We start from the raw sequence: 57,671 nt of genomic DNA on the forward strand, positions 1-57,671 counted from the left end.
GGCGCTCTGGCTGGTGCCCAGTGCGTCGGCGAGCTGACTCTGCGTCCAGCCCCGGTGCTGCCGGGCGTCACGGATGAGCTTGCCGATGCGTACGAGGTAGTCGTCTGCCATGGGTGCACCGTATCTCAGATATGAGATCTTGCCTCCCGGGGGTGCCCCATTCGTGTGTCCGGTATGGCTGTTATGGGGTAATCGGGTCAATTGGCCCTACGGCATGGCGCTGTTGTGGCGGTGTGGTGAGTGCCACTGGTGGGGGGAGGGGTGCGGGGGGCTCGTGCGGGGGAGGGGTGTGGGGGCGTGCGGGGCGGCCGGCCGGGTGTCGCGCCGCCGCCCCGTCTGAATGCCCCTCAGGCGGGGCGGTCGTCCGCCACGCCCCCTCGCCCGGGGTCCCGCCCCCGTCGTCGCGGCAGTGCGCGTGCCGCCGATGTCACACGTCACGCGGCAATGTCACCCACGCCCGTGCATGACCAGGACGCCCTCATGCACTAGAGTTATCTCGACATCGAGATATCTGCCGAAGGCGTCCCGCAGCCGCACCGCAGGTAAGGGTTACCTAACTTAGCCCTACCTTAGCGGACTGGCCAGAGTGCCACGCGGCAGGATGCGGTAGAACGCGCGAATTCATGCATGAAGGAGACTGTCGTGTCGGCGAACAGCTTCGACGCCCGCAGCACGCTGCAGGTGGGCGACGAGTCGTACGAGATCTTCCGGCTGGACAAGGTTGAGGGCTCGGCCCGCCTTCCCTACAGCCTGAAGGTGCTGCTGGAGAACCTGCTCCGCACCGAGGACGGCGCCAACATCACCGCCGACCACATCCGGGCGCTCGGCGGCTGGGACTCCCAGGCCCAGCCCAGCCAGGAGATCCAGTTCACGCCGGCCCGCGTGATCATGCAGGACTTCACCGGCGTGCCCTGCGTCGTCGACCTCGCCACCATGCGTGAGGCCGTCGCCGCGCTCGGCGGCGACCCGGCGAAGATCAACCCGCTCTCCCCGGCCGAGATGGTCATCGACCACTCCGTCATCGCCGACAAGTTCGGCACCAACGACGCCTTCGCGCAGAACGTCGAGCTGGAGTACGGCCGCAACAAGGAGCGCTACCAGTTCCTGCGCTGGGGCCAGACCGCGTTCGACGACTTCAAGGTCGTCCCGCCGGGCACCGGCATCGTCCACCAGGTGAACATCGAGCACCTGGCCCGCACGGTCATGGTCCGCAACGGCCAGGCGTACCCCGACACCCTCGTCGGCACCGACTCCCACACCACCATGGTCAACGGCCTCGGTGTGCTCGGCTGGGGCGTCGGCGGCATCGAGGCCGAGGCCGCCATGCTCGGCCAGCCGGTCTCCATGCTGATCCCGCGCGTCGTCGGCTTCAAGCTGACCGGCGAGCTGCCCACCGGCACCACCGCCACCGACCTGGTGCTCACGATCACCGAGATGCTGCGCAAGCACGGCGTCGTCGGCAAGTTCGTCGAGTTCTACGGCGAGGGCGTCGCCGCCACCTCGCTCGCGAACCGCGCCACCATCGGCAACATGTCGCCGGAGTTCGGCTCCACCGCCGCGGTCTTCCCGATCGACGGCGAGACCCTGAACTACCTGCGCCTGACCGGCCGCTCCGAGCAGCAGGTCGCGCTCGTCGAGGCGTACGCCAAGGAGCAGGGCCTCTGGCTCGACCCGGCCGCCGAGCCCGACTTCTCCGAGAAGCTGGAGCTCGACCTCTCCACCGTCGTCCCGTCGATCGCCGGCCCGAAGCGCCCGCAGGACCGCATCGTCCTCGCGAACGCCGCCGCGCAGTTCGCCCAGGACGTCCGCAACTACGTGTCGACCGCCGACGAGGCGGGCGAGGAGTCCTTCCCGGCGTCCGACGCCCCGGCCGTCAGCAACGGCGTCCCGTCGAACCCGGTCGAGGTGACCGCCCCCGACGGCACCACCTACACGATCGACCACGGCGCCGTCACCGTCGCCGCGATCACCTCCTGCACCAACACCTCGAACCCGTACGTCATGGTCGCCGCCGCCCTCGTGGCGAAGAAGGCCGTGGAGAAGGGCCTGACCCGCAAGCCGTGGGTCAAGACCACCCTCGCCCCGGGCTCGAAGGTCGTCACCGACTACTTCGACAAGGCCGGTCTGACCCCGTACCTCGACAAGGTCGGCTTCAACCTCGTCGGCTACGGCTGCACCACCTGCATCGGCAACTCCGGCCCGCTGCCGGAGGAGGTCTCCAAGGCCGTCAACGAGCACGACCTCGCGGTCACCTCGGTCCTCTCCGGCAACCGCAACTTCGAGGGCCGGATCAACCCCGACGTCAAGATGAACTACCTGGCCTCCCCGCCGCTGGTCGTCGCGTACGCCCTCGCGGGTTCCATGAAGGTGGACATCACCAAGGACGCGCTCGGCGTCGACACCGAGGGCAACCCGGTCTTCCTCAAGGACATCTGGCCGTCGGAGGCCGAGGTCAACGACGTCGTCGCCAACGCCATCGGCGAGGACATGTTCTCCAAGTCCTACCAGGACGTCTTCGCCGGCGACGCCCAGTGGCAGGCGCTGTCGATCCCGACCGGCAACACCTTCGAGTGGGACCCGCAGTCCACCTACGTGCGCAAGCCCCCGTACTTCGAGGGCATGACCATGGAGACCACCCCGGTCACCGACATCACCGGCGCCCGCGTGCTGGCCAAGCTGGGCGACTCGGTCACCACCGACCACATCTCCCCGGCCGGTGCGATCAAGGCCGACACCCCGGCCGGCAAGTACCTCACCGAGCACGGCGTCGAGCGCCGCGACTTCAACTCGTACGGTTCCCGCCGCGGCAACCACGAGGTCATGATCCGCGGTACGTTCGCCAACATCCGCCTGCGCAACCAGATCGCGCCGGGCACCGAGGGCGGCTTCACCCGCGACTTCACCGTCGAGGGCGCCCCGGTCTCCTTCATCTACGACGCGTCGCAGAACTACCAGGCCGCCGGCATCCCGCTGGTCATCCTGGGCGGCAAGGAGTACGGCTCCGGCTCGTCCCGCGACTGGGCCGCCAAGGGCACCGCGCTCCTCGGCGTCAAGGCCGTCATCACCGAGTCGTACGAGCGCATCCACCGCTCGAACCTCATCGGCATGGGCGTCCTGCCCCTGCAGTTCCCGGCCGGCCAGTCGGCCGACTCGCTCGGCCTGACCGGCGAGGAGACCTTCTCCATCGCGGGCATCACGGAGCTGAACGAGGGCACCACCCCCAGCACGGTGAAGGTCACCACCGACACCGGCGTCGAGTTCGACGCGGTCGTGCGCATCGACACCCCCGGCGAGGCGGACTACTACCGCAACGGCGGCATCATGCAGTACGTGCTGCGCAACCTCATCCGCGGCTGAGGCCGGCGGCTGAAACCAGCCGACACGCCGGGTGGCGTCGTCGATTGAGGCATAAGGGTGCCTGACGGCACCAAAGGGCCGTATCCCCGTTAAGGGGGTACGGCCCTTCCGCTTTTCTGGGAAAGCATGCCGTGTGACGGAGAGGTCTCAACTCGGAAAAGCCCGGAGTCATCCTTGTGCTCGATCTTGCTCCGCCGAGCGGAAGTGGACTATACCTGTGCCCGTCCGGCCCACCGCGGCACGAGCGGCCCCGGACCGGGGGACGGCGGGCGACCTGCGGTGATGCCCGAATTCGCAACTGCCTGGTTTTTTCGGCGTCCTTCACACATCTGACGAAGGCGAGGACTTGAGCATGGGATCCACCTCCGCCCACGGCGAGCGCAGCACCGGTGAGGGGCTGGGCCGCCGCGATCTGATCAAGCGGTCCGCGGCGCTCGGCCTGATCACCGTGCCGACGATGAGCTTCCTGTCCGCGTGCGCCTCCGGCGGCGGCGAGGAGCCCAGCGGCGGCAACAGCGGCACCAAGGCCACCAAGGAGAACCCCTTCGGCGTGGCCAAGGGCAGCAAGCTCGACGTCGTCGTCTTCAAGGGCGGCTACGGCGACGACTACGCCAAGGCCTGGGAGGCCGCGTTCGACAAGAAGTGGGGCACCAAGAGCTCCCACCTCGGCACCCAGGAGATCACCGGCAAGCTCCAGCCCCGCTTCAACGGCGGCAACCCCCCGGACGTCATCGACGACTCCGGCGCCCAGCAGATCAAGCTGGACGTGCTCTTCAAGGGCGGGCAGCTGGCCGACCTCACGCCGGTCCTGGACGCCCCGTCCCTGGACGACCCCAACAAGAAGGTCCGGGACATGCTCATCCCCGGCACCATCGAACAGGGCACCCAGGGCGGCAAGTTCGTCGCCGTGAACTACGTCTACACCGTCTGGGGCCTGTGGTACTCGGGCAAGCTCTTCAAGGAGAAGGGCTGGAACCCGCCCAAGACCTGGGACGAGTTCCTCGACGTCTGTGCCAAGGCCAAGGCCGCGGGCCTCGGCGGACTCGCCCACCAGGGCAAGTACCCGTACTACATCAACGTCGCCATCATGGACCTGATCGCCAAGAAGGGCGGTCTGGAGGCCATGAAGGCCATCGACAACCTCGAGGCCAACGCCTTCGAGAACAACCCGGTCGCGCTGGAGGCCGTCGAGGCCGTATACGAGGTCGTCGAGAAGGGCCTGCTGATGCCGGGCACCAACGGCCTCACCCACACCGAGAGCCAGACCCGGTGGAACCAGTACAAGGCCGCCTTCATCACCAGCGGCTCCTGGCTGGAGAACGAGCAGCTCAAGCAGACCCCGGCCGACTTCGACATGCGCTTCCTCCCGATGCCGGTCCTCCCGGGCAGCAAGCTGCCCTTCGAAGCCATCCGCGCCGGTGCCGGCGAGCCGTTCATCGTCCCCGAGAAGGCCGCGAACAAGCCCGGCGGCCTGGAGTTCATCCGCTCGATGCTGTCCCGCGAGTGGTCCACCCTCTTCGCCCAGCAGGCCAACTCGCTCACCATCGTCAAGGACGGCGTGGACCCGAACGTGCAGCTGCGCCCGGGCACCAAGTCGGCCGTGGAGGCCCTCAAGGCCGCCGGCGACAACACCTTCAACTACCGCTACCCGGACTGGTACAGCCAGATGGACCTGGACATCCAGAACGCGTCCAACGAGCTGATGGCCAAGCGCATCCAGCCCAAGGAGTGGATCAAGCGGGCCCAGGCCGCGGTCGACAAGGCGGCCAAGGACCCCAACGCCAAGAACAACCACCGCGACTGACCGGGCGGGACGGACGGGACGGACACCATGAGCAACGTAGCCAAGAGCAGGGGGCGGGGCGGCTTCATCGCCGGATTCCTCGTCGTGCCGCTCGCGCTGTACCTGATCTTCGTCATCTGGCCGTACGTGCAGACGTTCGGCTACTCCTTCACCAACTGGACGGGCCAGTCACCGACGTTCGACATCGTCGGCTTCGACAACTACGCCGACCTGCTGAAGGACGAGGTCTTCCGCGGCGCACTCTGGCACAACCTGCTGCTCCTGGTGTTCGTCCCGGTGGTCACCATCCTGCTGGCCCTGTTCTTCGCCTTCATGCTCAACGCCGGCGGCCGCAGCGGCGCCGGCGGCGTGCAGGGCGTGGCCGGCTCCCGGTTCTACAAGATCGTCTACTTCTTCCCGCAGGTCCTCTCCCTCGCCATCCTCGCGGTGCTCTTCGGAGCGGTCTACCGCAGCGACGAGGGCGGCCTGCTCAACGGCGTGCTGACCCGCATCGGCCTGGTCGACCCGCAGACCCCCATCGAATGGCTGAACGAGCCCGACCTCGTCCTGTGGTGCCTGCTGCTGGTCGTCGTCTGGCATGGCGTCGGCTTCTACCTGGTCCTGTTCTCCGCGGCCATGCAGTCCGTCCCCAAGGACATCTACGAGGCGGCGCTGCTCGACGGCGCCGGCCGCGCCCAGACCTTCTTCAAGGTCACCCTGCCCCTGCTGTGGGACTCGGTGCAGACCTCCGCCGTCTACCTCGGCATCGCGGCCATGGACATGTTCGTCCTGGTGTCCACCATGACCCAGGGGCAGTTCGGCGGCGGGCCCGACCACCACAGCGAGGTCATGGCCACCGTCCTGATGCGCAACTTCCTCTTCTTCGGCAAGAGCGGCTACGCCTGCGCCATGGGCGTCGTCATGCTCGTCCTCACCATGATCCTTTCCGTCATCACGCTGCGCGCCACCCGCCGCGAGCGCATCGAGTTCTGAGCGGAAGTGCCACGATGACCACCGAATCCACAGTGATCAAGGCCCCCGGGGAGGCGGCCGCCGACCGGGCCGGGGGATCGGGACGCACCGGGGAGCGCGAACGCCGCGGCGCCGACGGCACCGTCCTCAACGTCTTCTCGCACGGCTTCCTGGCCGTCTGGGCCATACTGATCGTCCTGCCGCTGATCTGGCTGGCCCTGGGCTCCTTCAAGACCGACGCCCAGATCGGCGGCTCGGCCCTGAGCTGGCCCTCCAACTGGCACCTCGACGCCTTCGGACGCGCCTGGGACAAGGGCATCGGCGACTACTTCGCCAACACCTTCATCGTCCTGGTCTTCTCCGTGCCGCTCACCATGCTCTTCGGGTCGATGGCGGCGTACGTGCTGGCCCGCTACCCCTTCAAGGGGAACCGGTTCGTCTACTACTTCTTCGTCAGCGGGGCGATGTTCCCCGTCTTCCTCGCCCTCGTGCCGCTCTTCTTCATGGTCAAGCGGTTCGAGATGCTCAACACGTACCACGGGCTGATCCTCGTGTACGTGGCGTACTCGATGCCGTTCACCGTCTTCTTCATGCACAGCTTCTTCCGCACCCTGCCGACCGCCGTGCACGAGGCGGCGGTCATCGACGGGGCCTCGCACACCCGGATCTTCTTCCAGGTGATGCTGCCGATGGCCAAGCCCGGCCTGATCAGCGTCGGCATCTTCAACATGCTGGGCCAGTGGAACCAGTACATCCTGCCCTCGGTGCTGATGCAGCCGCAGAGCAGCTCCGACCCCGAGCGCTACCTGCTCACCCAGGGCCTGATCCAGCTCCAGCAGCAGCAGGGCTACGAGACCGACCTGCCGGTGCTCTTCGCGGGCGTGACCATCGCGATGATCCCGATGCTGGTGGTGTACCTCTCCTTCCAGCGGCAGATCCAGGCCGGCCTGACCTCGGCCACGCTCAAGTAGCCCGGCCGGCACCGACGGGGAGGGCGGGGCCGCCCCGAGACGGCCCCGCCCTCCTCCACGTCCGGGCCCGGCCTACAGCCAGGTGCCGAAGCGGCGGACGTACCAGGTCTTCACCAGCTGCGTGAGGGTGCAGTACGCCAGCAGCACGCCCACCAGCCACGGGAAGTAGGACATCGGGACGGGTACGAAGCCCAGCGCGGACGCCAGCGGCGAGAACGGCAGGAACAGGCCCGTCAGCACCGCCAGGACGGTCGCCACCATCACCGGCCACGAGGCCCGCGACTGCACGAACGGGATCTTCCGGGTCCGGATCATGTGGACGACCAGGGTCTGCGAGAGCAGGCCCTCGATGAACCAGCCGGACTGGAAGAGCGCCTGGTGCGCCTCGCTGTTCGCACCGAACACGTTCCACATGATCACGAACATCGCGATGTCGAAGACCGAGCTGATCGGCCCGATCACGACCATGAAGCGGCCGATGCCCCGGGCGTCCCAGTTCCGCGGCCTGCGCAGGTACTCCTCGTCCATCCGGTCCCAGGGCGTGGCCAGCTGGGCGATGTCGTACACCAGGTTCTGCACCAGCAGCATGATCGCCAGCATCGGCTGGAACGGGATGAACGCGCTCGCCACCAGCACCGAGAAGACGTTGCCGAAGTTCGACGACGCGGTCATCTTGATGTACTTGATCGTGTTGCCGAAGGTGGTGCGGCCCTGCACCACGCCCTGCTCCAGGACGGTCAGGTCCTTCTCCAGCAGGATGATGTCCGCGGACTCCTTGGCGATGTCGACGGCGGTGTCGACGGAGATGCCGACGTCGGCGTCGCGCAGCGCGGCCGCGTCGTTGATCCCGTCGCCCAGGAAGCCGACCGTGTGGCCGTCGGCCTGCAGGGCCCGGACGACCCGTGCCTTCTGCACCGGGTTCACCTTGGCGAACACGGTGGTACGGGCGGCCAGTTCGCACAGCTGCGCGTCGTCGACGGCGTCGATCTCGGTGCCGGGCACCACGTGCCCGACGTCGAGGCCGACGTCGGCGCAGACCCGGGCGGCCACCAGCTCGTTGTCGCCGGTGATCACCTTGACGGCGATGCCCTTGTCGGCCATGCCGCGCAGGGCCGCGGCCGCGTCCGCCTTCGGCGGGTCGAGGAAGGCGAGGAAGCCGACCAGCGTGAGGCCGTCCTCGTCCGCGACGGTGTAGCTGTCGCGGGGCGTGTCGATCGTGCGCGTGGCGACGGCGAGGACGCGCATGCCCTGCCGGTTCTGGTCCTGGGCGGTGGCGGCGGCGCCGGCGCGCAGGGCCTCGGTGAGCTCGATGCGCTCGCCGCGGTCCGTCAGGTGGGTGCAGAGGCCGAGGACCTCCTCGACGGCCCCTTTGGTGATCATGACGTGTTCGGCGCGGCCCTCGCCGACCAGGCTGTTGCGGTTGAGGACCACGGACATCCGGCGGCGGGCGAAGTCGAAGGGGATCTCGTCGACCATCGAGAACCGTGCGTCGACGACAACCTCCTCGGCCTCGTTGACGCGGTCGATGACCGCCCGGTCCATCAGGTTGCGCAGGCCGGTCTGGAAGTGCGCGTTGAGGTAGCCGTACTCCAGGACCTCGGTGTCCTCGCGGCCGTGCACGTCGAGGTGGCGGTCGAGGACGATGCGGTCCTCGGTGAGGGTGCCGGTCTTGTCGGTGCACAGCACGTCCATCGCGCCCAGGTTCTGGATCGCGTTGAGCCGCTTGACGACGACCTTCTTCCGCGACATGGCGACCGCGCCGCGGGCGAGGTTGGCGGAGACCACCATCGGCAGCATCTCGGGGGTCAGTCCGACCGCCACGGCGACGGCGAAGAGGAAGGCCTCGTCCCAGTCGCCCTTGGTGATGCCGTTGACCGCGAAGACCACCGGGACCATGACCAGCATGAAGCGGATCAGCAGGAAGCTGACCTTGCGCACGCCGTTGTCGAAGTTGGTCTGCGGGCGCTCGCCGACCAGCGAGCCGGCCATGGAGCCGAAGTAGGTGCCGGCGCCGGTGGCCACGACCACGCCCGTGGCCGTGCCGGAGGTGACCGACGTGCCCATCAGGGCGAGGTTGCCCGCCTCGACGGGGTCGGTGGTGTCTCCTCCTCGCTCCGCGGGGGGTGCCCCCGGCCGGCCGAGGTCCTCCGTACGGCTGTCGGCCTTGGCCACCGGGAGGGACTCGCCGGAGAGCGCGGCCTGGGAGACCATCAGGTCCTTGGCGGTGATCAGCCGCAGGTCGGCGGGGACGAGGTCGCCGGCCGCGAGCCGCACCACGTCGCCGGGGACGACCTGGTCCATCGGGATCTCCACCGGCGTGCCGGCCGCGGCGGCGCCGGCCCGGCGCTGCACGGCGCAGGTGGTGGTGACCAGCTGCTTCAGTGCGTCGGCGGCCCGGCCGGAGCGGTACTCCTGCCAGAACCGGAGCAGTCCGCTGATGCCGACCATCACGGAGAGGATGACGACGCCGGGATCGGCGGGGTCCTGCCAGTACATGATCCCGGCGAGGAAGACCAGGACGAGGATGAAGGGGTTCCAGTAGGCCTTGGCCAGCTGGACGCACCAGTGCGGGGCGTGCTCGCGGGCGACGACGTTCGGGCCGTGCCGCTCCAGGCGGTGCTGGGCCTCCCGCCGGCTGAGGCCGTCGCGGGTGGCGCCGAGCTCCTGGAGCACCTGGGCGGCGGGGCGGGCGCTCAGTTCGGCGAGCCGCTGGCCGGTCCGGCGGGTGCCGGCCTCCAGCTCGGCCGCCTTCCGCTCGCGGCGGGTGCGGCCCGGGGGTGCGAGCTTCTGCGGGGTGCGCGGGGTGATCATGGTCATGTGAAGGCCTCCCTCCGCGTTTCCGGGCAGCGCGGAGCCGCTCGGTGACGCGGAGTGGTCATGGACGCGCAGGGGTGTCCCCGGCGGGCCGGGGCCCGCACGTCGGCATGGGTGTGTCGCAGCCCCTCGGGCCGCCGCGCGGGGCGTCAGGGCATGCGGAAGGAAACGGCGGAACCGGTGGGAGGGGTCAGACCCCGTGGCACGGGAGGAACCCGTGGGACCGGTGCGACCGGGAAGGGGGACGCCGGCGGGTCAGCCGGCGAGAGCGCGGCAGGAACTTCGGTCGGGACTCATCCCGAACACCTCCTCGCCTCGCGCTGTCGGACAATGGGGGTCGATCCGGCCGGACGGCCGCAGAGGATCAACGCCTCAGCGAGGCTAACACGTGTCCCAGAAGGTGCGCTCTGGGCCTTTTGGCCCTTTCCTCGGTCATAGGGACGAGTTCGCCGAAGGGTCCCGTGCGGGTGAGGGCCGTCTTGGGCTCTTGACGTAAGGAATCCCAAGGGCTCGACTTAGGTGTTCACAAGTTGAAAGAGCCGAGGGTCCGGGTTATGCGGTTTTTGTGACTTCCGGGGCCTCGGCCGGGGGGCGATGGCAGTGCCGTCGCTGAAGGGCAGGAGTGGATCAGTCGTGGAGACTCCGGGTTCGCAGTCGTCACTGCACCGGGCGAATCTCGAGCGGGTCGTACGCGCGGTACGGCTGGCCGGTTCGCTCACCCAGGCGGAGATCGCCCGTACCACCGGACTGTCGGCGGCCACGGTCTCCAACATCGTCCGGGAACTGAAGGACGGCGGCACGGTCGAGGTCACGCCGACCTCGGCGGGCGGCCGCCGGGCCCGCGCCGTCTCGCTCAGCGGCGACGCCGGGATCGTCATCGGCGTCGACTTCGGCCACACGCACCTGCGCGTGGCGGTGGGCAACCTGGCCCACCAGGTCGTCGCGGAGGAGTCCGAGCCGCTGGACGTCGACGCCTCCTCCAAGGAGGGCTTCGACCGGGCGGAAGCGCTGGTCGGGAGGCTGATCCAGACCGTCGGGGTGGGCCGGGACAAGGTGATCGGCGTGGGGCTCGGCGTCCCGGGCCCGATCGACGTGGAGTCCGGCACCCTGGGCTCCACCTCGATCCTGCCGGGCTGGACCGGCATCAACCCACGCCAGGAGCTCTCCGAGCGGCTGGGCGTGCCCGTGTACGTCGACAACGACGCGAACCTCGGCGCGCTGGGGGAGCTGGTCTGGGGCAGCGGCCGGGGCGTGAAGGACCTGGCCTACATCAAGGTGGCCAGCGGCGTCGGCGCCGGGCTCGTCATCAACGGCCAGATCTACCGCGGTCCGGGCGGCACGGCCGGGGAGATCGGGCACATCACGCTGGACGAGTCGGGGCCGGTCTGCCGGTGCGGCAACCGCGGCTGCCTGGAGACCTTCGCCGCCGCCCGGTACGTGCTGCCACTGCTCCAGCCCGGCCACGGACCGGACCTCACGATGGAGCGCGTCGTCCAGTTGGCCCAGGAGGGCGATCCGGGTTGCCGGCGGGTCATCGCGGACGTGGGCCGGCACATCGGCAGCGGCGTGGCGAACCTGTGCAACCTGCTCAACCCCAGCCGGGTGGTGCTGGGCGGCAGCCTCGCGGAGGCCGGTGAACTGGTCCTGGCGCCCATCAGGGAGTCGGTCTCCCGGTACGCGATCCCGAGTGCCGCGCGCCGGCTTTCCGTCCTTACGGGTGCCCTGGGCGGGCGCGCCGAGGTGCTGGGGGCCCTGGCCCTCGTACTCTCTGAGATGGGCGATTCCACACTATTGGAGAGCGGTTCGGCCACTTCGCCTGGGTCTGTCGGCTCGGAGAAGGACTCGGCTCTGTCTTCATCTAGATAACGGATGGCACCGTTGTCATCTCGTTAAGTCTTCACTCCTTGACGACAACCTTGCGGCCGAGTTGACTCACGTCACACCTCGGCCGCAACGTTGCGGCCTCGTCAGGGAGGTTCACAAGATGAACACGCGTATCCGTCGTGTTGCCGTAGTCGTCGCGGGCGCCGCGATGGCCGCTTCCCTCGCTGCCTGTGGCAGCGCCAAGGAGTCGGGCGGGGGCACCAGCGAGTCCTCGCCGGGCGCCGCCAAGGGCGACGCGATCAAGGTCGGTCTGCTCCTGCCGGAGAACCAGACCGCGCGTTACGAGAAGTTCGACAAGCCGCTCATCGAGCAAGAGGTCAAGAAGCTGACCGGCGGCAAGGGCGAGGTGATCTACGCCAACGCCAAGCAGGACGCGACCACGCAGAACCAGCAGGTCGACACCATGATCACCAACAAGGTGGACGTCCTGATCGTCGACGCCGTCGACGCCGCGTCGATCGCCAACTCCGTCAAGAAGGCCAAGGACGCCGGCATTCCCGTCGTCGCGTACGACCGGCTGGCCCAGGGCCCGATCGACGCGTACACCTCCTTCGACAACGAAGAGGTCGGCAAGGTCCAGGGCAAGGCTCTCCTGGAGGCCCTGGGCGGCAAGGCCAAGGCCGGTCAGATCGTGATGATGAACGGCGCCGTCACGGACCCGAACGCAGCTCTCTTCAAGAAGGGCGCGCACTCCGAGCTCGACGGCAAGGTGAACATCGGCAAGGAGTACGACACCAAGGAGTGGAAGCCGGAGAACGCCAACGCCAACATGGAGGCGGCCATCACGGCGCTCGGCAAGGACAAGATCGTCGGCGTCTACTCCGCGAACGACGGCATGGCCGGCGGCATCATCACCGCCCTGAAGTCCGCCGGTGTCAGCCCCCTGCCGCCGGTCACCGGCCAGGACGCCGAACTCGCCGGTGTGCAGCGCATCATCGCCGGTGAGCAGTACATGAGCGTCTACAAGCCGTACGCCCCCGAGGCCGAGGCCGCCGCCGCGATGGCCGTCGCGCTGGCCAAGGGAGAGAAGCTCGACGCGATCGCCAAGTCCAAGGTCGACAGCCCCACCACCAAGGGCATCTCCTCGGTCCTGATCCCGGTCGTCTCGCTCACCAAGGCCAACATCAAGGACACTGTGGTCAAGGACGGTGTCTACACCGTCGACGAGATCTGCGCCGGCCAGTACGCCGCCGCCTGCGCCTCGGCCGGGCTGAAGTAGCCCCAGCCCCCACCGTGGCCCCGCCCGGACGGACGGACTCCTTTCACGACCCGTCCGTCCAGGCCCCCGGATCCTGCCTGGCGCCCCGCCCCTCCTCACCCCGCCAACCGCGGCGGGGCGCCGGGCAGAAACGATTCCCTTCTTCCCTTCTCGCTCTTCTCTGTACGACATCCCCGCCGGTCAGGCGGCGAAGGAGATGGTTCATGTGTCCGCTGCGCCCGTGCTGGCGTTGCGAGGCGTCTCGAAGCGGTTCGGCGCCGTCCAGGCGCTCACCGACGTAGACCTCGAGATCCACGCCGGAGAGGTCGTCGCCCTCGTGGGCGACAACGGCGCCGGAAAGTCCACGCTGGTCAAGACGATCGCCGGAGTCCACCCCATCGATGACGGCGTCATCGAGTGGGAGGGCCGCTCCGTGCAGGTCACCAAGCCCCACGACGCCCAGAACCTCGGCATCGCGACGGTCTACCAGGACCTCGCGCTCTGCGACAACATCGACGTGGTCGGCAACCTCTTCCTCGGCCGCGAGCTGCGCCGTCGTGGAGTCCTCGACGAGGTGGAGATGGAGCGGCGCGCCCGCGAGCTCCTGACCACCCTGTCCATCCGCATCCCCAGCGTGCGGATCCCCATCGCCTCGCTCTCCGGCGGCCAGCGCCAGACCGTGGCGATCGCCCGCTCCATGCTGGGCGACCCCAAGCTCGTCATCCTCGACGAGCCCACCGCCGCCCTCGGCGTCGAGCAGACCGCCCAGGTGCTCGACCTGGTGGAGCGGCTCCGCGAGCGCGGCCACGCCGTCATCCTCATCAGCCACAACATGGCCGACGTCAAGGCGGTGGCCGACCGGGTCGCCGTGCTGCGCCTCGGCCGCAACAACGGTGTCTTCAAGGTCGCGGACACCTCGCAGGAAGAGATCATCTCCGCCATCACGGGAGCCACGGACAACGCCGTGACCCGCCGTGCGGCGCGCACCGGGGAGGCTCGCAAGTGAGCACCGAACACACGCCCGTCGACGCCGAGGTCCCCGGCCCCGCGACCCAGGCGGACGAGATCCCCCTCGCCGCGGTCCCCGCGGTGGACCCGCGCCTGCTGGTCCGCGAGCAGGGCCTCGCGGGCTACGTCGGAGAGTTCAAGCGCAAGATGCGCGCCGGTGACCTGGGCTCGCTGCCCGTGGTCGTCGGCCTGCTGATCATCTGCGCCATCTTCCAGAGCCTGAACTCCAACTTCCTCTCGGCCGAGAACCTGAGCAACATCGCGGTCACGATGGTCGCCACCGGCATGATCGCCGTCGGCATCATCTTCGTCCTGCTGCTCGGCGAGATCGACCTGTCCGTCGGCTCCGTCAGCGGTGTCTCCGGCGCCATCGTCGCCGTCCTCACCGTCACGCAGGGTGTCAACGAGTGGCTCGCGGTGCTCGTCGCCATCGCCGGCGGCGCCCTCATCGGCGCCATCCACGGGTTCTTCTTCGCCAAGATCGGCGCCCCGGCCTTCGCCGTCACCCTGTCCGGCCTGCTGTTCTGGTCCGGCTTCATGCTCCAGATCCTGGGCAGCAACGGCACGATCAACCTCGACTCCGAGGGCCTGGTCGGCAAGCTCACCACGTACTACTTCACCGACGTCGCGGCCGCCTACGGCCTGGCGCTGGTCGCGGTCGTGGCGTACTTCCTCGGCTCCTTCTTCGACGCCCGCCGCCGTGCGGCCGCCGGGGTGCCGTCCCGGCCCGTCGGTGAGATCGCACTGCGCACCGGCCTGCTGGCGGTCGTGGCCTTCGGCGCCGCGGCGGTCTTCAACCAGTACAAGGGCCTGCCGCTGGCGATGCTGCTCTTCCTGGTGGTCCTGGTCGGCACCGACTTCCTGCTGCGCCGCACCTCCTTCGGCCGCAAGGTCTTCGCCCTCGGCGGCAGCGTCGAGGCCTCCCGCCGCGCGGGCATCAACGTCACCGCGGTCCGGATCGCCGTGTTCTCCATCGCGGGCACCTTCGCGGCCGTCGGCGGCCTGTTCTGGGCCTCCAAGATCGCGGCGGCGAACCAGAGCGCCGGCGCCGGCGACCTGCTGATGAACGTGATCGCGGCGGCCGTGATCGGCGGCACCAGCCTCTTCGGCGGCCGCGGCCGCACCTGGAACGCCCTCCTCGGCGTCATGGTCATCACGTCCATCCAGTACGGTCTCGCCCTGGAGGGGATCGCCACCCCGATCCAGTACATGATCACCGGCGCGGTGCTGCTGGCCACCGTGGTGATCGACTCCGTCACCCGCAAGACCCAGAAGACGGCCGGACGCGCCTAGCGCGGCCGGAAAGGGCCGCTCCGGCGGCCCGGGGCACACCGTCGAGTGCCCGGTACCGCGGACGCGGTACCGGGCACTTCGGCGTGGAACATTAGACTCGACAGACCAGCAAGCAACTGCAAGGAGGCACGGGTGCTGCTGACCCGCATCACGGGACCGCGCGATCTGGACCGGCTCAGCCCGGAGCAGCTGGACCAGCTGGCCGCGGAGATCAGGTCCTTCCTGGTCGACGCGGTCTCCAAGACCGGCGGGCACCTGGGCCCCAACCTCGGCGTGGTCGAACTGACGATCGCGCTCCACCGCGTCTTCCACTCGCCGAAGGACAAGGTCCTCTGGGACACCGGCCACCAGAGCTACGTGCACAAGCTGCTCACCGGCCGCCAGGACTTCTCCCGGCTGAAGATGAAGGGCGGTCTGTCCGGCTACCCGGCCCAGGCCGAGTCCGAGCACGACGTCATCGAGAACTCGCACGCCTCCACCGTGCTGGGCTGGGCCGACGGCCTGGCCAAGGCCAACGAGGTGCTCGGCCGCGCCGACCACCACGTCGCCGCCGTGATCGGCGACGGCGCCCTCACGGGCGGCATGGCCTGGGAGGCGCTCAACAACATCGCCGACGCCAAGGACCGCCCGCTGGTCATCGTCGTCAACGACAACGAGCGCTCGTACGCGCCGACCATCGGCGGCCTGGCCAACCACCTGGCCACCCTGCGCACCACCGACGGGTACGAGCGGTTCCTGGCCCGCGGCAAGGACATCCTGGAGCGCACCCCGGTCGTCGGGAAGCCGCTGTACGAGACCCTGCACGGCGCCAAGAAGGGCCTGAAGGACTTCATCGCCCCCCAGGGCATGTTCGAGGACCTCGGCCTGAAGTACGTCGGCCCCATCGACGGCCACGACATCACGGCCCTGGAGTCCGCCCTCACCCGCGCCAAGCGCTTCGGCGGCCCGGTCATCGTCCACTGCCTCACCGAGAAGGGCCGCGGCTACCAGCCGGCCCTCCAGGACGAGGCGGACCGCTTCCACGCCGTCGGCAGGATCCACCCGGACACCGGCCTGCCGATCGCCTCCTCCGGCGCCGACTGGACCTCCGTCTTCGGCGAGGAGATGGTGGCCCTGGGCAAGGAGCGCGAGGACATCGTGGCCATCACGGCCGCGATGCTGCAGCCGGTCGGCCTCGACAAGTTCGCCAAGGCCTTCCCGGACCGCGTGTACGACGTCGGCATCGCCGAGCAGCACGGCGCGGTCTCCGCGGCCGGCCTCGCCACCGGCGGCGTGCACCCCGTCTTCGCCGTGTACGCGACCTTCCTCAACCGCGCCTTCGACCAGGTCCTGATGGACGTGGCCCTGCACAAGTGCGGCGTCACCTTCGTCCTGGACCGGGCCGGCGTCACCGGCACCGACGGCCCCTCCCACAACGGCATGTGGGACATGTCGATCCTCCAGGTGGTGCCGGGCCTGCGGCTCGCCGCCCCGCGCGACGCCGACCAGGTCCGCGCCCAGCTGCGCGAGGCCGTCGAGGTCAAGGACGCCCCCACGGTGGTCCGCTTCTCCAAGGGCGCCGTGGGCCCGGCCGTACCGGCCGTGGGCCGCGTCGGCGGCATGGACGTGCTCCGCGAGGCCGGCACCGACCGGCCCGACGTCCTGCTGGTCTCCGTGGGCGCGCTCGCCCCGATGTGCCTGGAGATCGCCGACCTGCTCGACCGGCAGGGCATCTCCACCACCGTCGTCGACCCGCGCTGGGTCAAGCCGGTCGACGAGGCCATGGCCCCGCTCGCCGAGCGCCACCGCGTGGTCGTCACCGTGGAGGACAACAGCCGGGTCGGCGGCGTGGGCTCCGCCATCGCCCAGGCCCTGCGCGACGCCGACGTGGACATGCCGCTGCGCGACTTCGGCATCCCGCCGCGGTTCCTCGACCACGCCTCCCGCGCCGAAGTCATGGCCGAGATCGGGCTGACCGCGCCCGACATCGCCCGCCAGGTCACCGGCCTGGTGGCCAAGCTCGACGGCCGCTTCGACAGCGAGGCCGTGGAGGCCGCCGCCGACTGACGCGGCGCCGCGCCCCGGCGCCGGGGCGTGCGTACGCCTCCGGCACTCCGGACGGCGGGTCCTGACGGGATCCCGCCTTGAGCATCAGGGCCGGTCGGGTCACCCTTAATGGGTGGTCCGACCGGCCCATTCGCGTGAAAAGCACCCGTACGGAGCCCCACCAAGCCGTCCCGGGCCGCCCGGATTCCCATGATGGCCATCACGACGAGTGCGTGGAGGTACGCCGGTGAGCACGCAGCATGACACGGGACCAGGGCGGCCCGGCCGGGCCGACGGCATGTTCCGGACCAAAACGGTCGAGCAGTCCATCCTGGACACCGAGGAGCCCGAGCACGCGCTCAAGAAGTCCCTGTCGGCCTGGGACCTGATGGTCTTCGGCGTCGGCGTCATCATCGGCACGGGCATCTTCGTGCTGACCGGCAAGGTGGCCAAGGAGACCGCGGGTCCCGCCACCGCCCTGGCCTTCGTGGCCGCCGGTGTCGCCTGCGCCCTGGCCGCCCTCTGCTACGCCGAGTTCGCCTCGACCGTGCCGGTCGCCGGTTCGGCGTACACCTTCAGCTACGCCTCGATCGGCGAGCTGCCCGCCTGGATCATCGGCTGGGACCTGGTGCTGGAGTTCGCGCTGGGCACGGCGGTGGTCGCGGTCGGCTGGTCCGGGTACGTCCGGTCGCTGATGGACAACGCGGGCTGGCACCTGCCACGGGCCCTGGAAGGGCCCGACGTGCCAGGGGGCACCTTCGACCTGCTGGCCTTCCTCCTGGTGCTGGTGCTGACGGTGATCCTGGTGGTGGGCGTCAAGCTGTCCGCGCGGATCACCGCGCTGGTCGTGGCCATCAAGGTCACCGTGGTGATGATCGTGATCATCGCGGGCCTGTTCTTCATCGTCGGCGACAACTACTCGCCGTTCATCCCGCCCGCCGTCAAGCAGGAGGGCGGCTCGGGGCTCGATGCCCCGCTGGTGCAGCTGATGTTCGGCTACGAGCCCACCAACTTCGGCGTCATGGGCATCTTCACGGCCGCGTCCGTGGTCTTCTTCGCCTTCATCGGCTTCGACGTGGTGGCCACCGCCGCCGAGGAGACCAAGCACCCGCAGCGGGACATGCCCAGGGGCATCCTGGGCTCCCTGCTCATCTGCACCGTGCTGTACGTGGCGGTCTCACTGGTGGTCACCGGCATGCAGCACTACACGGAGCTGTCCACCAGCGCCCCGCTGGCCGACGCCTTCAAGGCGGCGGGGCATCCCGTGTACGGCGGCATCATCAGCTTCGGCGCCGCCGTCGGTCTGACCACGGTCTGCATGATCCTGCTGCTGGGCCAGACCCGCGTGTTCTTCGCGATGAGCCGTGACGGGCTGCTGCCGCGGTTCTTCTCGGTCACCCACCCGCACTTCAGGACGCCGTACCGGCCGACCATCCTGCTCGGTGTCGTCATCGCCATCGTCGCGGGCTTCACCAGCATCAACGAGCTGGCGACGCTGGTGAACATCGGCACCCTGTTCGCCTTCGTGGTGGTGGCCCTGGGCGTCATCATCCTCCGCCGCACCCGGCCGGACCTGCACCGCGCCTTCCGCACCCCCTGGGTGCCGGTGATCCCGATCCTGTCCATCGCGGCGTCGGTCTGGCTGATGCTCAACCTGCCGGGGGAGACCTGGCTGCGGTTCGCCATCTGGATGGTGATCGGCTTCGCCGTGTACTTCCTGTACGGGCGCTCGCACAGCCGGATGAACGAGCGCGGCCGCGTCTGAGCCGCACGCGACGTGGCCCCCGCCTGTCCGACAGGCGGGGGCCACGCTGCGTACGTGCCGGGCCGGACGGGGTGTCCGGCGGTCCGTCAGCCGCCCGTCGCGGGGGACTTCTTGGCGGAGGCGGGGATCTTCCGGTCCTCGCGCACGGCCGCCCACAGGTCGGTGGCCTGCGGTTCCGCGACGACCACGCGGTTGGGGTCCACCTTGTCGTAGGCCACCGGCAGCATGATGGTCTCCATGGTGCTCGCGTCGACGCCCTTCATGGACTTGGCGAAGTCGGCCAGGGCGGTGAGGGAGGCCAGGTCCGAGTCGGTCGTCAGGGACTTGGTGCCGGCGTCGGCGAGCTTGTACAGGCGCGCCGGGCTGCCGAGGGCGTCCTGCTTCTTGATCTCCGTCAGCATCGCGAGCATGAACTGCTGCTGGAGGCCGATGCGTCCGAGGTCGCTGCCGTCGCCGTAGCCGTAGCGGGTGCGGACGAACTTCAGCGAGTCGGTGCCGTTGAGCTTGTGCGTGCCGGGCTCCAGGGTGAAGCCGCCCTTGGTGTCGTGGATCGGCTTGTCCGTGGTGACGGTGACGCCGCCGAGGGCGTCGACCAGGCCCTTGAAGCCGGCGAAGTCGATCTCCACGAAGTGGTCGATGCGGACGCCCGACATCTTCTCCACCGTGTTCACCACGCAGGCCGGACCGGCCACGGTGTAGATGGAGTTGAACATCACGCGCTTCTTCGACGGGAGCGTCCCGCCGTCCTTCTTCCTGCACTCGGGCCGGGTGACCAGGGTGTCGCGGGGGATGCTCACCGCGGTCACCTTGGACCGGCCCTCGGGTATGTGCATCAGCATCGCGGTGTCGGAGCGGGCGGTACCGCCGACGTCGCCGTGGTCGAGGTCGCCGTTGGCGCCGCTGCGCGAGTCCGAGCCGAGGACCAGGACGTTCTGGGCGCCGGCCACCACCTTCTCCGGGCGGTTGTCCCCGATGGCCTTGTCCAGGTCCACGCTGTCGATGTTGCCGTTGAGGTGGCTGTACATCCACCAGAGCGCGCCGCCGCCGACGAGGACGAGGACGAGCAGGGCCAGCAGGATGATCTTGAATGCCTTGCCGCCCCGGCTGCTCTTGCGGGGGGCCCGGCGGGAACGCGGCGGTGCTTCGGTTGCCTGAGTCATGCCGTCTGAAGTCCTTCGATCCCGGTGATCGGTCGTGTGGGTGAGGCGACCGCCACCTCTGCGGGGGACCGGGCGGTCATTCGCTCTCCGGCAGCGGAGCCGGGGGTCTGCACGCTGCGGCCGTGGAGCGATACCCGAGAACTATAGGCAAACGTGCACGTCGAACGGGAGTGCCCTTATCGTGCTCGCGGGTACCGCGAGACGAACCCGTTGTGTCGGGAAAGGGAACCGGGAGGGGCAAGTGCGCGCAGTCGACAGCCGAACCGAGGGTGTGCGCACCGCAGAACCCCGGTTGGACGGCGCAGCGCCGGCGCACGCGGGCACCCGCGTCCTGTTGGTCGCGCCCCATGTGCGGGCCGCCGCCGTGCTGCTGGGGGAGGAGCGGGGGCCCGGTGCGGTCACCGCGCTGTGCCCGGACGCCGGCGGTGCCGAGGACCGGTCCGCGTACGCGCACGCCGCCGCCGAGGCCACCCGGCGCGGCTGCCCGGCCGACGCCGCCCCGCGCCCCCTGCGCCCCGAGGGCCTCGCGGACACCCTGCTGCGGGAGCTGTACGCCGTACGGCCGGACCGGGTCGTCACCGGCGACCCGCACGCGGTGCGCGACGGCGGGGCCGCCGGGGCCTGGGAGAGCGAGCTGGCGCTGGCGGTGCTGGACGCGGTGGAGGAGTACCAGCGCGCCACCGGCACCCCGGTGTTCACGGACTGCCGGGTCGTCGACCACGACGCCTGGCCCGCCGTCGCCTCGCGGCCGCGCTACCCGGCGCCGCTCCGGTGGGCGGTGCGCGGCACCGACGGCCGGGTCACCGCGTACCTGCCGGTGCCCGGCGCGGTGGTGCGCTGGACCGAGGGCGCCGACGGGCGGTGGGGCGGCCCGGAGCTGCTGCCGGTGCCGCGCCTGCTGCCCGGGCTGACCGTCGTACAGGGGCCGGACGGGTACGCGCGGCTGCTCGGGCTGCGGCGTACCACCGCGGGTGCCGACTGGAGCACCGAGGTGGTCGGCGCCCTCCAGTACCAGACCGGGCGGCCGCTCGGGCCCTGGCACGTGAAGAACAACCCGCACCGCTCGGAGCCGGAGCGCGGCAAGTTCATCGGCATGCCGGCGGCCGTCTGCGACGGCGCGGGCACCCTGCACCTCTTCCTCCGCAACGACCTGCACACCCTCAACCACTGCTACGAGCGGGAGAACGGCGCCTGGTCGGGCTGGACCCTGCTGCGCGGCACCCGGGCCTCCGAGGACCTGGCCGCGCTGCGCGTGCCCGACGGCGGCGTCGAACTGTACGCGCGGCTGCGGGACCACGCGGGGACGGTCCGCTGGCACCGCGGCGGGCCGGACGGCGCCTGGGCCGAGGACCGGCGAGTGCCCGTGCACCCGGCGCCCGGCTCCCTGGCCGCCGCTCCGGACGCGGGCGCGCTGCGCTACCGGTACGCCGAGACGGGCGAGCCGTGCGAGTGGCGGTGGGGCGCGCAGGGTCCCGCGGGCCTCAACGCGCCGGGGGTTACCGGGCGTATCACCGGTGTCCAGGGGGTTCCGGTGGGCGGCTGGAGCTGCACGGTGCTGGCGGCCGAGGACGAGCGGGGGACGTGTGCCATCGGCACGTACGTCGACGGGGCGCCGGAATCGGGGGTGTGGTGGTCGCCGACCGGCCGGCGAACTCTCGTACCGCCCGCGGTCGTCCGGGACCGCACCGGCCGGGTGATGATCGCCACACTGTCCCCTTCCGGGCGTCTTGAGGTGACCCGGCAGATACCGGGTCAGGCCCTTGACTTCGCAGCGTGGGAGACCATCGGGTAGCGGCCCCGGGGTCGGTGCGGACGGTGTGACGGCTGTCCGGGTTGCCCGAGTTATTCCGGCGGTTACATGCCCGTGACAATCCGGCGGGTACTATTCCTCACTCCAGGTAAAGCTGAGGTGAAGGCTGGAAGTCGACGCGGGGAACTCGGCCTGACCGTCACCGCGGGTGCTTCTCCGTCCTGTTGATGTGGCCTCAGCCGCCTCCCCTTCTGACTCTTTTGCCTGGTGTCCGCAGCGCCGACGAGAGAAGAGGACGACTGTGATCGCCGCGCTGATCCGCCATGCGGAGATCAGCAAGGACAAGAACGTGCTTGTCCTTCTCACGCTGCTGGGCAGTTACCTGGCCATGCTGGTCTCGGCCGTGCTCGGGTACTTCTGGGTCTTCACGGGCGCCCTCGCGCTCAGCTACCTCTCGGACATCCACCTCCACAAGCACGAGCCGGACCTCATCAGGTTCCTCGGCAAGCTCAAGTGGGGCCTGTCCATCCGCGTCCTGGTGCGCGAGCTCTCCGTCCTGGTGATGCTGCGCGGCGTCGCGGGCATCGACGGCGACGCGTTCGTCGTCGTCTTCCTCGGCTTCGTCGCCGTGCACTCGCTGCGCCTCGTCTGCACGTTCCTCTGCATGTTCATCAAGCGCCGCCGTGCGCTGCCGGTCCGCGTGCGCAACCTGGACCTGAGCAAGCTGAACATGCCGGAGCCGCCCCCGCCGATCGCGTTCAAGAGCCACGAGCGCAAGCTCCTGTACCTGGACACCGCGGTCATCGCCGGCGCCCTCGCCTCGCACTACACGAAGATCATCGGTTTCGGCGTGCTCGGCGTCGCCCTCGCCGTCACCCTCGCGGTCGTCGGCATGCTGATGCTGCTGCCGACGGTGAGCCAGTGCCGCCGCGTCCCCAGCCACGAGCGGACCTTCAAGATCCTCAACCAGCAGGTCGCGAAGTACAAGCCCGAAGTGGTCCTGTACTTCAGCTACGCCGCCGGTGCGCGCGACTCCGCCTACCAGGTCAACATGTGGCTGGACACGCTGGCCCGCCTCGGCCGCCGCCCCCTGATCGTGCTGCGCGAGGTCACCACCCTGCGCTTCCTCGCGTACACCCCGCTGCCGGTGGTCTGCATACCCAAGGCCGACGACCTCTCGCTGCTGGAGCTGCCCGAGGCCCGGGTCATCCTCTACCCGGCCAACGCCGGCAAGAACGTCCACATGCTCCGCATCGCCGAAGCCAAGCACGTCTTCATCGGCCACGGCGACAGCGACAAGCTCGCCAGCTCCAACCGCGTCAGCAAGGTCTACGACGAGATCTGGACCGCCGGCGAGGCCGGCGAGGACCGCTACCAGCGCCTGCGCGGCACCATCCCCGCCGCCGACCTGGTCCGCGTGGGCCGTCCCCAGCTCAGCGCCGTCGAGACCGTCGGCCCCCGGCCGCGCGAGCACATGACCACCATCATGTACGCGCCCACCTGGGAGGGCTGGACCGCCGACCCGTACCACACCTCCCTCGTCCTGATGGGCGAGAAGATGATCCGGATGCTGCTCAACCTCGACCAGCCGGTCCGCGTCATCTACAAGCCCCACCCCCTCACCGGCAAGCGCTCCATCCAGGCCACCCGCGCCCACCGCCGCATCATCGCGATGCTGGAGGCCGACAACGCCCGCCGCGAGAAGCAGGCCGGGGCCGCCGCCAAGGCGATGGCCCAGGGCGACAAGCGGCTCGCCGAGCTCGAAGGGCGCATGGGCAAGCTCAAGGCCTGGACCGTCGTCGGCGTCTACGGCATCTGGGACAAGGACCGCGCCGCCCTCGCCAAGCCGCCGAAGGAGTCCTGGGAACAGCTCCAGGGCGAGTGGCACGACACCTTCTGGCAGTCGCGCGGCCACGACCGCCACCAGGTCGTCACCGGCCAGCTGCCCTCGCTCTACAGCTGCTACAACGAGTCGGACATGATGATCAGCGACATCTCCAGTGTCGTCTCCGACTTCGTGCAGAGCGAGAAGCCGTACGTCGTCTGCAACCCCTCGGACATGGACCCCGAGCTGTTCAAGCAGCTCAACCCCGCCGCCTCGGCCGCCTACATCCTCGGCCCGTCCTGCGCCGACCTCCAGACCGGGGTCGACGCCGCCCGCTCGGGCGGCCGGGACCGGCTCGCCGACCACCGCGCCATCCTCAAGCGCTACCTCCTCGGCGACGGCGACTCGATGGTCCGCTTCAACGACGCGGTCAACGCGCTGTTCACCAAGGCCTCCGAGAAGTTCCCGCCCGGCGACGTCGCCGAACCGATCCTGGCCAACCCGTTCACCCGGGGGCAGACGGTCATGCACGACGCCACCATGCCGATCCGCGTGATCAGGCAACACCACCCGAACTCCATGGAGCAGTACTTCTAGGCCCCTCCAGGGCCTGCCCGTACCGCTCGGGCCCGCGCCGGCGCCCACCCCTTCACCAGACAGCAGAGCCGAGGAGTCGTCTTGTCCCTCACTGCCCGAACGATCGCAGTCGTCCTCGCGGGCGGCACCGGCCAGCGGGTCGGTCTCGCCATCCCCAAGCAGCTCGTCAAGATCGCCGGGCGCACCATCCTCGAACACACCCTCGCCGTCTTCGAGGAGACCTCCTCGGTCGACGAGGTGATGGTCGTGATGCACCCCGACTACGTCGCCGACGTCGAGGCCATCGTCGCCGCGGCCGGTCTGCGGAAGGTCAGCCGCGTCATCGCCGGCGGCTCCACCCGCAACGAGACCACCTGCCGGGCCATCGACGCCATCTCGGCCGGGCTCGCCGAGGGCGAGGCCGACCCCAAGGTCCTCTTCCACGACGCCGTCCGCCCCCTGCTCTCGCAGCGGGTCATCGACGACTGCGTCGCCGCCCTCGACAAGTACGAGGCCGTCGACGTCGCCATCCCCTCGGCCGACACCATCATCGTCACCCGCACCCACGGCGAGGACGGCGAGTTCATCACGGACATCCCGGACCGCTCCCGGCTGCGCCGCGGCCAGACCCCCCAGGCCTTCCTGCTCTCCACCATCCGCCGCGCCTACGCCGTGGCCGCCGGCGACCCGAACTTCGAGGCCACCGACGACTGCTCCGTGGTCCTGCGCTACCTCCCCGATGTGCCCGTGCACGTCGTCGAGGGCGAGGAGCACAACATGAAGGTCACCCACCCGGTCGACATCTTCATCGCCGACAAGTTCTTCCAGCTGGCCCACCAGGCCGCGCCCGCCCACGGCGACGACGACACCTACCGCGCCGCCCTCCAGGGCACCTCCCTCGTCGTCTTCGGCGCCAGCTACGGCATCGGTGCCGACATAGCCGACTTCGCCGAGTCCTACGGCGCCACCGTCTTCCGCTTCAGCCGCTCCGGCACCGGCACTTTCGTCGAGGACCCCACCCACGTCGAGAAGGCCCTCGCCGAGGCGTACGAGAGCGCCGGCCGCATCGACTACGTCGTCAACACCGCCGGCGTGCTGCGCACCGGCAAGCTCGCCGAGACCGACCACGCGACCATCGAGAGCGCCACGCTCGTCAACTACCTCGCCCCGGTCCACATCGCCCGCGCCTCCCACCAGTACCTCGCCAAGACCCGCGGCCAGCTGCTGCTCTACACCTCCAGCAGCTACACCCGCGGCCGTGCCGGCTACAGCCTCTACTCCTCCGCCAAGGCCGCCACCGTCAACCTCACCCAGGCCCTGGCCGACGAGTGGGCCGCCGACGGCATCCGCGTCAACTGCGTCAACCCCGAGCGCACCCGCACCCCGATGCGCACCAAGGCCTTCGGCGACGAGCCCGCGGACTCGCTGCTCACCTCCGAGTCCGTCGCCCGCACCTCGGTCGACGTGCTCATCTCGCAGCTCACCGGCCACGTCATCGACGTACGCCGGCAGGACCCCTTCAAGACGGTGGCCGTGCCCGAGGGCGACCTCGCCGACGCCTTCGCCAAGGGCGACGAGCGCGACGCCGATGCAGAGGACGCCGAGGGGATCTGAGCGCGATGACGGCGATGCAGGGGCACGGCGGCCCCCGGCGGCGGATCTTCCTCGCGGGTGACTCCACGGTGATCACCCGCGGCGTGGACTACCTGCCGATGGCGGGCTGGGGCCAGATGCTCCAGCTGTTCTTCACGCCCGACGTCGAGATCGTCAACTGTGCGCGCGCCGGCGCCAGTTCGATGAGCTTCTTCGACCGCGGCCGGTTCCAGTGGATCCTGAACAACGTCAGCCCCGGCGACTACGTGATCATCACGTTCGGCCAGGTCGACTACAAGCCGGGCAAGGGCCTGTACGCCGGCCCGCACGCCGACTACCAGCTGTACCTGAAGGCCATGGTCCAGCTCACCCGCGAGCACCAGGCCCACCCCGTCCTGGTCATGACGCACGAGCGGCGGAAGTTCGACAAGCACGACAACCTCATCCGCTACATCACCACCTACCCGATGGCGATGCGCGAGGTGGCCGCCGACACCTCCACCCCGCTCATCGACCTCTACGCCCAGAGCCTGGAGTGGTGGGAGGCCCTCGGCCCCGACGTGAGCAAGGACCTCTTCACCCACCTGCGCCAGTACGAGAACCCGCTCGCCAACATCAAGGGCTGGGACGACACCCACTGCCGCGCCGAGGGCTGCACCGAGTTCGCCCGGTTCATCGCCCGCGCCATGCGCGACCAGGGGCTGATCCCCGCCCACCAGGTGACCGGACTCGACCGCACGGAGTTCACCGCCGAGGAGATGGGCTGGGTCTCCGTCGCCGAGTCCGACCGGCGCGCCAAGGAACGCGTCGCCGCGCCCACCGAGGACGCCAAGTCCCGGGTCGCCGGTGCCGTCCGCGCGCCCAGCGGCCCCGGGGTCGCCAAGCCGGGAGTGATGAAGTGACCTACCTGCTCACAGTCGTGAAGGTGGCCGAGCCCGGCCGACCCGGCAACTCCGCCGTCGCCGCCGTCCACTCCGAGGTCCACCCGGCCCTCTCCGCCGCCCCCGGCCAGACCCTGCGCCTCGCGCTGACCGTCCAGGCCGCCCCGGGCGCCCGGCACGCCTACGGCTACCTCGACACCCGCCCCTTCGGGTTCGGCGAGGCCGCCGACGTCCTCGCCGTCCAGGGCGTCGAGTACCTCCCCGAGCGCCACGCCTACCGGGTACGCGCCCAGGGCGGCGCCGCCGAGACCGGCTACCTCACGCTGCGGATCCGGCCGGAGACCGCCGAACCCGTGCTGCGCCCGGCCATCTCCGCCGCCGTGCCCGGCGAGGAGCCCCGCAAGCTCGTCCGCACCGATCCGCTGGCCGACCTCGGCGTGCGCATCCGCCGGTTCCACGTACCCGGCCGCGCCCTGAACGTCGCCCCCCACACCGCCCACCTGCCCGCCCTGCTCGACCCGCGCCAGGGCATGCCCCCGGGCACCGCGCTCACCGGCCACGGCCAGGCGCGCCACGGCACGGTCTCGGTCACCCCCGAGGGCGTCCTCGCCTACCAGGCCGCGCCCGGCGCCCAGGGGTACGACGGCTTCGCCTACACCCTGCGGTCCCCGCACGGCGAGACGGCCGAGGGACAGGTCGTGGTGTACGTCGGCGACCTGTCGGCCACCCCCGGCCTGCTGACCCCGCCCGGCGCGAACGGCGCGGGCACCACCGCCCACCTGCCCTGGCGCCAGCCGAAGATCATCGGCGAACTGCCCTGGCCGCCCGAAGCCCGCACCGGCTGACCGGCCCCGCCGCCGGCCCCGGACCCCGGCCGCCCAGGCCCCGTACGCGACGAAGATGGTGAACCGCCCCGTGAACCCCCAGGACCAGCCCGACGTCAGCGTCGTCATCGACGCGGCGAACGCCCTGCCCGGCCTCGCAGACTGCCTCACCTCGGTGCTGGCCCAGGCCGAGGAGGGTTTCCGCGTCGAGGTGCTGGCCTTCGACCGGGGCTCCCAGGACGGCTCCCGCGAACTGCTCCAGCAGTGGGCCGTCCAGTACCCCGGCTTCCTCCGGTTCGCCGCCCTCCCGCCGTCCGAGACGCCCGCCGAGGCCCGCAACACCGGCATCGAACAGGCCACCGGACGCCACCTGTTCTTCCTCAGCGGCACCGACCGGCTCACCCCCGGCGCGCTGCGCCGGATGGTCGCCACCGCCGACCAGAACGAGGCCGACATCGTGCTCGGCAAGGTGGCCGGCCTGGACGGCCAGAAGGTCGGCACGTCGATGTTCGCCCGCAACGCAGCCGACGCGGACGTCTTCGCCTCCCGGGTCTACTGGTCCCTCAGCCCCGACAAGCTGTTCCGCCGCACCCTGGTCGAGCGCTGTTTCCTGCGCTTCCCCGCCGACTGGCGGCTGGGTGAGGAGGTGGCCTTCACCGCCCTCGCGTACCTGTACGCCGACCGCGTCTCGGTCGTGGCGGACACCGTCTGCGTCCAGCAGGCCCGCCGGGTCGCCGGGGTCAACGCCTCCCGGTTCGGCGGCTCCCTCACCGACCGCATGGCCATCACCCGGCAGCTCGTGCAGATGGTGGCCGAGCGGGTCCCGCCGGGCCCCGGCCGCGACCACGTGATGGCCCGCCACTTCGAGCTGGAGCTCGGCAAGGCCACCGGCGCCCCGTACCGTGCCAGCAAGGACACCGAGCTGCGCTGGCAGGTCATGTCCGAGTGCCGCGAACTGCTGGAGGCGTACGGGACCCCGGGCGTGTTCGCCAAGCTGCCGCGGCCGCTCTCCGTCCGCCTGGAGCTGATCCGGCTGGGCCGGTTCGCCGAGGCCGAGCGGCTCGTCGCGTACGAGCTCGACAAGGAGAAGCCCGAGCAGATCATCGAGAACGGGCGGGTCTTCCGGAAGTACCCCTACTTCCGCGACCCGGACGTGGGCGTGCCCGACGACCGGTACGAGATCACCCACACCCTGCGCGCCAGGCACCAGCTCACCAAGGTGACCTGGACGGACGCCACCCTCCAGCTGCTGGGCACCGCCTACATCGAGCAGCTGCCGACCCGGGACCCGAACACCCGGGTGGTGCTCCGCGAGCGCCGCACCGGCGCCGAACTGCGCTTCCGCACCTTCGCGTTCGACTCGCCCAAGCTGAAGGCGGCCTCGCCGAAGATCGAGCGCGGGCTCGCCTCGTGGGAGGCGCGGATCGACCTGTCGGCCGCCGACGGGCACCGCCCCATCACCGGGGGCCTGTGGGACGTCTTCCTCTCCGTCTCCTTCCAGGGGGTCGCGAAGGAGGTGCGGCTGGGGTCCTCGCGCGGCGACGCCGTGACCGACCGCAGCCGGCAGGGCGTCGTCGTCGGCCCCGCGGACGCCATGGGACTTGAGCCGGTCTGCCACCTGTACGCCACCAAGGCCGGCAACCTGACCCTGGAGGTCTCCGACCGGCGCCCGCTGCCCGGCGCCTGAGCCGGGCGGTCCCCGCCCCTCCGGTACGGGGTTTCCGCGTCCCGGTCAGCCGCCCGCCGGGCCGAAGGCGTGCACGGCCAGCCTGCGGTCGCCGGAGTCGCCGGTGGCGAAGCCCACGCAGAGCCTGGGCCGGTCCGTCACCCGCACCGCCAGCCCCTCGGGCTCGCGGTAGGGCAGCGAGAGCGCGGCGGTGACGGGAGCGCGGCCGTCGACCCGGCCGGTGCGCAGGTCGACGGCCGACAGTACGGTGTTGCCCCCGGAGGAGCGCGGGTTGCCGCCCTTGCCGCCGGTGAACTCGTTGCCCGTCACCTGGTACACGTGGTCGCCGTACAGCGCGCAGCCCTGGAAGGTCTCGTCCGGCTCCCGGCCCGCCTGGCGGACCGCGTACAGCTCCTCGTACCGTCCGGCGGCGAAGGAGTCCGCGGGGTAGACGGCGTACCACTGCCGGTCGGGCCTGCGCGCGGTCTGGTAGGCGACCATCACGCGGTGCTCGACGGCGTCGTAGACGGGCTGGTTCGCGAACGAGCCGGGGACCGGCCGGTGGTGACGGACCGACGGGTCGTCGCTGTCCAGCACGGCGCCGGGCTCGAAGGGGATCCGGGCCACGGCACGCCCGTAGCCGGTCGTGGGGTCGGCGTCCGACTCGGTCCACAGCCACACGCCGCTGCGGGTGGGCTGGACGCCCATCGAGACGCCGTGCCCGAAGCCGCGCAGGACCATGTGCTGGAGGTCGCCGCCGTCCGCGGGGACCCGGGTGACGCACAGGTCGCCGCTGCGGGCCCGCACCTCGCTGGAGAAACGTTCCGCCTCATCCGGCAGGCGCAGCCCGCCCTGGACGAGCTGGACGGTGTACACCTCGCCGCGGGTGTCGTCGAAGGCGAAGGACTGGGCGACGGTGGTCTGGGCGAGGCGGGTGGGCGCCAGCACCTCGGTGGTGTCGGCCGCGTCGAACACGCCGACGCGGGTGGGCTCCTCGGGGCCGCCGGCCAGCCGGCCGGCGAGCAGCCCGCCGGAGACCACGACGGCGGCCGAGCCGCCGGCCATCAGGAGCGCGCGGCGGGACAGCCGGGTGCGCGGCCGGTGCATGGGGCGTCCTTCCGCCTCGGGTTGACGTGGCACCAGGTCTCCTGGTGGGTGCGAGACCGGGCATTCTTCCACGCGCCCGGGACGGGGCCCAATCCGGTACGGGGTCCCCCCGCCCGGTCCCGTACGGCCGCCCGAAGATCCGGCACGGCTGCCCGGAAAGACGGCTGCCCGCCCGTGGCGGTTCCACGGGCGGGCAGCCGGACGGCACCGTTCAGGCTCAGGCGGGGACGCTCGCCAGGCCCGGGGCCAGGAACTTCTTGCCGTTCACGCGCTCCGAGACGCCCTCGCGGTCCAGGTACGGCGTGATGCCGCCCAGGTGGAAGGGCCAGCCGGCACCGGTGATCAGGCAGAGGTCGATGTCCTGGGCCTCGGCCACGACACCCTCCTCCAGCATCAGGCCGATCTCCTGCGCGACGGCGTCCAGGACGCGGTCCCGTACCTGCTCCTCGGTCAGGACGGAGTCGCCCTGCTTGAGGAGCGCGGCGACCTCGGGGTCCAGCTCCGGCTTGAAGCCGTTCTCCGCGTTGTAGACGTAGAAGCCGCGCTTGCCGGCCTCGACGACCGCCTTCAGGTTGGGGGAGACCGTGAAGCGCTCCGGGAAGGCGCGGTTCAGGGTCTCGGACACGTGCAGGCCGATGGCCGGGCCCACGAGCTCCAGGAGCACCAGCGGGGACATCGGCAGGCCGAGCGGCTCGATGGCCTTCTCCGCCGTGACGACCGGGGTGCCCTCGTCGATGACGTTCTGGATCTCGCCCATGAAGCGGGTGAGGATGCGGTTCACGACGAACGCCGGGGCGTCCTTGGTGAGGACCGCGGTCTTCTTCAGCTTCTTGGCGACGCCGAAGGCCGTGGCCAGGGAGGCGTCGTCGGTCTGCTCGCCGCGGACGATCTCCAGGAGCGGGAGGATCGCGACCGGGTTGAAGAAGTGGAAGCCGACCACGCGCTCCGGGTGGCGGAGCTTGGAGGCCATCTCCGAGACGGACAGCGAGGAGGTGTTGGTGGCGAGGATCGCGTGCGCCGGGGCGACCGCCTCGACCTCCGCGAACACCTTCTGCTTGACGGTCATCTCCTCGAACACGGCCTCGATGATGAAGTCCGCGTCCGCGAAGCCCTCGGCCTTGTCCAGGACACCGCTGACCAGGCCCTTGAGGCGGTTGGCCTTGTCCTGGTTGATACGGCCCTTGCCGAGCAGCTTCTCGATCTCGGCGTGGACGTAGCCCACGCCCTTGTCCACGCGCTCCTGGTCGATGTCGGTGAGGACCACCGGCACCTCCAGGCGGCGCAGGAAGAGCAGCGCCAGCTGCGAGGCCATCAGGCCCGCGCCGACGACGCCGACCTTGGTGACCGGGCGGGCCAGGGACTTGTCCGGGGCACCGGCCGGGCGCTTGGCGCGCTTCTGGACCAGGTTGAAGGCGTAGATGCCGGAGCGCAGCTCGCCGCCCATGATGAGGTCCGCGAGCGCGGTGTCCTCGGCGTCGAAGCCCTTCTGCAGGTCGCCGTCCTTGGACGCCTCGATGATGTCGAGGGCGCGGTACGCGGCCGGGGCGGCGCCGTGCACCTTGGAGTCCGCGATGGCGCGGCCCTTGGCGACGGCCGCGTCCCAGCCCTCGCCGCGGTCGATCTCGGGACGGACGACCTCGGTCTCGCCCTTGAGGACCTTCGCGGTCCACAGCAGCGACTGCTCCAGGAAGTCGGCGCCGTCGAAGGCGGCGTCCGCGATGCCCAGGTCGAAGACCTGCTGGCCCTTGAGCTGCTTGTTCTGGTTGAGCGAGTTCTCGATGATCACCGAGACCGCCTTCTCCGCACCGATCAGGTTCGGCAGGATCGTGCAGCCGCCCCAGCCGGGGACGAGGCCCAGGAAGACCTCGGGCAGCGAGAACGCGGGGAGCGCGCGGGAGACCGTGCGGTACGTGCAGTGCAGACCGGCCTCGACACCGCCGCCCATCGCCGCGCCGTTGTAGTACGCGAAGGTGGGGACGGCCAGGCCCGCGAGGCGCTTGAAGACGTCGTGGCCGCCCTTGCCGATGGCCAGGGCCTCCTCGTGCTTCTTCAGCAGCTCGACGCCCTTGAGGTCGGCGCCGACCGCGAAGATGAACGGCTTGCCGGTCAGACCCGCACCGACGATGGAGCCCTCGGCGGCCTCCTTCTCGACCTGGTCCAGCGCCGTGTTCAGGTTGGCGAGGGACTGCGGGCCGAAGGTGGTCGGCTTGGTGTGGTCGAAGCCGTTGTCCAGCGTGATCAGGGCGAAGCGGCCCGCGCCGAACGGCAGGTCGAGGTGGCGGACGTGCGCCTGCGTGACGACCTCGTCCGGGAACAGCTCGGCCGCGCCCTTCAGGAGCTCAGCGGTGGTGCTCACTTGGAGTCTCCTTCGGCGTTGAAGTTCGGGTTCTCCCAGATGACCGTGGCGCCCATGCCGAAGCCGACGCACATGGTGGTCAGGCCGTAGCGGACGTGCGGCTGCTCCTCGAACTGGCGGGCCAGCTGCGTCATCAGACGGACGCCGGAGGAGGCGAGCGGGTGGCCGAAGGCGATGGCGCCGCCGTACTGGTTCACGCGGGCGTCGTCGTCGGCGATGCCGTAGTGCTCCAGGAAGGCGAGGACCTGCACGGCGAAGGCCTCGTTGATCTCGAAGAGACCGATGTCCTCGATCGTCAGGCCGGCCTGGGCCAGGGCCTTCTCGGTGGCCGGGATCGGGCCGTAGCCCATGACCTCGGGCTCGACACCCGCGAAGGAGTACGAGACCAGGCGCATCTTGACCGGGAGGTTGTTCTCCCGGGCGAAGTCCTCGGACGCGATGATCGCGGCGGTGGCACCGTCGTTGAGACCGGCGGCGTTGCCCGCGGTGACCCGGCCGTGCGTACGGAACGGGGTCTTCAGGCCGGCCAGGTTCTCCAGCGTGGTGCCCGGGCGCATCGGCTCGTCGGCGGTGACCAGGCCCCAGCCCGTTTCACCGGCCGCCTCGTTGGTGTTGCGCACCGAGATCGGGACCAGGTCCTGCTGGATCTTGCCGTCGGCGTACGCCTTGGCGGCCTTCTCCTGTGAGCGCACGGCGTACTCGTCGGCGCGGAGCTTGGTGATCGTCGGGTACCGGTCGTGCAGGTTCTCGGCGGTCATGCCCATGAACAGGGCGGACTCGTCGACCAGCTTCTCGGAGACGAAGCGCGGGTTCGGGTCCACGCCCTCGCCCATGGGGTGGCGGCCCATGTGCTCGACACCGCCGGCGAGGGCGACGTCGTACGCACCGAAGGCCACGCCGCCCGCGACCGCGGTGACGGCGGTGAGCGCACCGGCGCACATGCGGTCGATCGAGTAGCCCGGGACCGACTGCGGCAGGCCCGCGAGGATGCCCGCGGTGCGGCCCAGCGTCAGGCCCTGGTCGCCGATCTGCGTGGTCGCGGCGATCGCGACCTCGTCGATCTTCTTGGGGTCGAGGTCCGGGTTGCGGCGCAGCAGCTCCCGGATCGCCTTCACGACGAGGTCGTCGGCGCGGGTCTCGTGGTAGATGCCCTTCGGGCCCGCCTTGCCGAACGGGGTGCGGACGCCGTCGACGAAGACGACGTCCCTGACGGTACGAGGCACGTTGGCTCTCCTCCAGGTGCGGGATGGCACTGCTGCGCGGGAGCGCGCACCGCGACTGAGCGCGCGCTCACCCCGCCCATGCTACTTGCGGGTAACCCATGTGGACAGCCCCTGCCCCGGGAGCGGCGAAGGTCACACCTGGACGGTGGACCCCGACCGCCGCGCGCCCCCGCCGCGCGCCGACCGATCGGACCGGCCACACGCCCCGATGGGGTCGTCCCCGGCCGCCCGCCCGGCCCGTCCCGGGACCGGGCGGCCCGGCGGCCCCGATCCTGGGCGCGCCCGGCCGCCCGCCCCGGGGCGGCCGCCGACGGAACGGGAGTCCCGCATGCCCATCAAGCACACCGACCACGCCGTCCAGCACAAGTCGACCGTCCCCGCGAACGAGAACGAGCTGGTCAGCCTGTTCGTCCGCGAGTACGACGGGACCCCGCCGGGCACCCCGATCGACAAGCGCCGCCCCGTCCTGATGCTGCACGGAAGAACGGTGCCCGCCCTGGCGGTGTACGACATCGGCACCGGCGACTACAGCTGGTCCCGCGTGCTGGCGCACGCCGGCTACGACGTGTTCGTCATGGACCTCCAGGGCATGGGCCGCTCGCCCCGCCCGAGGATGGACAACCCGTGCAACGCGAACCCGGCCCACCACAGCCGGGTGACGGACCCCAACCTGCCGCTCACGGCCCCCTGCGCGCCGGAGTACAAGTTCCAGCTGAACAACTCGCAGAGCGACTGGGACGAGGTCCACCGGGTCGTCGAGTACATCAGGACGGAGGTGCACCCCGGGGTCGGCAAACCGGACCTCATCGGCAACTCGGCGGCGGCCTTCGCGTTCGGCCCGTACGCCATCCAGCACAAGGAGAACGTCCGCAGCCTGTTCCTCCAGGCGCCGGTCTTCCGGCCCGACGGGCAGGCCAGTGCGCCGGGGACCGAGTTCGGTGCGCCGTCCACGATGCCGGTGAACACCCCGCCGTTCCCGATGAACCTCGGTACGAAGGCGGGGCTGAAGGCGGCCCTGGAGGCCGAGGCCGGGACGGACTGCCCCGGCCAGCACGGCGACGACCTCGACGCCCTCGTCGACCTGGTCTGGGCCGAGATCATGGCGAGCGACACCAAGGGGCGCACCTGGGGCAAGGTGCTGCCCGACGGCCGGACGGAGGGAGTGAGCCGGCAGCGCCAGCCCTTCTGGTGGGGCTGGAACAAGCAGACGGTGCCGCTGCACGGGGTGCTCGGCGGCGAGGTCCCGGTGTGCATCGTCTACGGCGACCTGGACAAGACCGTGACCACGCTGGGCCTGTCCGTCACCGAGCTGTACAAGACCGTCCCGGGGCAGGACAAGCTGATGTTCAGGGTGTCCTGCGCCAGCCATCAGTGGCCCTGGGAGGGCCGCCGGACGACCCTGCACACGATGTCCAAGCAGTGGCTCAAGCACGGCAAGGTGTTCGGCAAGGACAAGGGCAGCTTCCACGTGGACGGCAACGACGACGTCACGCCGCTGCCCGTGCCGTAGGGGCGCCCCCGGGCGTGAGAGTCCCGGCCCCCCATGCGAGAGCCCCCCGGACGGATGGCCGGGGGGCTCTCGGGGTGTCGCGGGTCAGGCCTGCGCGGAGGTCAGGGCCCCGACCAGGGCCGGGGTCACCTGCTCGACCTGCCAGGGGCGGGCGCCGTAGCCGGCGAGGGCCTCGGCCACCGTGTCCCGGTCCACCCGCTGCGGGGGCTCCCAGCACAGCCGGCGCACCGTGTCCGGCGTGATCAGGTTCTCCTGCGGCAGGTTCAGCTCCTCCGCCAGCGCGGAGACGGCGGCCCGCGCCGCCGAGAGCCGGGCCGCGGCGACCGGGTCCTTCTCCGCCCATGAGCGCGGCGGCGGGGGACCGGACGGGGTCTGGCCCGGCTGCGGCAGCTCGGTGTCGGGGAGGGCCTTGGCCCGGTCCACGGCGGCCATCCACTGGTCGAGCTGGCGCCGTCCCATGCGCTGGCCGTAGCCCGGCAGCGCGGCGAGCGCGTGCACGTTCAGCGGCAGGGCGAGGGCGGCCTCGACGATGGCCGCGTCGCCCAGCACCTTGCCGGGGGAGACGTCGCGACGCTGCGCGATCCGGTCGCGGGTGTTCCACAGCTCCCGCACCACCGCCATCTGGCGGCGGCGGCGCACCTTGTGCATGCCGGAGGTGCGGCGCCAGGGGTCCTTGCGCGGCGGGGCGGGCGGGGCCGAGGCGATGGCGTCGAACTCCTGCCGGGCCCACTCCAGCTTGCCCTGGCGGTCCAGCTCCTTCTCCAGCGCGTCCCGCAGGTCCACCAGCAGCTCCACGTCGAGCGCGGCGTAGCGCAGCCAGGGCTCGGGCAGCGGGCGGGTGGACCAGTCGACGGCCGAGTGGCCCTTCTCCAGGGCGTAGCCGAGGACGCTCTCGACCATCGCGCCCAGGCCCACCCGCGGGAAGCCGGCCAGCCGTCCGGCCAGCTCGGTGTCGAACAGCGTGCTGGGCACCATGCCTATTTCGCGCAGGCACGGCAGGTCCTGGGTGGCGGCGTGCAGGATCCACTCGGTGCCGGAGAGCACCTCGCCGAGGCCCGACAGGTCGGGACAGCCCACCGGGTCGACCAGCGCGGAGCCGGCGCCCTCGCGGCGCAGCTGCACCAGGTAGGCGCGCTGGCCGTAGCGGTAGCCGGAGGCGCGCTCGGCGTCGACGGCCACCGGGCCGGTGCCCGCGGCGAAGGCCGCGATCACCCGGTCCAGGCCGTCCTGGTCGGCGACCACCGGCGGAATCCCCTCGCGGGGTTCGAGCAACGGGATCGGCAGCCCATCGGCAGAAACGACGTCGTCCGGAGGGCCGCCCCCGGTGGTGGTGCGCGGTGTGGTCGCGTCACGTGTGGTCTCTTGGGCGTCGGTCACCTGTCAAGGGTATCCGTGGATACGGCGCGCCCGTCGCCGGAACGTTCCGTCGACGGGCGCGGTCGTTGTGTAAAGCCGTTGTCCGGCCGTTTGCCGTGGATATGCCGGGTATTCGCGGACCCGGGGTCAGTGGATGATCCCGGTCCGCAGGGCGACCGCGACCATCCCGGCCCGGTCCCCGGTGCCCAGCTTGCGGGCGATCCGGGCGAGGTGGGACTTGACGGTCAGGGCGGACAGGCCCATCGAGACGCCGATGGCCTTGTTGGACTGGCCCTCGGCGACGAGGCGGAGCACCTCGACCTCCCGGCCGGACAGCTCGCGGTAGCCGCCCGGGTGGCTCGGGGCACCCGGGGGGCGGCGGTGCATCCGGGCCGCCGCGGCGCCGATGGGGGCGGCGCCGGGACGGCTGGGCAGGCCGAGGTTGGTGCGCGTACCGGTGACGACGTAACCCTTGACGCCGCCCGCGAGGGCGTTGCGTACCGCGCCGATGTCGTCGGCGGCGGACAGGGCCAGGCCGTTGGGCCAGCCCGCGGCGCGCGTCTCGGACAGCAGGGTGAGACCGGAACCGTCGGGCAGGTGGACGTCGGCCACGCAGATGTCGCGCGGGTTGCCGACGCGGGGGCGGGCCTCCGCGATGGACGACGCCTCGATGACGTCACGTACTCCGAGGGCCCACAGATGGCGGGTCACGGTGGAACGGACGCGCGGGTCGGCCACGACGACCATGGCCGTCGGCTTGTTCGGGCGGTAGGCGACCAGGCTTGCGGGCTGCTCGAGAAGAACGGACACCAGGCCTCCTGGGGAGTGGCGGGACGGCCGGCTCGGGGAAGAAGCCGGTGCGAACCGTGCGGATGGTCACTGACCTCTTCGGCACGTCACCCGCCCGGCTTTAGGGAATGATCACGATTTGGTGAGTAACAATTCGGGCAATTCGGACGGGCGATCGATCGTAGGGTGATCAGAACCCCGCAAGGGGGACACTCCGCCCGCGCCGATGCGGTCGGATCCGGCCGTACGTGCCCCGCACGCACGGCCGGACGGACCACTCCTACGGGTGGTGCGGCCCACTCCCACGGGTGGTGCGGGCCGCGCCCACGGGGTGCGGCCCGCTTCCCGCGCCGGGTGCGGGCCGCGTCCTACGGGTGGTGCGGGCCGCGCCGCTGTGGCAGGGAGACCACGGCCGTGTCGGCCGGGCCCGCCGGCGGCAGCCCCGCCACCTGGGCCAGCAGCTCGCACCAGGCCGAAAGGTGGGCCGCCGTGTCCGGCACCCCTCCCACGCCCTCGCGCGGCGTCCACGAGGCCCTGATCTCGATCTGGGTCGCCGGTCTCCGCGCCGACAGCCCGCCGAAGTAGTACGAGCCGGCCCGGGTCACCGTGCCGCTCGCCTCCCCGTACGTCAGCCCCCGCGCCTCCAGCGCCCCGGTCAGCCACGACCAGCACACCTCGGGCAGCAGCGGGTCCGCCGCCATCTCCGGCTCCAGCTCCGCCCGTACGAGCGTCACCAGCCGGAAGGTCCCGTGCCAGGCCTCGTGCCCGGCCGGGTCGTGCAGCAGGATCAGCCGTCCGTCGGCGAGGTCCTCGTCGTCCTCGACCACCGCCGCCTCCAGTGCGTAGGCGTGCGGGGCCAGTCTCTTGGGCGGTGCGGTGGGGTCGATCTCGATCCCCGGCCTCAGCCGCGCCTTCCTCAAGCCGTCGACCGCCCGCCGGAACGGGAGCGGGACGGAGCTCTCCTCCGCGCTGTCAGTACCGTCAGCGCCATCTGAAAATCGTCCCTGAGCCGCAGCCATGCGGGGAAGACTAGGCGGAAGGAGGCCCCGTCCGGCGCAGGGACACCCGCCCCGGGTCGGGCACTTCTTCATACGTGCGAAGATTTGCACCGTGAGCGCCATTGACCGGCCCGCGGGCCAGCAGAGCCAGACGTACGATTCCGCCTTCCTGAAGGCGTGCCGCCGCGAGCCCGTACCGCACACCCCCGTGTGGTTCATGCGCCAGGCCGGGCGCTCACTCCCCGAGTACCGCCGGGTCCGCGAGGGCACCCAGATGCTCGAGTCCTGCATGCGCCCCGACCTGGTCACCGAGATCACGCTGCAGCCGGTCCGCCGCCACAACGTCGACGCCGCGATCTTCTTCAGCGACATCGTCGTCCCGCTCAAGGCCATCGGCATCGACCTGGACATCAAGCCGGGCGTCGGTCCGGTCGTCGCCCAGCCGATCCGCTCCCGCGCCGACCTCGCACAGCTGCGCGACCTGACCCCCGAGGACGTCCCGTACGTCACCGAGGCCATCGGCATGCTCACGGGTGAACTCGGCGGCACGCCGTTGATCGGCTTCGCCGGCGCACCGTTCACCCTCGCGAGCTACCTGGTCGAGGGCGGCCCGTCGCGCAACCACGAGCACACCAAGGCGCTCATGTACGGCGACCCGCAGCTCTGGGCCGACCTGGTCGACCGCCTCGCCGAGATCACCTCCGCCTTCCTGAAGGTCCAGATCGAGGCCGGCGCCTCCGCGATCCAGCTCTTCGACTCCTGGGTCGGCGCCCTGTCCCCGGCCGACTACCGCCGCTCGGTGATGCCGGCGTCGGCGAAGGTCCTGGAGTCCGTCGCCTCGTACGGCGTCCCGCGCATCCACTTCGGCGTGGGCACCGGCGAGCTGCTCGGCCTGATGGGCGAGGCCGGCGCGGACGTCGTGGGCGTCGACTACCGGGTGGCGCTGGACGAGGCCGCCCGCCGGGTGGGCCCCGGCAAGGCGCTCCAGGGCAACCTGGACCCGGCCGTCCTCTTCTCCACGACGGAGGCCGTCGAGAGGAAGACGGACGAGGTCCTGGCCGCGGCCGCCGGTCTTGAGGGCCACGTCTTCAACCTCGGCCACGGCGTCCTCCCGACCACGGACCCCGACGCCCTGACCCGCCTGGTGGAGTACGTCCACACGCGCACGCAGCGCTAGCCGCCGCGGTCTGCCCTTCGCCCGTCCGCGCCGCCGGGGCCTCACGCCCCGGCGGCGCGGACGTTCGCGTTTTCCGCGGGCGGGGCGTCGTCGCGGACGATCACGAGGATCTGGTTGGGGTCCGCCACGCCCGCGCCGGTGGGGGGATCGTGCGCGATCAGGGACTGCCACGCGAGGTGCAGGAGCCTGGCTGCGGGGTGGTGGCCCCGGTCGACCAGGCGGAGCGCCGTGAACGCCGCGAGCACCGCGAACCGGATGCAGGCCGGGGTGCGGGGGCCGAAGTGCGGTCTCCGGTCGCGAAGGGAAGTCACGAGCCCGAGGCTCTGGCGCACCAGGAGTCTCAGGTCGTCGAGAAGTCCCGGCGGCACGTCGGGCGGGTCGGACCGCAGAAGGATCCCGATACGCCGCAGGGTGGCGGCCGGGTCCACCGGAGACTCGGAGTCGAGCGACTGGCCTCCGACGTCCTGCATGAAGATGCCGAGGTTCCGGAGCACCACGGGCCCTTCGGCGCCAGGCCAGGGAGGCACGCCGAGCAGTGTGCGGAAGGCCGTGAGGACGACATCCAGCGTCCCGGTGTGAGCGCCGAGCGCGAGGTCGAGGGTCTCGTCGAGCGCGTCGGCGAGGAGGGTGTCGTCGTCCCCCGGGCCACCGAGCTCGGCAGCGAGCCGTGCGGCGAGACCGGGGTCCCGGGCGTGGGCGAGGTCCAAGGCCGGGAACCGAACCTCGGTGGGCAGCGGGTCGGCGGGCACGCCGAGGGCGACGACCAGGGCAGCCGTGATCTCATGTGGTTCGGAGGGGGTACGGGCAAGGCGGTCGCGCGCGGGGCCGAGCGTCCGGCCGTACGAGGCGGCACGTGCGAGATGACCGGCCAGCGCGGTGGCGACGGCCAGGGCTTCCTCCAAGGCGTGGATCCGCGGGATGTGCGTCGCCTCGCCGAGAGCACGGGCGATGTCACGGGCGCGATCGTGGGCGCGGTCGGCCAGGTCTGTCCAGTCCCGGGCCGGGTCGTCGGCGGAGTCTGACGTGAGCAACGCGACGAGGTCCTCCACGTACGGGACGGCGCTGGGGGCGGCGGCGGTGCCGGCCGCGCGGGCGCGGGCGGCGGCGTGGGCGACTGCGAGGGCCAGGACGGGTGCCCACGGTTCCGTGGCGGGCGTGCCGGGCGACTCCGAAGCGAGCGCCAGCGCCGTCGCGAGGACTCCGGCCCAGTTCTCCCACCCCACGTCCTCCCGCCGATGGGTGAAGAGCAGGCGCAGATGACGGGCAGCTTCGCCGAGGTCGGCGGCGGGGGCCGCCCGCACCCGTTCGGCCGGGGGCCGGAACGGCCAGGGGACGCCCGGCGGCCGGAGCAGGACGGTCTCCGTGCCGTCGCGCACCCACACGGTGTGGCGGTTCACGAAGGCGGCCAGCCCGGCGGACGGTTCGGGATGCACCTCGGCGTCATCCGGGTCAACCCGCAGGGGAAGCTCCGCCGGCATGGGCAGCCGATGGACGAGGCCGGCGGTGACGGAGCCGAGCCAGGCGACGAAGCGCTCGGCGTCGCCGGAGAGCATCCCCGTGGCCACCGTGGGGCCGTCGTCCGTCCCTCCGCCGTTCGCGTGCGCCCCGGACCCGGTGGTGTCCGGGCGAGAGGGGTGGTGGCGGCCGTCGGTCTCCTCCTGGCGGACGAAGCAGTCGTAGAGGACGCGCGGCACGGGGCGCAGGCACAGGGCCGCGGATTCGCCGAGCGGGACCGTGTCCCGCAGGAAGCGGGTGGCGTGGATGCCGGCCAGGAGCCGCTCGCGGGACGGGTCGTGGGGCTCCCCGAGCGCGGGCGGGGACAGTCTGGTCTCCAGGCGGGCGCGGACCGCAGGGTCGACCGTCCCGGCCTGGTCGGCGCAGTCGGCGGCCAGGGCCAGCGCCGGGACCGTGCCGGTGTCCAGGCAGGCGGTGATGACGTCGGTGGCGTCGTTGCCCGCGCACCACAAAAGGACGGTCTCCCGCCACCACGGGTCGCCGATGTTGCCGGTCAGCAGGCCGGTGTCGGCGCGGGGGGTGCTGAGGAGGGCGGCGGCGAGGTACTCCTGGAGGGTCAGGTGGGCGAAGCCGTAGAAGCCGTGGTCGCGCTCGACCAGGAGGCCGCTCTTGCGGGCTTCTGCCAGGAACAGCTCGGGCGGCACGCTGCCGGGTACGTGCCGCAGCGGGCGGCGGATCGCCCGCGCGGCGTCGGCCGCGGGCCAGTCCCGCACCCTGGCCCGCATCATCGCCAGGGCCAGGTGCTGGATGACGTGCTGTTTGTGCGGGCCGCTCAGGCCGGTGGCGTCGCGCAGGCCCCGGTCCTCGTAGCGGCGGTGCAGCAGGACGTCGCACATCTCCGCGTACAGGCCGGCGCGGGTGCCCGGCAGTTCACCGCGGTAGCGGTGCACGTTGGCGATCATCGTCAGGAGCAGGGGGTTCGAGGCCAGGTCGTACAGCGCCGACTCGGCCCGCAGCCGGGCCAGCAGGTCCCGCGCGCCCCGGTCGGCGGCCGCCCGTACGTGCCGGTCGGTGTCGGCGCGGGTGCGCAGGCGGGCCAGCGGGCCGTCCGTGGCCGCGCGGGCCGCGCGCCGGGTGAGGGCCCGGGCCCGGCTCTCCATCGCGTAGTGCCACTGGTGCAGGTACCGGGAGATCTGGTCTCCGGTGAACCGCCGCACCTGGAGGACCTCGGCGCCCGGCAGCGGGTTGGTCTGGTAGCCGTGCGGGCGCGAGGTCACCACGTAGACGTTGTCGGGGTGGCGCTGTGTCTGGCGGGTGACCCAGGCCGCCACCCGGCCGCGCTCGGCGGGGTCGGCGACCTCGTCCAAGCCGTCGAGCAGCACCACGCAGCGGCCGGCATCGAGCCTGCGCTCCAGCCAGCCGGCGGACACCTTGCCCTCCAGCCAGCCCGCGGAGACGGCCACCTGCGCCAGGTGCGGCGGCTCGTCGGCGAGGAGCGTGGCGGCGTGGTCGCGCAGGTAGAGCAGCACCGGAAGCCGACGCGCCCAGGGACGCCGGCCGCGTTCGCACAGGGACAGGGCGGTGCTGCGGGCCAGCGTCGTCTTGCCCGAGCCGGGACCGCCGACCACCGCCAGGATCCGGGCGGCCGTTCCCTCCTCGGCGTCGCGGAGGACGGATTCGAGGGAGCGGCGCCGGCCCGGGGCGGTCTCCTGCTCGGACACCGCGCCCAGGTACGGCGCCCCGGCGGTCGCCTGCACCGTCTGGGGGGCCAGGCTGACGTCCACGTACACCTGGTGCGTGCGCAGCACGAACTCGCCGTGGGTCGCGATGCCCACCGTTTCCATGTCCCGCACGTCCGCCCGCAGCTGCCGCAGGTAGACCCGGCGGCTGCCGCGGCCGTCGCCGGCACGGGCGCGCGGCACGCTTTCCGAGTACAGGAACGCCAGCACCGCCACCGCCAGGGACACGTACAGCCAGGTCCAGCTGAACTTGTCGTCGTTGAGGATCTGGTTGACCGCCACGCCGACCGTGACGGTCAGGGCCGCGCTGCCGACGGTCCTTCCCGCACGGCGCGTCCCCGTCGTCTCCGCCATCCGCCCCCCTGAGCCCGGCGCGTACGAGGCTGTCTTCCCCGCCCCGCCGGGGTCACACCCCTGCTGCGCGCACCGCGTGGACCGCCTTGCGGGCCGCCACCAGGACCGGGTCCCAGACCGGGGAGAACGGGGGCGCGTAGCCCAGGTCCAGGGCCACCACCTGTTCCACCGTCATGCCCGCAGTGAGGGCCACGGCCGCGATGTCCACCCGCTTCGCCGAGCCCGGGCCGCCGACGATCTGGACGCCCAGCAGCCGGCCCGTCCGCCGCTCCGCCAGCATCTTCACGGTCATCTCCGTCGCGCCCGGGTAGTACCCGGCCGTGTTCGTCGACGTGATCGTCGCCGTCACGAACCGCAGGCCGACCGCCAGGGCGTCCTTCTCGCGCAGCCCGGTGCGGGCGATCTCCAGGTCGCAGACCTTGCTCACCGCGGTGCCGACCACGCCCGGGAAGGTCGCGTAGCCGCCGCCCACGCCAGAGCCGATCACCTGGCCGTGCTTGTTGGCGTGCGTGCCCAGCGGGATGTGCCGGTTCCGGCCCGAGACCAGGTCGAGCACCTCCACGCAGTCGCCGCCCGCCCAGACGTCCTCCTGGCCGCGCACCCGCATCGACAGGTCGGTCAGCAGGCCGCCCGAGTCGCCCAGCGGCAGCCCGGCCGCCCGGGCCAGCTCCGTGCGCGGCTCCACGCCGATGCCCAGCACCACCACGTCCGCCGGGTACTCCGTGCCGTCGGCGGTGGCCACCGCCCTGACGCGGCCGTCCCCGTCCGTGAGGACCTTGACGACCTCGGCGCGCGCGACCGTGGCGATCCCCATGCCGTTCATCGCCCGGTGCACCAGGCCGCCCATGTCCGGGTCGAGCGTGGCCATCGGCTGGGCGCCCCGGTGCAGCACCGTCACCTCGAAGCCCCGCCCGGTCAGCGCCTCCGCCATCTCGACGCCGATGTACCCGGCGCCCACCACCACGGCCCGGCGGCCGGCGGTGTCGGACAGGGAGTCCAGCAGCGCCTGGCCGTCCTCCAGCGTCTGTACGCCGTGCACGCCGGGCGCGTCGATGCCGGGCAGCGGGGGCCGCAGCGGGCGTGCCCCGGTGGCCAGCACCAGCTTGTCCCAGCCGGTCCACGACTCCTCGCCGGTCTCCAGGTCCCGGGCCCGCACCCGCCGGCCGGCCAGGTCCAGCTCGGTGACCTCGGTCCTGGTCCGCAGGTCGATGCCCCGGGCCCGGTGCTCCTCCGGTGTACGGGCGACCAGCTCGTCCCGCCCGGAGACCGCGCCGCCGATCCAGTACGGGATGCCGCACGCCGAGTACGAGGTGAACGGCGACCGCTCGAAGGCCACGATCTCCAGGTTGTCCACGCCACGGAGCCTGCGGGCCTGGGACGCGGCGGACATGCCCGCCGCGTCGCCCCCGACGACCACCAGTCGTTCCGCCGCCATCGTCCGCTCCCGTCCTCGCCCGCCGGTGTCCTGCGAACACGCTACGGGCGCGGGCGGGTTCAGTCCTGTCCGGGGCGCGCCGGGTCCGTCACCTCGGGGGCTCCGTCGGCCGCGGCACGCGCCGCGGGCACGCCCGCCTTGACGGTCCCGTCGGACCCGCCCCCGGCCCCGGCAGCCGCCTCCGGCAGCGCCGCGCCGAGCACCAGCGCGATCCAGCGCAGCACCGCGAGGAAGGCGTCCCAGCCACCGGACAGGGCGTCCAGGAAACCGGGCTCGTCCTCGTCCCCGCCCGCGTGCCGCGCCTGCGGCTCGGTCAGCTCCAGCGTGATGGTGGCGAGCGAGGTCTGGTCCTTCAGCGCGTCCCGCTGCGCCAGCAGCGACTCCAGCTCGGCCTGACGGCGGCTCAGTTCGCCTTCCAGCATGACCACGTCGCTCAGCTCGCCGGCCCGGTCCATCATCGCCCGCACCCGCGCCACACTCGCCTGCTGCGACTTCACCCGGCTCTCGACGTCCACCACCTGCTGGGTGACGTCCTGGGCCGACACCTTGCGGCTGAGCAGCTTCCCGCCGCCCTCCAGCGAGGCGAGCAGGCCGTCGAACTGCTCGGCCGGCACGCGCAGCGTCACCTCCGAGACCAGCGCGGAGCCGCCGTCCCCGGACACGTCGCGCCGGGTGGTCTCGTTGCCCACGTAGCCGCCCGCGGCCACGGTGGCCGCGCGGGCCGACGCCAGGGCCCCGGCCGCGTCCTTCACCTGCACCGACAGCTGGGCGGTACGGATGATCTGCGGGCGGACAGCGGGCGCTTTCGGCCCCTTCGACGCCGCGCTCCCGGCGCTGCCGGTGCCGCCCTTCTCGTCCGCGCCGGGCGCGACCGCCCCCGGCGCCGCCTCCCGGCGCGCGCCGTCGGACAGGTCGGCGCTCTTGCTCGCGCCGCCCATGCCGTCCCCGGCCCCGCAGCCGGTGAGCGCGAGCGCCCCCGACAGGGACAGGGCCGCCAGGGCAAGGGCGGTACGTCGTCGTGCGGTCGCGGCTGCGCGCATCTTGGCCATCCCCGAGATCGTGGTCCGTCGTTCTGCACGGGTTCGACGTGGCGACACCCGCCCCGGGTTGCCGTCGGGCGGTCCCGAACCGGTCACGGTCCGGCCTCGGTAAGGGAAATGAGACGATGACCCCATGCGAGAAGCGGACACGCGTACGGGACGAAGCGGGACGGAAGGCCGGGAGCGGGGCCGGCCGCGCCGCGTCGTCGTCATCGGGGGCGGCATCTCCGGCCTGGCCGCGGCCCACCGCCTCACCGGCGAGGGCGTCCGCGTGACCCTGCTGGAGGCCGGGGACCGCCTCGGCGGGAAGCTGTACGCGGGCGAGCTCGCGGGCGCCCCCGTCGACCTGGGCGCCGAGTCCCTGCTCGCCCGCCGCCCCGAAGCGGTGGAACTGGCCCGCGCGGTGGGCCTCGGCGACGCCCTCCAGCCGCCCGCCACCGCCACCGCCGCCCTGTGGACCCGCGGCACGCTGCTGCCCATGCCCCGCGGCCACGTCATGGGCGCCACCGCCGACGTCGGCCTGCTGCGCGCCTCCGGCCTGCTCTCCGAGGAGGGCCTCGCCCGGGTGGCCCGGGACGCCGAACTGCCCCCGACCGAGGTCGGCGAGGACATCGGCGTCGGCGAGTACGTCGCCGCCCGCGCCGGCCGCGAACTCGTCGACCGGCTCGTCGAGCCGCTGCTCGGCGGCGTCTACGCGGGCGACGCCTACCGCGTCTCGCTGCGCGCCGCCGTCCCGAAGCTGTACGAGGCCGCCCGCACCCACCGGACGCTCGCCGAGAGCGTCCGCGCGGTCCAGGGCGACGCCGCCACCACGACCCTGATCGGCGCGGCCGCCACCGGCCCGGTCTTCCAGGGCCTCGCCGGCGGCGTCGGCCGCCTCCCGCTCGCCGTGGCCGACGCCGTGCGCACCGCCGGCGCCGACGTGCGTACCGGCACCCCCGCCGCCGCCCTGGACCGGCTCCCCGACGGCGGCTGGCGCGTGACCACCGCGGGCGGCGAGGCGCTGACCGCCGACGCCGTGCTGCTCGCCGTGCCCGCCGGCCCCGCCGCCCGGCTGCTGCGCACCGCCGCCCCGGCCGCCGCCGGCGAGCTGGACGCCGTCGAGTACGCCTCCATGGCCCTGGTCACCCTGGCCTTCCGCCGCACCGACCTGCCCCCCGCCGTCACCGGCAGCGGCTTCCTCGTCCCGCACACCGAGGGCCGCACGATCAAGGCCTCCACCTTCAGCAGCAACAAGTGGGCCTGGTCCGCCGAGGCCGACCCGGACCTGTTCCTGCTGCGCACCTCCGTGGGCCGGCACGGCGACGAGGCCGACCTGAAGCGCGAGGACGCCGAGCTGGTCGACGTGTCCCTGGCCGACCTCGGCGCCGCCGTGGGCCTGGCCGCCCGCCCGGTCGCCTCCACCGTCACCCGCTGGGACGGGGGCCTGCCCCAGTACCCCGTCGGGCACCTCGCCCGGGTGTCCAGGATCCGGGCCGCCGTGGCCGCCGTACCCGGCCTCGCCGTGTGCGGCGCGGTGTACGACGGAGTGGGCGTCCCGGCCTGCATCGCCAGTGCCGGCATGGCCGTCGACGCGATCATGGGCACCCTGGCGCAGAGCACGGATCAGGACGCGGGACAATAGGCGCATGACTGCACCAGAGAAGATCCCCAACGCGGGGAAGAAGGCCAAGGACCTCAACGAGGTCATTCGCTACACCCTGTGGTCCGTCTTCAAGCTCAAGGACGTGCTCCCGACGGACCGCGCCGGCTACGCCGACGAGGTGCAGGAGCTGTTCGACCAGCTGGCCGCCAAGGACATCACCGTCCGGGGCACCTACGACGTCTCCGGCCTGCGCGCCGACGCGGACGTCATGATCTGGTGGCACGCCGAGACCGCGGACGAGCTGCAGACCGCCTACAACCTCTTCCGCCGCACGAAGCTCGGCCGCGCGCTGGAGCCGGTGTGGTCGAACATGGCCCTGCACCGCCCGGCCGAGTTCAACAAGTCGCACATCCCGGCCTTCCTGGCCGACGAGGTCGCCCGCGACTACGTCAGCGTCTACCCGTTCGTGCGCTCGTACGACTGGTACCTGCTGCCCGACGAGGACCGCCGCCGCATGCTCGCCGACCACGGCAAGATGGCCCGCGGCTTCCCGGACGTGCGCGCCAACACCGTCGCCTCCTTCTCCCTCGGCGACTACGAGTGGCTGCTGGCCTTCGAGGCCGACGAGCTGTACCGGATCGTGGACCTCATGCGCCACCTGCGCGCCTCCGAGGCCCGCATGCACGTCCGTGAAGAGGTGCCCTTCTTCACCGGGCGCCGCAAGTCCGTCGCCGACCTGGTCGACGGACTCGCCTGACCTCCCCAGGGGGGATGGGCCGGAGGATGACTGCCTCCGGCGGATCGGGGGGCCCGCCCCCGAAACGACGCAGCCGGACCCGCCCGGAAGTTCAGACGGCCGGTGGCAGCACGCCCCTCGGGGCGCCTGCCGCACGGTCGTCCAGCGACACCGGTGCGGGCTCCGGATGCGGCGCACACGCCACCCGCCACCCCGGGATCCGGCCCGTCAGCAGGTACCGCTCGACGTGGCTGTCCACGCAGCCGTTCCGGCCGCCCACCACGCCGTGGGAGCCCGCGCCCCGCTCGGTGACCAGGGCCGCGCCGGAGAGCCGCCGCTGCAGCTCCAGCGCCCCCGCGTACGGGGTGGCCGCGTCCCGTTCGGCCGCCACCACCAGCGTGTGCGGCAGCGCGCCGGGCCGGGCGCGCACCTCCGTCACCGGCTGCCGGGGTGCGGGCCAGGAGGCGCACGGCAGGTTCACCCAGACGTTGGGCCAGGTCTCGAACGGGGCCCTGCGGGCCAGCGCGGTGCCGTCCCGGTCCCAGGTCCGCCAGTCGGCAGGCCAGGGGGCGTCGTTGCACAGCACCGCCGTGTAGACGGCCGTGGCGTTCTCGTCCGCGGCCGCCGTCGCCGGGCCGGGGGCCGCCTGTTCGGTCAGCGGGCCCGGGTCACCGCGCAGGAAGGCGGCCAGCGCGGCCGCCCGCGCCGGCCACACGTCGTCGTAGTACGCCGTCCCGAGGTACGCGGCCTGGAGTTCGCCGGTGCCGACCAGGCCGCCCGCCGGCTGCCGGGCCACCGCCGCCCGCACCCGCTCGTAACTCTCCCCGACCGCCTCCGGTGTGCGGCCCAGCCGGTACGTCCGGTCGTGCCGGGCCACCCAGGCGCGGAAGTCCCGCCAGCGCGACTCGAAGGCCAGGGACTGGCCGAGGTTGTTGCGGTACCAGATGCGCCGCGGGTCGGGGTCGACCGCCGAGTCGAAGACCATCCGCCGTACGTACGAGGGGTGCAGCGACGCGTAGACGGCCCCGAGGTACGTGCCGTACGAGGCCCCGAGGAAGTTCAGCTTCCGCTCGCCCAGCGCGGCCCGCAGCACGTGCAGGTCCCGGGCGTTGGCGAGGGTGGAGTAGTGCGGCAGGGCCGGGCCGGCGGACCGGGCGCAGCCGTGCGCGTAGGCGCGGGCGGCCGCGCGGCGGGCCGTCTTGTACGCGGTGGTGGGCACGGCCGGGACCTGGGTGGGGGCGTGGGCGAACTCCGCGGGGTCCTGGCACGACAGGGGCGCCGAGCGGCCCACCCCGCGGGGGGCGTACCCGACGAAGTCGTAGGCGGCGGCGGTGCGCCGCCACTCGGGCAGGCCCGCGAGGAGCGGGAAGTGCATGCCGGAGCCGCCCGGGCCGCCCGGGTTGTAGACCAGGGCGCCCTGGCGGGCGGCGGCCGGGCCGGCGGCCCGGATCCGGCTCACGGTGAGGGTGAGTGACGGGCCGTCGGGGCGTGCGTAGTCGAGCGGGACCCGGAGCAGCGCACACCGGACCGGATCGGGCAGGTCCTCGACGGCCGGGCAGCGGCCGAAGGAGAGACCGGCCGCGGCGGCGCGGCGCGCGGCGAGCGCGGCACCCGCGGCCGCGGCGGAGGGGCCGGCGGCCGCAGGGGAGGTGCCGGCAGCCGCAGGGGAGGTGCCGGCAGCCGGGGGTGAGGTGCCGGCGGTCTTCGACGGCGGGCGGGCGGCGGCGTGGGCCGGGGGCGCCGGGGCGGCGAGGGCCAGGGAGAGCACCGCGGCGGCGGCCGCGTACCGGACGGGTTCCCGCATCGGCAGCCCCTTCTCATCCCGTCGGACGATCCGTCAGACAATGGGATGATTCGGGTGGCCGTAGGTGAAGTAAAGGACGCGGCCCGGGTGTCGGGGCTCAATGACCCCGATGCGCCGCCCCCGCTCCCCGTCCGCCCGACAGCGCCGCCTTCAGGTCCGGGTCCCGCACCGCCGACAGCCCGCGTACCGCCACCGCCGTCAGGTAGCCCCGCTCGTCCGCCCGCTTCCGGTCCCGGTCCAGCCCCGCCAGCAGCCGCTGACCGGCCGGCGAGGCCCAGGGCGAGTACGGGTGGGCCTCGAAGCGGGCCATCCCGAGGCAGCTGACCGTCAGCACCAGCGGCAGCGCGAACCACCACACGATCAGCACCTGGTCGGCGCCCGGCGCCGGCATCAGCACCGCCGCCGCGCCCAGCGCCAGTATCAGCAGGGTGGCCCCCTGCACCTGGCGCACCGCCTCCGCCACCTCCAGCCGGGCCGCCTCCGGTACCGCCAGGCCGGCCCGGCCCAGCCGCTCGCCGAGGGCGCGTACCGGCGGGGCGCCCGCGGCGGCGGTGCGGACCGCCGCCACCGCCGACCGGCCGTCCGGCCCGAACGCCGCCAGCACCGACCGCTCCACCTCGTCCCGGCCCACCGGGTCGACCACGGTGGCCCAGCCGGTACGGGCCAGCAGCAGCCGCCGCCGGCCGTGCAGGGCCAGCAGCGCCAGCACGGCCACCCGCTGCGGGCCGCCGGCCAGGTAGGCGGCCTCGTACAGGCTCAGCGGGCCGTCGCCGGGCCCGCCGTCGGACGGGTCGGTGCGGTCCGGCCCGTGGGGTGGCCCGTCGCCCGGACCGGCGGCCTGGGCCGCGGCCCTGACCAGACGGGTGCACGACACCAGCGCCCCGGCCCAGGCGAACAGGAGGAAGAGGACCCAGAACATGGCGGCCGTTCTACCCGCCCCCGCACCCGGTCGCGCGGCCCCGGCCGAAGGTGTGAGCCGCTCGTGACGGACCCGTGATCAGGAACTGCTGCTTCCGCAGCTCGAACCGGAAGAACTGCCGCAACTGGAGCCGGACGACGAGCAGCTGGACCCGGACGACCCGCAACTGGAGCTGGACGACCCGCAGCCGGACCCCGAGGACCCGCAACTCGACCCGGACGCACCGCAGGAGGTGCCCCAGCCGCCGCCCGAGTCGCCCGTGGAGCACCAGACCATCACGGCCTCCGTGCCGGAACCGCAGGACGAGGACGAGTGCGGGTGCCGGGCGCCGCCGCCGGCCCGCCCCCGCCGGCCGCCCCGCCCGACGGCGCCCACGGGCTGGAGCAGCTGGGCCCGCAGCAGCGGGTCGGGCAGCCGCCGGGGCCCGTTCAGCGCCACCAGCACCTGCGGGTCGGTGGCGGAGACGTTGGCCACGGTGTAGGCCCGCAGGGCCGCCGCGCCCGCGGCGGTGATCCGCGGCGCCGCCTTCACCCGCAGGAACGCACCCGCAACGAACCCGAGGAACAGGGCGGGGGCGGCCAGCACGAAGAACGGCACGTCGAACTCGTACACGTACGGGTCGGTCGTGGACGCCCACTGGGCCACCGTCACGAAGAAGGCCACCGGCATCATGAACAGGCACACCAGGGTGTGGGCGAGCGCCCAGCGCTTGAGCGCCTCGCCCTCGCCCGGCGCCGACAGCAGCCCCCGCGCGGCCAGGGCGTCGCCCGTCTCCTGCACGGCCGGGTCGCGTACGGCCGTCAGCCGCAGCCACTGCAACGCCCCGCTCGGCGCCGCCTGGTGGGCGGCCAGCACGGCGCGCTCCACCGGGTCGGCGGCGCGGGCCCCCGAGCGGACCTGGACGATGCCGGGACCGCCGATCATCATGCGCCCGTCGTAGCAGAGCCCGACGAGCGCGGTGTCGACGACCCGGCGGGGCCCGCCGGACAGGAACGCGACCTCGGTGAGGTCGTGCAGCACGGCGGGGGTCGCGCCGGCGCTGCCGCGGCGGCGCCGGACCGCGACGGCCAGCACGGTGGTGGAGCCGATCACGGCGGCCCAGACGAGGACGGCGAGGACGTTCACGAGACTCCCCTCCCCGCCGGACGCCGGGGCGCGAGGCGGTGGACGATGCGGGTGAGGCGGCCGGGCGGCTTCGCCCCGGTGCGGTCGCGCCACCACCGGGTCAGCTCCCGCCGGGCCCGGTCGTCGGCCGGGGTGCCGGCGGCGAGCAGGTGCTCGGCGAAGTCGAGCGCGTCGCGGCGGTATCCGCCGGCCATCGGGCGGGTCCTGGCGTAGCCGAGGAACGCCCTGCGGTACGGGACCTCCCCGAGGATCCGGGGGAGCTCCGGGGCCACCCTGGCGACCACTCCGGCCCGCTTGCCGGCCAGCGCACGCGCCTGGACGCGCATCCGGGCCGCGTCGAACCCCTCGGGCACCGGGGTGCCGGCCACCAGCGCGGACAGCACGGCGGTCTGCGCCACCGCGAGCCGCTGCCGGGCGGGCCCGGCGGTGTCCTCCGGAGTCGTGCGGTCCGCCGGGGCGCCGCCCTCCGGGTGCCGGGGCGGCGCCGTGCCGGTTGCCCGTGCCGTGCCCTCCGCCAGGAGCCCCGTACCGGAGCGGCCGGCCGGGGACAGGGCGCGCGGGCGGGACAGCACGCCGCGGATCGCGGCCACCTCGGACACCAGTTCGGCCTCCGGCGGGAAGTCGTCGTCCCGCTCCAGCAGCACGCCCGGCGGGTCCACCCGCTCCCGCAGCCGGCCCAGCAGCTCCAGCACCGCCTCCGGCACCGGGTGCGCGTGCGTGTCGTGCCACACCCCGTCCCGCTCGACGCCGCCCGCGACGTGCACGTACGCCAGCGCCTCCAGCGGCAGGGCGTCCAGCACCGCCAAGGGGTCCTCGCCGCGGTTGACGTGGTTGGTGTGCAGGTTGGCGACGTCGACCAGCAGCCGCACCCCCGTGCGCGCGACCAGCTCCGCCAGGAACTGCCCCTCCGTCAGCTCGTCCTCCGGCCAGGAGAACAGGGCCGCGATGTTCTCCAGCGCCAGCGGCACCGGCAGCGCGTCCTGCGCGATCCGGACGTTCTCGCAGAGCACGTCCAGCGCGTCCCGGGTGCGCGGGACGGGCAGCAGGTGCCCGGCCTCCAGCCGCGGGGAGGCCGTGAGGGCGCCCCCGGCCCGGACGAACGCGATGTGCTCGGTCACCAGCGGGGCGCCCAGCGCCTCCGCCCGCGCGGCCAGGTCGGCCAGCTTCCCCGCGTCGGGCCGCTCCGCGCCGCCCAGGCCGAGCGACACCCCGTGCGGCACGGTCACGATCCCGCGCTCCCGCAGCCGTACCAGCGGCTCCGGCAGGTGGCCGGGGCAGATGTTCTCGGCGACGACCTCGACCCAGTCCAGTTCCGGCAGCCGCTCGATCGCGTCGGCGATCTCCGGCCGCCAGCCGATGCCCGCCCCCAGGCGTGTCATGGGCTTCATGTCCCCCTCCTTCGTCACCGTGGTCCGTGACGCTGTCATGGCCCCGATGGTGCGGCACCAATCCAGGGACGGGGACGTTCAGAGGAACATTTGAGGTTCCTTACTTCGCGCTTATCCGCACGGTGCGTTCCGCGGCTGTCCCACGGGCGTCCCGCCGGACCTCGCCGGGCTCCCGAGGGCTCTCCCGCGGTCGTCCCGGGGGCCGTCCTACGGGCGTCCCGCGCCCGGCAGCGCGGGGTGCTCGGCCACCACCGTGCAGGAGCCGGGCGCGATCTCCGTGAACCCGGCGTCCCTGACCACCGGCAGCCCGGACTCCGTCAGCGCGGCCCAGCGCTCCTCGGGCGCGGTCCGGACGGCCAGCGGGAACCCGGCCTCCCGCCAGGCCCGGCGCTCCGCGCCGCCCAGCGCCCACCAGGCCAGCTGCGCGCCGTGCCCGGCCTGGGCCATCGCCTTGCCCGCGGACATGTCGAGGCCCGGGTTGAGCCACAGCACCGGGGTGCCCGGCGCGGGTGCGGCGGGCGGGGCCGGGTCGTCGAGATCCGTGCCGGAGACCTGGAGCTTGACCAGCTCCTTCGGCCAGCCGTCCAGCGGCACCGGCGGGAAGACCCGCACCTGTGACACGTCACCGTGCACGGTGATGCCCGGCAGGGTCTCGGCCTTGCGCCACTCCGCGCCGCGCGCCCGCCGCACCACCTTGCGGATCCGCGCGTCCTGCCAGTCCCGCACCGCCCGGGCCCACTCGCCCTCGCCGTGCGCCCGCTCGTCGGTGAGCAGCACCAGCACCGCGCGGGCCGCCGTCTCCAGCGCGTCGGTGCGGGCCGGCGGCTCGGCCTTCTCGATGCGGACCACCAGCGGCAGGACGAACTGGGGCGCCTCGTCCCGGGCGGAGGCGGGGCGGAAGGGGCTGTCGGCGCCGACCGCCGGGGGCTGGGTGGTGTGCTGGCTGCTCATCCCACCCAGTCTGCCAGGCCGTGTTGCGGGGCCCGGCCGGCCCGTCGTCCCGGCGGGCTACCTGCCGACCAGGTCGGAGACCTTGACGAAGCGGTAGCCGCGGGCGCGCAGCTCCGGCACGATCCGCCGGATCGCGGCCTCGGTGACGGGTGCCGCGCTGCGGGTGCAGTGCATGACGACCACCGAGCCCGGCCGCACGCCGCCGATGACCTGCTCGGCGACCGCCCCCGGGTCCTTGGCGAAGGCGTCGCCGCTCACCACGTCCCACTGCACGGCCGTGACGCCGGCGACGGACAGGGCGCGGAGCGCGTCGTCGTCGTAGCAGCCGCCGGGGAAGCGGAAGTACGGGACGGTGTTGCGGGCGCCGGCCCTGCGGAAGGCCTCGAAGGCGCGGTCCACGTCCGCGCGGGCGGCGGCCGTGTCGAGGGCGGGCAGCCCGTAGCACGGCTCCTTGAAGGCGTAGTGGCTGTACGAGTGGTTCGCGATCTCGAAGAGCGGGTCCGTGCCGATCGATCTGGCCTGGTCCGGGTACTCCTCCGCCCACCGGCCGGTCATGAAGACCGTCGAGGGCACCTTGAGGCGGCGCAGGGCCGCGATCAGCGGCGGGTTGTCGAAGCGCTCGCCGCCGCGGGCGCGCGGGCCCTGGTCGGCCGTCATGTCGGCGTCGAAGGTGAGGGCCACGACCTTGTCGGTGGTGTTCACGGCGCGGGCGAAGACCGGGGTCAGGCCGCCCGGTCCAGGGGCCAGGGTCGGCGCCTTGCCGGGGGCGGGGGCCGCGGGGGCCTGGGCCGGGTGCGAACCCGCCGGCCGGGGCGCACGGGAGGCACCGGCCGTGGGGCGCCCGGGCGAGGGCTGCGCGGGGGCCGCGGCGGACGGGGTGGCCGCGGCGGCGGCCCGGCCGGCGGAGGGGGCTCCGGTACCCGGGGCCCCGGTGCCGGAGGAACCGGTGCCGCCCCCGCATCCCGCGAGGGCGGCACTGAGAGCGGCGACGGCCGCTACTTTTCGTACAGAAAAGGTCACGCACGCAAAATATATGACTATGTGGCAAGCAGACGCCTGCGGCACTCCTCGATGTCGAAGTCGCCCGGGGGATACTGCGGGTGCAGCTCCTCCAGATGCTCCAGCAGCAGCGAGCTGATCGCCCAGTTGCGGTACCACTTGCGGTCCGCCGGTACGAGGTACCAGGGCGCCGCATCCGTTCCGCACCGCTCCAGCGCCAGCTCGTACGCCTTCTGGTACGCCGGCCACAGGGCCCGCTCGTCGATGTCGCCCGTGTTGAACTTCCAGTGCTTCTCGGGGTTGTCGAGGCGCTCCAGCAGCCGGGCGCGCTGCTCCTCGTACCCGATGTGCAGGAACACCTTGACCACCGTGACCCCGTCCTCGGCGAGGGTCTCCTCGAAGCGGTTGATCTGGTCGTACCGGCGCTCCAGCTGGGCGCGCGGCACCAGCTTGCGGACGCGGCCGATGAGCACGTCCTCGTAGTGGGACCGGTCGAAGATGCCGATCTCGCCCGGCGCGGGCAGGGCCCGGGCGATCCGCCACAGGAAGGGGTGGCCGCGCTCCTCCTCGGTCGGCGCCTTGAAGGCCTTGATGCGGCAGCCGGAGGGGTTGAACTGGCCGATCACGTGCTTGACCGTGCCGCCCTTGCCGGAGGTGTCCATGCCCTGGAGGACCAGCAGCAGGCGGCGCCGGTCGCCCGCGGTGCTCGCCGCGTACAGCCGCTCCTGCAGTCCGGCCAGCCGCTCGCCGAGCAGTGCGGTGGCGGCGGTGCCGGCGGCCTTGTCCTTGGGGCCGACGGGGATGCCCGCCGGATCGAAGGCGGCCAGCTCCACGGCCTTCCCGGGCTTCAGCCGCAAGGCCTCTCGGACGGGCCCCGCGCCCTTTTCGCCCCCCGCCCGCCCGCCGCTCCCGGCGCCCTTCCCCGCCGCGGCCTTCCGGCCCTGACCCCGCTTCCCGCCCGTGTCCTTCGTGCCCACGGCACACCCCTTCCCGCCACCCGTACGGTCCCTGCGATCGTACGATCCTCTGCCCCGGGGCCCGGAACCGCGACTCGGGGACGCGAACCAGAACGGGCGGGCGCGGCGCGCGGTCCGAAGAACACCCCCCCTGGTGCCGCCACGTGTCGCCGGCCCCCTGCGCCTGCGGCGCAGGGGGCCGGCGCAGGGCCGGCCTTCACCCCCGCCGGCCACGGCCGGAGTCCGCTCACGTCACATCAGCGAAACGACTGCTGGTTGTTGGTGCTGGCACCAGGGCTGTTGACGTTGCTCGCCGTGTTGATGTTGTTGTAGGCGTTGAGGCAGGAACCGGCGGCGTTCTGGACGGTGGAGAAGGTGACCTGGGTCGCAGTGACGCCGTCGGGAAGGGCGTCCAGGAAGAACAGGGGTTCCGTCGCCTCCGCACCACCGGCGTTACTGACCACGATCTCGTAGGTGCCCGGCTGGCCGGCGGCAAACTCACCCACGGTGGTCTTGGTCATGACCGGAACGGACTGTGCGTACGCCACACCTGAGCCCGCCGCGACGGGCAGCAGCATGCCCGCGAACGTCGCCATGCTCAGACCGATGGACCTGCGCTTTCCACTCGTATCCTGCTCCTAGCCTGGGCCCTGGTCTCTGACCGGGTGATCGAATTGGCTGTCGAGCCTGAGCACGGCGGCACCGGCGGATGGACACTCCACCTCCTCCGAAATCACCTGATTGCTCTTGTTTCCCGTGGGGCGGGAGGGCCTGCCACGGACCGAACCGCTCGGGCCGTGTGCTGGTTGTCCGGCCCCGGCGGACGTGGATGCGGGCCGTGACCTGGGCCTGAGGGCACGCCTCAGGCCCAGGGGCCGGTGACGGCGAAGGTGGTGCCGGGGTCGTAGCAGTTGACGTACATCGTGGTGCCGTCCGGGGAGAAGGTGACGCCCGAGAACTCGCCGTAGGCCGGCTGCGCCGCGGTGCCGGTGTTCTGGGCGTTGCGGGCCACCGGGAAGACCGTGCCGGAGGGGGTCAGGGCGTACACGTGCTGGGCGCCGTCGCCGTCCTCGCAGACCATGAGCCGGCCGCCCGGTGCCAGGCAGATGTTGTCCGGGGACTCTCCGGGCAGCGCGGTGTCGGCGGCCGGCCCGAAGACCACGACCAGCGTCAGGGAGCGGTGCTCGGGGTCGTACCGCCACACCTGGCCGGAGTGGTCGGCCGCGGAGCCCTCGCGGCTGCGGGCGAAGCTGGAGACGAAGTGGACGTACCGGCCGGTGCGGTGGCAGCCTTCCAGCTTCTGCGCGTGGGTGATGCCGCGGGG

General features: G+C 72.2%; 41 protein-coding genes (2 of these 41 only partly in view). 20 read left to right on the forward strand and 21 right to left on the reverse strand.

Annotation, left to right across the window (positions count from 1 at the left end; genetic code table 11):
• On the reverse strand, window positions 1-111 hold the beginning of the coding sequence (locus ACIF6F_RS27770) for a helix-turn-helix domain-containing protein (protein WP_399952290.1). Its footprint begins 1,419 nt before the window's first position; the window shows 111 of its 1,530 coding nt (coding positions 1-111); its start codon is at window positions 109-111; the stop codon falls past the left edge of the window.
• Between the two features lie 531 nt (window positions 112-642).
• On the opposite strand from ACIF6F_RS27770, the gene acnA reads away from it, so the two are divergent.
• The 4 genes from acnA (at window position 643) to ACIF6F_RS27790 (ending at window position 7,083) form a co-directional block, all read left to right on the forward strand.
• Entirely contained in the window at window positions 643-3,357 is a 2,715-nt protein-coding gene (gene acnA / locus ACIF6F_RS27775) for an aconitate hydratase AcnA (RefSeq protein ID WP_399952294.1), read from the forward strand.
• A gap of 352 nt (window positions 3,358-3,709) precedes the next feature.
• The gene (gene ngcE / locus ACIF6F_RS27780; RefSeq protein WP_399952297.1) at window positions 3,710-5,161 is read left to right on the forward strand and encodes an N-acetylglucosamine/diacetylchitobiose ABC transporter substrate-binding protein; all 1,452 of its coding nucleotides are present in this window, start codon (window positions 3,710-3,712) and stop codon (window positions 5,159-5,161) included.
• 27 nt (window positions 5,162-5,188) lie between these two features.
• Entirely contained in the window at window positions 5,189-6,133 is a 945-nt protein-coding gene (locus ACIF6F_RS27785) for a carbohydrate ABC transporter permease (RefSeq protein WP_399952300.1), read from the forward strand.
• 14 nt (window positions 6,134-6,147) lie between these two features.
• Window positions 6,148-7,083, forward strand: coding sequence for a carbohydrate ABC transporter permease (locus ACIF6F_RS27790; protein WP_399952303.1), 936 nt, complete (start codon window positions 6,148-6,150; stop codon window positions 7,081-7,083).
• Between the two features lie 72 nt (window positions 7,084-7,155).
• On the opposite strand, the gene mgtA is transcribed toward ACIF6F_RS27790, so the two are convergent.
• Window positions 7,156-9,900: a magnesium-translocating P-type ATPase gene (gene mgtA, locus ACIF6F_RS27795; RefSeq protein ID WP_399952306.1), complete on the reverse strand. Its 2,745-nt coding sequence runs from the start codon at window positions 9,898-9,900 to the stop codon at window positions 7,156-7,158.
• 630 nt (window positions 9,901-10,530) lie between these two features.
• Between mgtA and ACIF6F_RS27800 the strand changes: the two genes are divergently transcribed.
• The 6 genes from ACIF6F_RS27800 (at window position 10,531) to ACIF6F_RS27825 (ending at window position 19,070) form a co-directional block, all read left to right on the forward strand.
• Entirely contained in the window at window positions 10,531-11,763 is a 1,233-nt protein-coding gene (locus tag ACIF6F_RS27800) for an ROK family transcriptional regulator (RefSeq protein ID WP_399952309.1), read from the forward strand.
• Between the two features lie 118 nt (window positions 11,764-11,881).
• Window positions 11,882-13,000: a substrate-binding domain-containing protein gene (locus tag ACIF6F_RS27805; protein WP_399952313.1), complete on the forward strand. Its 1,119-nt coding sequence runs from the start codon at window positions 11,882-11,884 to the stop codon at window positions 12,998-13,000.
• Window positions 13,001-13,196: 196 nt separating this feature from the next.
• Window positions 13,197-13,985, forward strand: coding sequence for an ATP-binding cassette domain-containing protein (locus ACIF6F_RS27810; protein WP_399952316.1), 789 nt, complete (start codon window positions 13,197-13,199; stop codon window positions 13,983-13,985).
• Window positions 13,982-15,280 (forward strand): sugar ABC transporter permease, encoded by a 1,299-nt coding sequence (locus tag ACIF6F_RS27815; RefSeq protein WP_399952319.1) that lies wholly within the window; start codon window positions 13,982-13,984, stop codon window positions 15,278-15,280. The genes ACIF6F_RS27810 and ACIF6F_RS27815 overlap by 4 nt, the downstream gene beginning before the upstream one ends.
• A 132-nt stretch (window positions 15,281-15,412) precedes the next feature.
• A complete protein-coding gene (gene dxs, locus ACIF6F_RS27820) occupies window positions 15,413-17,326 on the forward strand; it encodes a 1-deoxy-D-xylulose-5-phosphate synthase (RefSeq protein ID WP_399952322.1) in 1,914 nt (637 codons plus the stop codon).
• Between the two features lie 226 nt (window positions 17,327-17,552).
• Complete coding sequence (locus ACIF6F_RS27825) at window positions 17,553-19,070, forward strand: amino acid permease (protein WP_399952325.1); 1,518 nt, start codon at window positions 17,553-17,555, stop codon at window positions 19,068-19,070.
• Between the two features lie 86 nt (window positions 19,071-19,156).
• On the opposite strand, the gene ACIF6F_RS27830 is transcribed toward ACIF6F_RS27825, so the two are convergent.
• Window positions 19,157-20,230 (reverse strand): LCP family protein, encoded by a 1,074-nt coding sequence (locus ACIF6F_RS27830; protein WP_399952328.1) that lies wholly within the window; start codon window positions 20,228-20,230, stop codon window positions 19,157-19,159.
• Between the two features lie 292 nt (window positions 20,231-20,522).
• Here ACIF6F_RS27830 and ACIF6F_RS27835 point away from each other — a divergent pair, with 292 nt between their 5' ends.
• From ACIF6F_RS27835 to ACIF6F_RS27860, 6 genes are all read left to right on the forward strand, one after another.
• Window positions 20,523-22,022 (forward strand): hypothetical protein, encoded by a 1,500-nt coding sequence (locus ACIF6F_RS27835; RefSeq protein WP_399952331.1) that lies wholly within the window; start codon window positions 20,523-20,525, stop codon window positions 22,020-22,022.
• 259 nt (window positions 22,023-22,281) lie between these two features.
• Window positions 22,282-24,402 (forward strand): hypothetical protein, encoded by a 2,121-nt coding sequence (locus tag ACIF6F_RS27840; RefSeq protein WP_399952334.1) that lies wholly within the window; start codon window positions 22,282-22,284, stop codon window positions 24,400-24,402.
• An 81-nt stretch (window positions 24,403-24,483) separates the two neighbouring features.
• Window positions 24,484-25,995, forward strand: coding sequence for an SDR family NAD(P)-dependent oxidoreductase (locus tag ACIF6F_RS27845; protein WP_399952338.1), 1,512 nt, complete (start codon window positions 24,484-24,486; stop codon window positions 25,993-25,995).
• A 5-nt stretch (window positions 25,996-26,000) separates the two neighbouring features.
• Window positions 26,001-26,876, forward strand: coding sequence for a rhamnogalacturonan acetylesterase (locus ACIF6F_RS27850; protein WP_399952341.1), 876 nt, complete (start codon window positions 26,001-26,003; stop codon window positions 26,874-26,876).
• Window positions 26,873-27,700: an Ig-like domain-containing protein gene (locus ACIF6F_RS27855; RefSeq protein WP_399952344.1), complete on the forward strand. Its 828-nt coding sequence runs from the start codon at window positions 26,873-26,875 to the stop codon at window positions 27,698-27,700. Before ACIF6F_RS27850 ends, ACIF6F_RS27855 begins: the two co-directional genes overlap by 4 nt.
• Window positions 27,701-27,755: 55 nt before the next feature.
• Complete coding sequence (locus tag ACIF6F_RS27860; protein ID WP_399952347.1) at window positions 27,756-29,366, forward strand: glycosyltransferase family 2 protein; 1,611 nt, start codon at window positions 27,756-27,758, stop codon at window positions 29,364-29,366.
• 45 nt (window positions 29,367-29,411) lie between these two features.
• Here the strand turns inward: ACIF6F_RS27860 and ACIF6F_RS27865 are convergent, their stop codons facing one another.
• The 3 genes from ACIF6F_RS27865 to ACIF6F_RS27875 all read right to left on the reverse strand — a co-directional run bounded on the left by ACIF6F_RS27865 (window position 29,412) and on the right by ACIF6F_RS27875 (window position 34,031).
• Window positions 29,412-30,452, reverse strand: a complete 1,041-nt coding sequence (locus ACIF6F_RS27865) for a signaling protein (RefSeq protein WP_399952350.1) — start codon at window positions 30,450-30,452, stop codon at window positions 29,412-29,414.
• Window positions 30,453-30,669: 217 nt separating this feature from the next.
• On the reverse strand, window positions 30,670-32,808 hold the full coding sequence (locus ACIF6F_RS27870) for a 3-hydroxyacyl-CoA dehydrogenase NAD-binding domain-containing protein (protein WP_399952353.1): 2,139 nt from the start codon (window positions 32,806-32,808) through the stop codon (window positions 30,670-30,672).
• On the reverse strand, window positions 32,805-34,031 hold the full coding sequence (locus ACIF6F_RS27875; RefSeq protein ID WP_399952356.1) for a thiolase family protein: 1,227 nt from the start codon (window positions 34,029-34,031) through the stop codon (window positions 32,805-32,807). The genes ACIF6F_RS27870 and ACIF6F_RS27875 overlap by 4 nt, the downstream gene beginning before the upstream one ends.
• A gap of 328 nt (window positions 34,032-34,359) precedes the next feature.
• Between ACIF6F_RS27875 and ACIF6F_RS27880 the strand changes: the two genes are divergently transcribed.
• Window positions 34,360-35,541 carry an alpha/beta hydrolase gene (locus tag ACIF6F_RS27880; RefSeq protein ID WP_399952359.1) on the forward strand — a complete coding sequence of 394 codons (1,182 nt, stop codon included), beginning with the start codon at window positions 34,360-34,362 and terminating at the stop codon, window positions 35,539-35,541.
• Between the two features lie 84 nt (window positions 35,542-35,625).
• Here the strand turns inward: ACIF6F_RS27880 and ACIF6F_RS27885 are convergent, their stop codons facing one another.
• The 3 genes from ACIF6F_RS27885 to ACIF6F_RS27895 all read right to left on the reverse strand — a co-directional run bounded on the left by ACIF6F_RS27885 (window position 35,626) and on the right by ACIF6F_RS27895 (window position 38,705).
• Window positions 35,626-36,918, reverse strand: coding sequence for an HRDC domain-containing protein (locus ACIF6F_RS27885; protein WP_399952364.1), 1,293 nt, complete (start codon window positions 36,916-36,918; stop codon window positions 35,626-35,628).
• A gap of 126 nt (window positions 36,919-37,044) precedes the next feature.
• A complete protein-coding gene (locus ACIF6F_RS27890) occupies window positions 37,045-37,707 on the reverse strand; it encodes a LuxR C-terminal-related transcriptional regulator (protein ID WP_399952367.1) in 663 nt (220 codons plus the stop codon).
• Window positions 37,708-38,054: 347 nt separating this feature from the next.
• Window positions 38,055-38,705: a DUF3000 domain-containing protein gene (locus ACIF6F_RS27895; protein ID WP_399952371.1), complete on the reverse strand. Its 651-nt coding sequence runs from the start codon at window positions 38,703-38,705 to the stop codon at window positions 38,055-38,057.
• Between the two features lie 91 nt (window positions 38,706-38,796).
• Between ACIF6F_RS27895 and hemE the strand changes: the two genes are divergently transcribed.
• Window positions 38,797-39,861, forward strand: a complete 1,065-nt coding sequence (gene hemE / locus ACIF6F_RS27900) for a uroporphyrinogen decarboxylase (protein WP_399952375.1) — start codon at window positions 38,797-38,799, stop codon at window positions 39,859-39,861.
• Between the two features lie 41 nt (window positions 39,862-39,902).
• On the opposite strand, the gene ACIF6F_RS27905 is transcribed toward hemE, so the two are convergent.
• Genes ACIF6F_RS27905 through ACIF6F_RS27915 form a run of 3 tightly spaced genes read right to left on the reverse strand, consistent with a single transcriptional unit; the run spans window position 39,903 to window position 45,893 of the window.
• A complete protein-coding gene (locus ACIF6F_RS27905) occupies window positions 39,903-43,409 on the reverse strand; it encodes an NACHT domain-containing protein (RefSeq protein WP_399952379.1) in 3,507 nt (1,168 codons plus the stop codon).
• A gap of 52 nt (window positions 43,410-43,461) precedes the next feature.
• Window positions 43,462-44,844, reverse strand: a complete 1,383-nt coding sequence (locus tag ACIF6F_RS27910; RefSeq protein WP_399952384.1) for an FAD-dependent oxidoreductase — start codon at window positions 44,842-44,844, stop codon at window positions 43,462-43,464.
• Between the two features lie 59 nt (window positions 44,845-44,903).
• Window positions 44,904-45,893, reverse strand: a complete 990-nt coding sequence (locus ACIF6F_RS27915; RefSeq protein ID WP_399952387.1) for a DUF4349 domain-containing protein — start codon at window positions 45,891-45,893, stop codon at window positions 44,904-44,906.
• Between the two features lie 124 nt (window positions 45,894-46,017).
• Here ACIF6F_RS27915 and hemG point away from each other — a divergent pair, with 124 nt between their 5' ends.
• Window positions 46,018-47,508 carry a protoporphyrinogen oxidase gene (hemG, locus tag ACIF6F_RS27920; protein ID WP_399952390.1) on the forward strand — a complete coding sequence of 497 codons (1,491 nt, stop codon included), beginning with the start codon at window positions 46,018-46,020 and terminating at the stop codon, window positions 47,506-47,508.
• 4 nt (window positions 47,509-47,512) lie between these two features.
• On the forward strand, window positions 47,513-48,226 hold the full coding sequence (gene hemQ / locus ACIF6F_RS27925; protein ID WP_399952393.1) for a hydrogen peroxide-dependent heme synthase: 714 nt from the start codon (window positions 47,513-47,515) through the stop codon (window positions 48,224-48,226).
• 91 nt (window positions 48,227-48,317) lie between these two features.
• Here the strand turns inward: hemQ and ACIF6F_RS27930 are convergent, their stop codons facing one another.
• The 9 genes from ACIF6F_RS27930 to ACIF6F_RS27970 form a co-directional block, all read right to left on the reverse strand.
• Complete coding sequence (locus tag ACIF6F_RS27930; protein ID WP_399952396.1) at window positions 48,318-50,009, reverse strand: alpha/beta hydrolase; 1,692 nt, start codon at window positions 50,007-50,009, stop codon at window positions 48,318-48,320.
• 97 nt (window positions 50,010-50,106) lie between these two features.
• Window positions 50,107-50,928, reverse strand: a complete 822-nt coding sequence (locus ACIF6F_RS27935) for a TIGR04222 domain-containing membrane protein (protein ID WP_399952399.1) — start codon at window positions 50,926-50,928, stop codon at window positions 50,107-50,109.
• A gap of 78 nt (window positions 50,929-51,006) precedes the next feature.
• Window positions 51,007-52,053, reverse strand: a complete 1,047-nt coding sequence (locus tag ACIF6F_RS27940; RefSeq protein WP_399952402.1) for a TIGR04222 domain-containing membrane protein — start codon at window positions 52,051-52,053, stop codon at window positions 51,007-51,009.
• A complete protein-coding gene (locus ACIF6F_RS27945) occupies window positions 52,050-53,441 on the reverse strand; it encodes a DUF692 family multinuclear iron-containing protein (protein WP_399952405.1) in 1,392 nt (463 codons plus the stop codon). The genes ACIF6F_RS27940 and ACIF6F_RS27945 overlap by 4 nt, the downstream gene beginning before the upstream one ends.
• Before the next feature lie 207 nt (window positions 53,442-53,648).
• Window positions 53,649-54,392, reverse strand: coding sequence for a peptidyl-tRNA hydrolase (locus ACIF6F_RS27950; RefSeq protein WP_399952408.1), 744 nt, complete (start codon window positions 54,390-54,392; stop codon window positions 53,649-53,651).
• 57 nt (window positions 54,393-54,449) lie between these two features.
• A complete protein-coding gene (locus ACIF6F_RS27955; protein ID WP_399952411.1) occupies window positions 54,450-55,412 on the reverse strand; it encodes a polysaccharide deacetylase family protein in 963 nt (320 codons plus the stop codon).
• A 17-nt stretch (window positions 55,413-55,429) separates the two neighbouring features.
• Window positions 55,430-56,368 (reverse strand): PPK2 family polyphosphate kinase, encoded by a 939-nt coding sequence (locus tag ACIF6F_RS27960; RefSeq protein ID WP_399952415.1) that lies wholly within the window; start codon window positions 56,366-56,368, stop codon window positions 55,430-55,432.
• A 236-nt stretch (window positions 56,369-56,604) separates the two neighbouring features.
• Window positions 56,605-56,943, reverse strand: coding sequence for a hypothetical protein (locus tag ACIF6F_RS27965; RefSeq protein WP_399952419.1), 339 nt, complete (start codon window positions 56,941-56,943; stop codon window positions 56,605-56,607).
• A 266-nt stretch (window positions 56,944-57,209) separates the two neighbouring features.
• A protein-coding gene (locus ACIF6F_RS27970; protein WP_399952423.1) for an alkaline phosphatase PhoX crosses the window boundary here: on the reverse strand, window positions 57,210-57,671 show its final stretch. The gene runs 948 nt beyond the window's last position; only the last 462 of its 1,410 coding nucleotides appear in the window; its start codon lies beyond the right edge, outside the window; its stop codon occupies window positions 57,210-57,212.

It is taken from the genome of Streptomyces sp. NPDC086023 (assembly GCF_044540325.1).
Taxonomy (GTDB): Bacteria; Actinomycetota; Actinomycetes; order Streptomycetales; family Streptomycetaceae; genus Streptomyces.

Excerpts from the sequence above, each read along its gene's own strand:
- ngcE (WP_399952297.1), top strand. The coding sequence starts at position 3,710 with ATGGGATCCACCTCCGCCCACGGCGAGCGCAGCACCGGTGAGGGGCTG.
- ACIF6F_RS27785 (WP_399952300.1), top strand. The coding sequence starts at position 5,189 with ATGAGCAACGTAGCCAAGAGCAGGGGGCGGGGCGGCTTCATCGCCGGA.
- ACIF6F_RS27790 (WP_399952303.1), top strand. The coding sequence starts at position 6,148 with ATGACCACCGAATCCACAGTGATCAAGGCCCCCGGGGAGGCGGCCGCC.
- mgtA (WP_399952306.1), bottom strand. The coding sequence starts at position 9,900 with ATGACCATGATCACCCCGCGCACCCCGCAGAAGCTCGCACCCCCGGGC.
- ACIF6F_RS27805 (WP_399952313.1), top strand. The coding sequence starts at position 11,882 with ATGAACACGCGTATCCGTCGTGTTGCCGTAGTCGTCGCGGGCGCCGCG.
- ACIF6F_RS27810 (WP_399952316.1), top strand. The coding sequence starts at position 13,197 with ATGGTTCATGTGTCCGCTGCGCCCGTGCTGGCGTTGCGAGGCGTCTCG.
- ACIF6F_RS27830 (WP_399952328.1), bottom strand. The coding sequence starts at position 20,230 with ATGACTCAGGCAACCGAAGCACCGCCGCGTTCCCGCCGGGCCCCCCGC.
- ACIF6F_RS27850 (WP_399952341.1), top strand. The coding sequence starts at position 26,001 with ATGACGGCGATGCAGGGGCACGGCGGCCCCCGGCGGCGGATCTTCCTC.
- ACIF6F_RS27860 (WP_399952347.1), top strand. The coding sequence starts at position 27,756 with ATGGTGAACCGCCCCGTGAACCCCCAGGACCAGCCCGACGTCAGCGTC.
- ACIF6F_RS27865 (WP_399952350.1), bottom strand. The coding sequence starts at position 30,452 with ATGCACCGGCCGCGCACCCGGCTGTCCCGCCGCGCGCTCCTGATGGCC.
- ACIF6F_RS27880 (WP_399952359.1), top strand. The coding sequence starts at position 34,360 with ATGCCCATCAAGCACACCGACCACGCCGTCCAGCACAAGTCGACCGTC.
- ACIF6F_RS27895 (WP_399952371.1), bottom strand. The coding sequence starts at position 38,705 with ATGGCTGCGGCTCAGGGACGATTTTCAGATGGCGCTGACGGTACTGAC.
- ACIF6F_RS27905 (WP_399952379.1), bottom strand. The coding sequence starts at position 43,409 with ATGGCGGAGACGACGGGGACGCGCCGTGCGGGAAGGACCGTCGGCAGC.
- ACIF6F_RS27910 (WP_399952384.1), bottom strand. The coding sequence starts at position 44,844 with ATGGCGGCGGAACGACTGGTGGTCGTCGGGGGCGACGCGGCGGGCATG.
- ACIF6F_RS27915 (WP_399952387.1), bottom strand. The coding sequence starts at position 45,893 with ATGGCCAAGATGCGCGCAGCCGCGACCGCACGACGACGTACCGCCCTT.
- hemG (WP_399952390.1), top strand. The coding sequence starts at position 46,018 with ATGCGAGAAGCGGACACGCGTACGGGACGAAGCGGGACGGAAGGCCGG.
- hemQ (WP_399952393.1), top strand. The coding sequence starts at position 47,513 with ATGACTGCACCAGAGAAGATCCCCAACGCGGGGAAGAAGGCCAAGGAC.
- ACIF6F_RS27930 (WP_399952396.1), bottom strand. The coding sequence starts at position 50,009 with ATGCGGGAACCCGTCCGGTACGCGGCCGCCGCCGCGGTGCTCTCCCTG.
- ACIF6F_RS27935 (WP_399952399.1), bottom strand. The coding sequence starts at position 50,928 with ATGTTCTGGGTCCTCTTCCTCCTGTTCGCCTGGGCCGGGGCGCTGGTG.
- ACIF6F_RS27945 (WP_399952405.1), bottom strand. The coding sequence starts at position 53,441 with ATGAAGCCCATGACACGCCTGGGGGCGGGCATCGGCTGGCGGCCGGAG.
- ACIF6F_RS27950 (WP_399952408.1), bottom strand. The coding sequence starts at position 54,392 with ATGAGCAGCCAGCACACCACCCAGCCCCCGGCGGTCGGCGCCGACAGC.
- ACIF6F_RS27965 (WP_399952419.1), bottom strand. The coding sequence starts at position 56,943 with ATGGCGACGTTCGCGGGCATGCTGCTGCCCGTCGCGGCGGGCTCAGGT.